Annotated in this window: 51 protein-coding genes and 2 tRNA genes (2 of these 53 running past the window's edge); 21 read left to right on the top strand and 32 right to left on the bottom strand. The window is 66.6% G+C overall.

Going from position 1 to position 56,683, the window contains the following annotated elements; genetic code table 11:
- On the top strand, positions 1–634 hold the final stretch of the coding sequence (gene purD, locus AC5P8D_RS12655; RefSeq protein ID WP_010481051.1) for a phosphoribosylamine--glycine ligase. 650 nt of this gene lie to the left of the window's left edge; the window shows 634 of its 1,284 coding nt (coding positions 651–1,284); its start codon lies off the left edge, out of view; the stop codon is at positions 632–634.
- A gap of 76 nt (positions 635–710) precedes the next feature.
- Here the strand turns inward: purD and AC5P8D_RS12650 are convergent, their stop codons facing one another.
- The 8 genes from AC5P8D_RS12650 to rhlB all read right to left on the bottom strand — a co-directional run bounded on the left by AC5P8D_RS12650 (position 711) and on the right by rhlB (position 7,829).
- Positions 711–1,043 carry a helix-turn-helix domain-containing protein gene (locus AC5P8D_RS12650; protein ID WP_019338970.1) on the bottom strand — a complete coding sequence of 111 codons (333 nt, stop codon included), beginning with the start codon at positions 1,041–1,043 and terminating at the stop codon, positions 711–713.
- Positions 1,027–1,416 carry a type II toxin-antitoxin system RelE/ParE family toxin gene (locus tag AC5P8D_RS12645; RefSeq protein WP_100064745.1) on the bottom strand — a complete coding sequence of 130 codons (390 nt, stop codon included), beginning with the start codon at positions 1,414–1,416 and terminating at the stop codon, positions 1,027–1,029. Before AC5P8D_RS12645 ends, AC5P8D_RS12650 begins: the two co-directional genes overlap by 17 nt.
- 169 nt (positions 1,417–1,585) lie before the next feature.
- A complete protein-coding gene (gene rpoH / locus AC5P8D_RS12640) occupies positions 1,586–2,461 on the bottom strand; it encodes an RNA polymerase sigma factor RpoH (protein ID WP_006473441.1) in 876 nt (291 codons plus the stop codon).
- Positions 2,462–2,740: 279 nt separating this feature from the next.
- Positions 2,741–3,454, bottom strand: a complete 714-nt coding sequence (gene ung / locus AC5P8D_RS12635; protein ID WP_010481049.1) for a uracil-DNA glycosylase — start codon at positions 3,452–3,454, stop codon at positions 2,741–2,743.
- Positions 3,451–4,293 carry a response regulator gene (locus AC5P8D_RS12630; RefSeq protein ID WP_019338974.1) on the bottom strand — a complete coding sequence of 281 codons (843 nt, stop codon included), beginning with the start codon at positions 4,291–4,293 and terminating at the stop codon, positions 3,451–3,453. Before AC5P8D_RS12630 ends, ung begins: the two co-directional genes overlap by 4 nt.
- A gap of 7 nt (positions 4,294–4,300) precedes the next feature.
- A complete protein-coding gene (ftsX, locus tag AC5P8D_RS12625) occupies positions 4,301–5,248 on the bottom strand; it encodes a permease-like cell division protein FtsX (RefSeq protein WP_010481047.1) in 948 nt (315 codons plus the stop codon).
- 3 nt (positions 5,249–5,251) lie between these two features.
- Complete coding sequence (gene ftsE, locus AC5P8D_RS12620) at positions 5,252–5,938, bottom strand: cell division ATP-binding protein FtsE (protein ID WP_005419728.1); 687 nt, start codon at positions 5,936–5,938, stop codon at positions 5,252–5,254.
- Between the two features lie 169 nt (positions 5,939–6,107).
- Positions 6,108–7,829, bottom strand: coding sequence for an ATP-dependent RNA helicase RhlB (gene rhlB, locus AC5P8D_RS12615; protein WP_010481045.1), 1,722 nt, complete (start codon positions 7,827–7,829; stop codon positions 6,108–6,110).
- A 510-nt stretch (positions 7,830–8,339) separates the two neighbouring features.
- Between rhlB and trxA the strand changes: the two genes are divergently transcribed.
- The 3 genes from trxA to AC5P8D_RS12600 all read left to right on the top strand — a co-directional run bounded on the left by trxA (position 8,340) and on the right by AC5P8D_RS12600 (position 12,423).
- Positions 8,340–8,669, top strand: a complete 330-nt coding sequence (gene trxA, locus AC5P8D_RS12610) for a thioredoxin (protein WP_005411275.1) — start codon at positions 8,340–8,342, stop codon at positions 8,667–8,669.
- Between the two features lie 229 nt (positions 8,670–8,898).
- Entirely contained in the window at positions 8,899–10,641 is a 1,743-nt protein-coding gene (gene rho, locus AC5P8D_RS12605) for a transcription termination factor Rho (protein WP_029379723.1), read from the top strand.
- 207 nt (positions 10,642–10,848) lie between these two features.
- Positions 10,849–12,423 (top strand): sensor domain-containing diguanylate cyclase, encoded by a 1,575-nt coding sequence (locus tag AC5P8D_RS12600; protein ID WP_495203374.1) that lies wholly within the window; start codon positions 10,849–10,851, stop codon positions 12,421–12,423.
- Between the two features lie 34 nt (positions 12,424–12,457).
- On the opposite strand, the gene AC5P8D_RS12595 is transcribed toward AC5P8D_RS12600, so the two are convergent.
- The 11 genes from AC5P8D_RS12595 to AC5P8D_RS12545 all read right to left on the bottom strand — a co-directional run bounded on the left by AC5P8D_RS12595 (position 12,458) and on the right by AC5P8D_RS12545 (position 24,754).
- Complete coding sequence (locus AC5P8D_RS12595; protein ID WP_049453033.1) at positions 12,458–13,348, bottom strand: energy transducer TonB; 891 nt, start codon at positions 13,346–13,348, stop codon at positions 12,458–12,460.
- A 61-nt stretch (positions 13,349–13,409) separates the two neighbouring features.
- Positions 13,410–15,140, bottom strand: coding sequence for a bifunctional isocitrate dehydrogenase kinase/phosphatase (aceK, locus tag AC5P8D_RS12590; RefSeq protein WP_049480666.1), 1,731 nt, complete (start codon positions 15,138–15,140; stop codon positions 13,410–13,412).
- Between the two features lie 165 nt (positions 15,141–15,305).
- Complete coding sequence (locus tag AC5P8D_RS12585; protein WP_495203373.1) at positions 15,306–15,665, bottom strand: hypothetical protein; 360 nt, start codon at positions 15,663–15,665, stop codon at positions 15,306–15,308.
- Between the two features lie 53 nt (positions 15,666–15,718).
- Entirely contained in the window at positions 15,719–16,135 is a 417-nt protein-coding gene (locus AC5P8D_RS12580; RefSeq protein ID WP_057502417.1) for a roadblock/LC7 domain-containing protein, read from the bottom strand.
- A complete protein-coding gene (locus AC5P8D_RS12575) occupies positions 16,128–16,676 on the bottom strand; it encodes a GTP-binding protein (RefSeq protein WP_010481027.1) in 549 nt (182 codons plus the stop codon). The genes AC5P8D_RS12580 and AC5P8D_RS12575 overlap by 8 nt, the downstream gene beginning before the upstream one ends.
- The gene (locus tag AC5P8D_RS12570; protein WP_019660846.1) at positions 16,669–17,634 is read right to left on the bottom strand and encodes a hypothetical protein; all 966 of its coding nucleotides are present in this window, start codon (positions 17,632–17,634) and stop codon (positions 16,669–16,671) included. Before AC5P8D_RS12570 ends, AC5P8D_RS12575 begins: the two co-directional genes overlap by 8 nt.
- Before the next feature lie 278 nt (positions 17,635–17,912).
- Positions 17,913–20,135, bottom strand: coding sequence for an NADP-dependent isocitrate dehydrogenase (locus tag AC5P8D_RS12565; RefSeq protein WP_071305941.1), 2,223 nt, complete (start codon positions 20,133–20,135; stop codon positions 17,913–17,915).
- Between the two features lie 895 nt (positions 20,136–21,030).
- On the bottom strand, positions 21,031–21,543 hold the full coding sequence (locus AC5P8D_RS12560; protein WP_126560168.1) for a hypothetical protein: 513 nt from the start codon (positions 21,541–21,543) through the stop codon (positions 21,031–21,033).
- 43 nt (positions 21,544–21,586) lie between these two features.
- Positions 21,587–21,880: a LysM peptidoglycan-binding domain-containing protein gene (locus AC5P8D_RS12555; RefSeq protein WP_005419771.1), complete on the bottom strand. Its 294-nt coding sequence runs from the start codon at positions 21,878–21,880 to the stop codon at positions 21,587–21,589.
- 212 nt (positions 21,881–22,092) lie between these two features.
- On the bottom strand, positions 22,093–22,911 hold the full coding sequence (gene queF / locus AC5P8D_RS12550; RefSeq protein ID WP_010481022.1) for an NADPH-dependent 7-cyano-7-deazaguanine reductase QueF: 819 nt from the start codon (positions 22,909–22,911) through the stop codon (positions 22,093–22,095).
- Positions 22,912–23,434: 523 nt separating this feature from the next.
- Positions 23,435–24,754: a M20 family metallopeptidase gene (locus AC5P8D_RS12545; RefSeq protein WP_495203372.1), complete on the bottom strand. Its 1,320-nt coding sequence runs from the start codon at positions 24,752–24,754 to the stop codon at positions 23,435–23,437.
- A gap of 189 nt (positions 24,755–24,943) precedes the next feature.
- Here AC5P8D_RS12545 and AC5P8D_RS12540 point away from each other — a divergent pair, with 189 nt between their 5' ends.
- The 10 genes from AC5P8D_RS12540 (at position 24,944) to AC5P8D_RS12495 (ending at position 41,462) form a co-directional block, all read left to right on the top strand.
- On the top strand, positions 24,944–26,188 hold the full coding sequence (locus AC5P8D_RS12540; protein WP_053443605.1) for an efflux RND transporter periplasmic adaptor subunit: 1,245 nt from the start codon (positions 24,944–24,946) through the stop codon (positions 26,186–26,188).
- Positions 26,189–26,262: 74 nt separating this feature from the next.
- Complete coding sequence (locus AC5P8D_RS12535) at positions 26,263–29,496, top strand: efflux RND transporter permease subunit (RefSeq protein WP_100446879.1); 3,234 nt, start codon at positions 26,263–26,265, stop codon at positions 29,494–29,496.
- A 31-nt stretch (positions 29,497–29,527) separates the two neighbouring features.
- Positions 29,528–32,650, top strand: a complete 3,123-nt coding sequence (locus tag AC5P8D_RS12530; protein ID WP_159360648.1) for an efflux RND transporter permease subunit — start codon at positions 29,528–29,530, stop codon at positions 32,648–32,650.
- A gap of 250 nt (positions 32,651–32,900) precedes the next feature.
- Positions 32,901–34,961 carry a TonB-dependent siderophore receptor gene (locus AC5P8D_RS12525; protein ID WP_049480659.1) on the top strand — a complete coding sequence of 687 codons (2,061 nt, stop codon included), beginning with the start codon at positions 32,901–32,903 and terminating at the stop codon, positions 34,959–34,961.
- A 95-nt stretch (positions 34,962–35,056) separates the two neighbouring features.
- The gene (yccS, locus tag AC5P8D_RS12520) at positions 35,057–37,234 is read left to right on the top strand and encodes a YccS family putative transporter (RefSeq protein WP_159360649.1); all 2,178 of its coding nucleotides are present in this window, start codon (positions 35,057–35,059) and stop codon (positions 37,232–37,234) included.
- Between the two features lie 141 nt (positions 37,235–37,375).
- A complete protein-coding gene (locus tag AC5P8D_RS12515; RefSeq protein ID WP_049453012.1) occupies positions 37,376–38,170 on the top strand; it encodes an SDR family NAD(P)-dependent oxidoreductase in 795 nt (264 codons plus the stop codon).
- A 97-nt stretch (positions 38,171–38,267) separates the two neighbouring features.
- Entirely contained in the window at positions 38,268–40,157 is a 1,890-nt protein-coding gene (locus AC5P8D_RS12510) for an MFS transporter (RefSeq protein ID WP_159360650.1), read from the top strand.
- Between the two features lie 235 nt (positions 40,158–40,392).
- Positions 40,393–40,680 carry a CD225/dispanin family protein gene (locus AC5P8D_RS12505; protein ID WP_005419784.1) on the top strand — a complete coding sequence of 96 codons (288 nt, stop codon included), beginning with the start codon at positions 40,393–40,395 and terminating at the stop codon, positions 40,678–40,680.
- A 34-nt stretch (positions 40,681–40,714) separates the two neighbouring features.
- Complete coding sequence (locus AC5P8D_RS12500) at positions 40,715–40,993, top strand: CD225/dispanin family protein (protein ID WP_006473644.1); 279 nt, start codon at positions 40,715–40,717, stop codon at positions 40,991–40,993.
- Positions 40,994–41,036: 43 nt separating this feature from the next.
- Positions 41,037–41,462, top strand: coding sequence for a DUF2752 domain-containing protein (locus tag AC5P8D_RS12495; protein WP_159360651.1), 426 nt, complete (start codon positions 41,037–41,039; stop codon positions 41,460–41,462).
- 548 nt (positions 41,463–42,010) lie between these two features.
- Here the strand turns inward: AC5P8D_RS12495 and ampE are convergent.
- From ampE to AC5P8D_RS12470, 5 genes are all read right to left on the bottom strand, one after another.
- The gene (ampE, locus tag AC5P8D_RS12490; RefSeq protein ID WP_019336615.1) at positions 42,011–42,898 is read right to left on the bottom strand and encodes a regulatory signaling modulator protein AmpE; all 888 of its coding nucleotides are present in this window, start codon (positions 42,896–42,898) and stop codon (positions 42,011–42,013) included.
- A 146-nt stretch (positions 42,899–43,044) separates the two neighbouring features.
- Positions 43,045–43,950 (bottom strand): NAD(+) diphosphatase, encoded by a 906-nt coding sequence (nudC, locus tag AC5P8D_RS12485; RefSeq protein WP_019336614.1) that lies wholly within the window; start codon positions 43,948–43,950, stop codon positions 43,045–43,047.
- Positions 43,951–44,110: 160 nt separating this feature from the next.
- Positions 44,111–44,503, bottom strand: a complete 393-nt coding sequence (gene erpA / locus AC5P8D_RS12480; protein WP_005419789.1) for an iron-sulfur cluster insertion protein ErpA — start codon at positions 44,501–44,503, stop codon at positions 44,111–44,113.
- A gap of 31 nt (positions 44,504–44,534) precedes the next feature.
- Entirely contained in the window at positions 44,535–44,999 is a 465-nt protein-coding gene (locus AC5P8D_RS12475; RefSeq protein ID WP_010482635.1) for a bactofilin family protein, read from the bottom strand.
- A gap of 4 nt (positions 45,000–45,003) precedes the next feature.
- On the bottom strand, positions 45,004–45,747 hold the full coding sequence (locus AC5P8D_RS12470; RefSeq protein ID WP_019336613.1) for a DUF6776 family protein: 744 nt from the start codon (positions 45,745–45,747) through the stop codon (positions 45,004–45,006).
- A gap of 179 nt (positions 45,748–45,926) precedes the next feature.
- Between AC5P8D_RS12470 and AC5P8D_RS12465 the strand changes: the two genes are divergently transcribed.
- The 3 genes from AC5P8D_RS12465 to AC5P8D_RS12455 are packed head-to-tail and all read left to right on the top strand — an operon-like array spanning position 45,927 to position 50,708.
- Complete coding sequence (locus tag AC5P8D_RS12465) at positions 45,927–46,544, top strand: DUF4126 domain-containing protein (RefSeq protein ID WP_043399356.1); 618 nt, start codon at positions 45,927–45,929, stop codon at positions 46,542–46,544.
- 44 nt (positions 46,545–46,588) lie between these two features.
- A complete protein-coding gene (locus AC5P8D_RS12460; protein WP_495203371.1) occupies positions 46,589–48,475 on the top strand; it encodes an EAL domain-containing protein in 1,887 nt (628 codons plus the stop codon).
- 1 nt (position 48,476) lies between these two features.
- Positions 48,477–50,708, top strand: coding sequence for an ATP-binding protein (locus tag AC5P8D_RS12455; RefSeq protein WP_049453949.1), 2,232 nt, complete (start codon positions 48,477–48,479; stop codon positions 50,706–50,708).
- Position 50,709: 1 nt separating this feature from the next.
- On the opposite strand, the gene bfr is transcribed toward AC5P8D_RS12455, so the two are convergent.
- The 4 genes from bfr to AC5P8D_RS12435 all read right to left on the bottom strand — a co-directional run bounded on the left by bfr (position 50,710) and on the right by AC5P8D_RS12435 (position 52,558).
- Positions 50,710–51,180: a bacterioferritin gene (gene bfr, locus AC5P8D_RS12450; protein WP_019336610.1), complete on the bottom strand. Its 471-nt coding sequence runs from the start codon at positions 51,178–51,180 to the stop codon at positions 50,710–50,712.
- A gap of 142 nt (positions 51,181–51,322) precedes the next feature.
- Positions 51,323–51,532, bottom strand: a complete 210-nt coding sequence (locus AC5P8D_RS12445) for a (2Fe-2S)-binding protein (RefSeq protein WP_010482642.1) — start codon at positions 51,530–51,532, stop codon at positions 51,323–51,325.
- A 100-nt stretch (positions 51,533–51,632) separates the two neighbouring features.
- Entirely contained in the window at positions 51,633–51,935 is a 303-nt protein-coding gene (locus AC5P8D_RS12440) for a hypothetical protein (protein WP_224328682.1), read from the bottom strand.
- Complete coding sequence (locus tag AC5P8D_RS12435) at positions 51,935–52,558, bottom strand: RNA pyrophosphohydrolase (protein ID WP_010482644.1); 624 nt, start codon at positions 52,556–52,558, stop codon at positions 51,935–51,937. The genes AC5P8D_RS12440 and AC5P8D_RS12435 overlap by 1 nt, the downstream gene beginning before the upstream one ends.
- Positions 52,559–52,679: 121 nt before the next feature.
- Between AC5P8D_RS12435 and AC5P8D_RS12430 the strand changes: the two genes are divergently transcribed.
- A tRNA-Met gene (locus AC5P8D_RS12430) sits at positions 52,680–52,756 on the top strand.
- A 55-nt stretch (positions 52,757–52,811) separates the two neighbouring features.
- A tRNA-Gln gene (locus AC5P8D_RS12425) sits at positions 52,812–52,886 on the top strand.
- 317 nt (positions 52,887–53,203) lie between these two features.
- On the opposite strand, the gene rpsI is transcribed toward AC5P8D_RS12425, so the two are convergent.
- Both rpsI and rplM read right to left on the bottom strand, forming a co-directional pair.
- Positions 53,204–53,596, bottom strand: coding sequence for a 30S ribosomal protein S9 (gene rpsI / locus AC5P8D_RS12420; RefSeq protein WP_005411311.1), 393 nt, complete (start codon positions 53,594–53,596; stop codon positions 53,204–53,206).
- A 2-nt stretch (positions 53,597–53,598) separates the two neighbouring features.
- Positions 53,599–54,027, bottom strand: a complete 429-nt coding sequence (rplM, locus tag AC5P8D_RS12415) for a 50S ribosomal protein L13 (protein ID WP_005414692.1) — start codon at positions 54,025–54,027, stop codon at positions 53,599–53,601.
- A gap of 197 nt (positions 54,028–54,224) precedes the next feature.
- Between rplM and coq7 the strand changes: the two genes are divergently transcribed.
- The gene (gene coq7, locus AC5P8D_RS12410; protein WP_010482647.1) at positions 54,225–54,869 is read left to right on the top strand and encodes a 2-polyprenyl-3-methyl-6-methoxy-1,4-benzoquinone monooxygenase; all 645 of its coding nucleotides are present in this window, start codon (positions 54,225–54,227) and stop codon (positions 54,867–54,869) included.
- 85 nt (positions 54,870–54,954) lie between these two features.
- On the opposite strand, the gene AC5P8D_RS12405 is transcribed toward coq7, so the two are convergent.
- Positions 54,955–55,275, bottom strand: a complete 321-nt coding sequence (locus AC5P8D_RS12405) for a DMT family transporter (RefSeq protein WP_005411314.1) — start codon at positions 55,273–55,275, stop codon at positions 54,955–54,957.
- A 167-nt stretch (positions 55,276–55,442) separates the two neighbouring features.
- Positions 55,443–56,237 (bottom strand): adenosylmethionine decarboxylase, encoded by a 795-nt coding sequence (gene speD / locus AC5P8D_RS12400; RefSeq protein WP_006473908.1) that lies wholly within the window; start codon positions 56,235–56,237, stop codon positions 55,443–55,445.
- Positions 56,238–56,386: 149 nt separating this feature from the next.
- Here speD and crp point away from each other — a divergent pair, with 149 nt between their 5' ends.
- Positions 56,387–56,683 carry the beginning of a cAMP-activated global transcriptional regulator CRP gene (gene crp / locus AC5P8D_RS12395; RefSeq protein WP_010482649.1) on the top strand. It continues 393 nt past the right edge of the window, so only the first 297 of its 690 coding nucleotides appear in the window; the start codon lies at positions 56,387–56,389; its stop codon lies beyond the right edge, outside the window.

Genomic DNA, 56,683 nt, shown 5'->3' with positions numbered 1-56,683 from the left:
CGTCGGCGACGGCGACACCGGCCCGAACACCGGTGGCATGGGCGCCTATTCGCCCGCGCCGGTAGTGACGCCGGAGGTGCATGCACGCGTGATGCGCGAGGTGGTGAACCCGACCGTGCAGGGCATGATTGCCGACGGTATCCCGTTCACCGGTTTCCTCTACGCGGGCCTGATGATCGACGCCAGCGGCGCGCCGAAGGTGATCGAATTCAACGTGCGCTTCGGCGACCCGGAAACCCAGCCGGTGATGTTGCGCCTGCAGTCGGATCTGGTCGAGCTGGTGGAAGCCGCCATCGATGGCCGCCTGGACCAGGTGCAGGCGCAGTGGGACGCACGCCCGTCGCTGGGCGTGGTGCTGGCCGCGAAGCCCTACCCGGAAGCGCCGATCACCGGTGACGTGATTTCCGGCCTGGACGACGTGCCGGCCAGTGCCAAGGTGTTCCATGCGGGGACTGCATTGGACGCGCAGGGCCAGGTGGTCAGCGCCGGCGGCCGCGTGCTGTGCGTGGCGGCGCTGGGTGACAGCGTGCGCGACGCGCAGGCCAACGCCTATGCCGGCGTGGCCAAGGTGACCTGGGCCAACGAATTCCACCGCAACGACATTGGTTGGCGCGCGATCGCACGCGAGGGGTGAGGCTCCCCCGCTCCCATGCATGGCGCGGATTGAATACCACGGTAAAGCAAAGGCCCGGCATTGCCGGGCCTTTGCTTTACAGGACTGCTTCGAGACCCTTCCGATCAATCAGGTTAAGCAACTTCAGTGACGGTCCGCTGGGTTTCTTTTCGCCCTGCTCCCAGCTGCGTACGGTGGAAACGCTGGTATTGAGAACCCCCGCAAAGACCGGCTGACTGAGCTGCAGTGACGTACGCAGGGCACGGATCTGGGCACTGCTGTACTCAGGGACCGGCTCAAGGCAAAGTGCTTCGTAGCTGCTCAACCGACGTTTATCGATGAAGCCATGCGCGTGCAGACTCACAGCAGCATCATGCACCGCTTCAAGAAGCGCACTTTTCGCGCGCCGTCGCTCAGGGGTCTTCGTCATGGCCGATCTCCTGTAGATCCCCGTACTCCACGGCGCGATTCAGCTGCGCCGTACTCATTCTCAGGAACTCCGATGCGTACAACTGCAGCGCATCCCGTTCCGCATTCGTGATCGCAGCACGTTCATTCTTCTCGTAGCCGAAAAGGAAGAACCAATGCCCGCCTCGCTGTGTGGCGACGATGATTCGAACGCTCCCACGCTTTCCTCGCCCCGGCAACGGAACGCGCTTCTTGAAGATTCCGCCGCCAAGATCAGCATCCACCAGACCCGCTTCCATTTCACGTACCGACCGGTACAGCGCAGCGTCGGACAGGGTGGTCCTACGCATACTGCGATTGAAACTTCGTGTGCGGAAGACGCGTGGCATGATCATACCGTGCCACTGCGTGGTACGGCGTGAACATCAGCATCCAGCACATGACCCGGTCGGCACAATCACCGCTCTGGCGTCAGAGTAGAGCCACGCCATGCGTGGCTAAGCCCCACAAACGAAAAAGGCCCGGCAGTGCCGGGCCTTTTCATTGCTTCAACGCCATCCCGCCTTACGCGGTGAACAGCGCCTTCATCTTCTTCAGCGCGTTCGCCTCGACCTGGCGGATGCGCTCAGCCGACACGCCGTACTCGTCGGCCAGTTCCTGCAGCGTCACCTTGCTGTCGGCATCCAGCCAGCGGCGGCGGATGATGTCGCGCGAACGCGCATCCAGCTCGGCCAGGCCTTCGCGCAGCAGCTGCATCTGGTTGTCTTCGCTGTCGGCACGTTCGTAGGCCATCGACGGATCTTCGTCGTTGGCAACCAGGAACGCGGCCGGCGACGGCGGCGCGTGTTCGTTGTCCTCGTCGGTCGGCGCATCGAAACCGATATCGCGACCGGACAGGCGCGATTCCATTTCCATGACCTCGCGCTCGGACACGTTCAGGTCCTTGGCGACGGCGCTGACTTCCGCCGCGTTCATCCAGCCCAGGCGCGTCTTCGACTTGCGCAGGTTGAAGAACAGCTTGCGCTGCGCCTTGGTGGTGGCGACCTTCACGATGCGCCAGTTCTTCAGGATGAACTCGTGCATCTCGGCACGGATCCAGTGCACGGCGAAGGAGACCAGGCGCACGCCCATGTCCGGGTCGAAGCGCTTGACCGCCTTCATCAGGCCGATGTTGCCTTCCTGGATCAGGTCGCCCAGTGCAAGGCCGTAGCCGTTGTAGCCGCGGGCCACGTGCACCACGAAGCGCAGGTGCGAATGCACCAGCTCGCGGGCGGCGTCCAGATCGTTGCCGTCGCGGAAGCGACGGGCCAGGTCCTGTTCGTCATCGACCGACAGCACCGGGATCTGGTGCACGGCACCGATGTAGGCGTCCAGCGAACCGAGCGCACTGGGAATCGGGAGATTGTTTGCCACAAGGGCAGTAGAGGTGTTCTGGCTCATAGGCACCCATCTTAGCAGTCCGGGATTTGGACTGCTAAAGGAGGAAAAAGTTCCAGCATCCTATTGATGCAACACTGGTCCCAAACAGAGCCCTACCGTAGCGCGATTTGATGACAGTGGCGAGCGCGCTTTTCGGGATTCACAATCCCTTGGAATTCAAGCAATTACCTGCCGGAAACCGGCCGATTCCGGTCAAGGTTAGCTGAACAGGCCGTCCCCGGACGCCCATTCAGGGCCGGAAACGTTGCCCGGCGTTCAGCCCCGGACCGGCACCGCCGCTCAGAGCGCCGAACGGGGCGGCAGCGACCAGTCGACCGGGGCCTGGCCGCGACGCTGCAGGTACTCGTTGGCCATCGAGAAATGCCGGCAACCCAGGAAGCCACGGTGGGCCGACAACGGCGACGGGTGCGGCGACTTCAGCACGCGATGGCGACGGGTATCGATGACCTTGCCCTTCTGCTGCGCATAGGCGCCCCAGAGCATGAACACCAGGCCTTCGCGCTCGCGGTTGAGCACGTCCACCACGTGGTCGGTGAAGCCCTCCCAGCCACGGCCCTGGTGCGCACCGGCCTTGCCCTCTTCCACGGTCAGCACGGCATTGAGCAGCAGCACGCCGCGCTGCGCCCACGGGATCAGGCAGCCGTGGTCCGGGCGCGGGATACCGAGATCGCTCTCGATTTCCTTGTAGATGTTCAGCAGCGACGGCGGCACCGGCACGCCCGGCGGCACCGAGAAACTCAGGCCATGCGCCTGGCCACGGCCGTGGTACGGGTCCTGGCCGAGGATCACCACCTTCACCTGCTCGAATGGCGTGGCATCGAACGCGGCGAAGATCTGCGGACCGGGCGGGAACACCGCCGCACCGTTGGCCTTGCGCTGGCGCAGGAAGCTGGACAGCTCACGCATCTGCGGCTGCATCAGGTAATCGCCGACATGCTGTTTCCAGCTCGGTTCCAGCTGGATCGTCGGGGTGGCGGCTACTTCATCCATCATCGAATCAGGGGTCCATCGTTCAATCGGGCCAGGCGCAGCTGGAACAGCACCTTGGTGACCAGCAGCCGTTCTTCAATCGGCTTGAGCACCAGGTCGTTGGCGCCGGACTGCAGCAGCCCGGTCTGGTTGTGCGGGTTGCCATCGCCGGTCATCACCAGCACCGGCAGGCGGCGCTTGCCGTAGCCGAAGTCCACGCGCACGCGCTGCACCACGTCGCGGCCGCTCAGCTCGCCCTTCAGGGTGACGTCGGTCAGCACCAGGTCGATGCGATGGCGGCTGCGGCCCAGCGACTCGGCGGTGAGCAGGGTGAACGCCTCTTCGGCGCTGACCACGTGCAGCACGTTCAACTGCTGTCGCTCAAGCATGCGCTTGGTGGCCTCGGCGACCACGCGGCTGTCCTCGATATAGAGGATGGTGGCGCCGGGAATGGTCTGCGGCTGCACATAGCCACGGACGAAGGTCGCCAGTGCCTCGTGGCCCAGCGCCTTGTCGAAATAGTCGGTGACGTACTCGGTGAAGCGGCGCTGCTCCAGGTGCTGCTGGGCATCGCCGGAGACCACGATCACCGGCACATAGGCCTGGCCCGCCGCTTCGCGCACCATCCGCGCCAGCGCCAGGCCGTCGCCATCGCGCAGGGTCAGCGAGGTCGTCACCAGGTCGACCGGGCCCTGCGCCAGCGCCTGCTGCGCGTCTTCGATGCTGTCGCAGCCGATCACCTCCACGCCCGGCAGGTCACGCTGCAGGACGTCGGCGATCAGCTTGCGGACCAGCTTCGACCCGTCGACCACCATCACCCGCGTCGCGGGCCCTTCAAGGTGCTTCAGCGCTTGCGGTTGCATGCCGGTCTCAGGTGTCGGTCGGGCGGGTCTGGCGCAGGAAATGGCCGGTCACCAGCCACGCGCCCAGCCAACCCAGCAGCAGCGTGCCGAGCAGGACCAGGCTGCCATGCAGCAGGTCCAGGCCATGCAGCACGAACGGGCTGCCGTAGCTGCGCGAGAGTTCGGCCAGCGGCACGCGCAGGGCGGCGCCGGCCGCAGCAATCAGGGCCAGCGCCACCGCGCCGGCACCCAGTCCATACCACGCGCCCAGGTACAGGAACGGGCGGCGAATGAAGCCATCACTGGCGCCGAGCAGCTGCAGCACGCCGATCTCTTCGCGACGCGCCTGGATATCCAGGCGCACGGTGTTGCCGACCACCAGCGCGGCGCCCACGCCGAGCAGTACCGACAGCACCTGCACCAGCCGTGCGCCGAACGCCAGCCAGGCATCCAGACGCTGGCGCCACAGTGCGTCGTGCTGCACCAGGTCGGCCTCGGGCAGGCTCTCCAGCGCGCGCGCCAGGCGTGCGTCGTCCTTGCCCTGGCCCGGGGTGATCACCAGCAGCGAGGGCAATGGATTGTCGTTGAGTGCGTCGATCGCCTCACCGAGGCCGGCATCGCGCAGTTCCTGCAGGCCCTGCTCGGGCGTGCGCACGTTCACTTCGGCCACGTCGTCGCGGTCGCGCAGCTGGCCGGCCAGGCGCAGTGCGCCGGGACCATCGACGTTGCCCTTCAGGAACACGTTGATGTCGCGCGACTGCTGCACGCTGCCGGCGAACTGCTTGAGGTTGTCCAGCGCGATCGACAGGCCAAGCGGCAGGGCCAGTGCCAGCGCCATGACCATCACCGTCAGCAGGGTCGCCCACGGCTTGCGGCAGGCGCGGCCAAGGCTGAACACCACGCTGTGCACGTGGTGCTGGAACCAGACGCCCACACGCGAGGGCGCGGCGGCTTCGCTGTTTTCGTTCTTCGCCATGCGTTACTCCGCCAGGTCCTGCGGCGAGATGTCATCCACCAGCCGGCCGTGGTCGAGGATCAGCACGCGCTTGCGCATGCGACGCAGCAGCGGCAGATCGTGGCTGACCACCAGCACGCTGGTGCCGCGCGAGGGCAGCTCGGCGAACAGGGCCATGATCTCCGCGGCCAGGGTCGGGTCGAGGTTGCCGGTCGGCTCATCGGCCACCAGCAGCTTGGGTTCGCCGACGATGGCGCGGGCGATGCCGACGCGCTGCTGCTCGCCGGCCGACAGCTGCGAGGGCAGCGCCTTCTCGCGATGGCCCAGGCCCATCCGCTCCAGCACCGAGCGCACGCGCTTGTTGATGTCGCCACGGCGGGTGCCGCGCAGGATCAGCGGCAACGCCACGTTCTCGGCGATCGAGCGGTCCATCAGCAGGCGATGGTCCTGGTAGACCGCACCCACCGCGCGACGGTGGCGGGGCACGTCGCCGCCACGCACCTTCAGCAGGTTGCGCTCGTCGAACACCACCGCACCGCGGCTGGGCCGCTCGTCCAGGTGGATCAACTTGAGCAGGGTGCTTTTGCCCGCACCGGAATGGCCGGTGACGAACAGCATCTCGCCCGGCGCGACCTCGAAGCTGACATCGGTCAGTGCCTCGTGGCCACCGGCGTACTGTTTGCTGACATTGTCGAAGCGCAGGACACTCATGCCCCGATTATGCAGGACCGGCGCGACGTCGTGGAGATGGTGGCGCGATTGGTGATAGCCGCGGGAGCAGCCGAGCGTAGGCTCGGCTCTACAGGGCGGCATGGGGGCTGTAGAGCCGAGCCCATGCTCGGCTCAGTGCGGACCAAGGTCCGCACCCACCATCGGCGGCTTAGTTGCCCGACAGCATCCGGCGGATCTTGCGGCCGATGCGGGTCAGGAACGAATCACCGGTATCAGCGGCGGTACGCACCGGCTTGGCCACCACCTGCACCGGGGTGACCGGGCTGGCGCCATTGCCGGCAGCGCTCTGCACGCCCTCGGCACCTTCGACCGGACGGCCGTGGCGACGACGACGGCGCTTGCGCGGCTTGTGCTCGCCGTCCACCGCACCTTCCGGTGCGCCTTCGGCGCGCGGCGGGCGCGGCGGACGCGGGGCCTGGGCAACGGCGCCTTCGGCACCGGCGGCCGGGGCGGCAGCGCCCTGTTCGCCCTCCACGCGCGGCTTGCGCGGGCCACGCGAACGGCGCTCGCCGCTGCGCTCACCGTCGCGACCACCACGGCCACCACCGCCTGAACGGCCGCCACTACGGCCACCGCCCCGACGCTCTTCCTCGGCGGCGCGGGCTTCGCGCGCTTCGCGGAAGATCTGGCCGACGCTTTCGTTGTCCTCGCCTTCCTCGCCTGCTGCGGGGGCCGGGCGTTCCGGGCGCGGCAGCGGGGTCAACAGTTCCTTGGTCACCGGCTCGGACGGAATCTTCTGCTCGATATAGGCCTCGATGTCCGGCAGGCCCATTGCATAGCGCTCACAGGCGAAGCTGATCGCGTCTCCCTCTTCACCCAGGCGCGCGGTACGACCGATGCGGTGCACGTAGTCTTCGGCATCGAACGGCAGGTCGTAGTTGTAGACGTACTTGATGCCGTCGATATGCAGGCCGCGCGCAGCCACGTCGGTGGCCACCAGGATTTCCAGCTGGCCCTTCTGGAAGCGGTTGAGCAGGCTCTCACGCTTCTTCTGCGGCACGTCGCCGGACAGCACGCCCACGCGGTAGCCGGCCTTTTCCAGCGAACGCGCGACACGCTCGACGAACACCTTGGTGTTGACGAAGACCATGGTGCGCGCGCCTTCGCTGCGCGACAGCAGGCCCAGCAGCAGTGGGATCTTCTCGTCGTCGGCCGGGAAGTAGATGCGCTGGCGCACGCGCGCGGCGGTGATGGTCTCGGCTTCGACCACCAGCTTCTGCGGCTCGTTCATGTGCTCGTAGGCCAGCTCCAGCACGCGATGGCTGAGGGTGGCACTGAACAGCAGGGTCTGGCGGGTGGTGCGCTCGGGCATGCGGCGCAGCAGGAAGCGGATGTCCTTGATGAAGCCCAGGTCGAACATGCGGTCGGCTTCGTCCAGCACGCAGATCTCGCAGGCGTGCAGCGACACCACCTTGTGCTGCTTGACGTAGTCGATCAGGCGGCCCGGGGTGGCGATGATCACGTCCACGCCCTGCTGCAGCAGTTCGCGCTGCTTGTCGTAATCCACGCCGCCGTAGACCAGCGCGAAACGCAGGCCCAGGTCGGAACCGAACTTCACTGCATCCTTGTGGATCTGGATGGCCAGTTCGCGGGTCGGGGCGAGGATCAGCGCGCGCGGATCTTCCGGCTTGCGGTCGGCCAGGGCCGGACGCGTCAGCAGGCGGTTCACGACGGCGACCAGGAAGGCCAGGGTCTTGCCGGTGCCGGTCTGGGCCTGGCCGGCAACGTCACCACCGGGCAGCGCGACGGGCAGGGTCAGCGCCTGGATCGGGGTGCAACGGGTGAATCCGGCTCCTTCAAGGCCGGCCTGCAGGGCCGGGTGCAACTCAAAGGAGGAAAAGGTCAAATCGGTCAGCGGTTTGTCGCTCATGAGTCCGTCTTGGTATGGCCGCCGGCCCGTGGGGCGGCTGGCACTTCAGCGTCTAGGGGCACCGTCGCAAACTGCGGCCCCTGCGGCGGGTTGGCAGGCTGGGACCACCCGGTCCGCGCGCCGCACAATGCCCCAGTTTAACGCACTCGGGCCAGCAAACCGGAATGACCTGTCTCATAAAGTCAAGAGACGGCGCCCTTCACCCAGCCACACCGGACTTGAACGGCCCTGCCAGGCCCGCTGGTGTCGCCCACTGCCAGCCCCATGTACAGGAAGACAGTGAAATCCGACACATACCAGGCATCGAAGCGATCACGATACGCTGGGTTCCAGCCGGCGCCTGTCCCTGCCCTGCGATAGGGGTACACTGCCGGCCGTGAGCGTCCAGGCATCCCGCCGAACGCACCGCGGCAGTGCGCCGCGAGGCAACGACGAGGGTCGCGCCACCGGGCATGGCCCAGTTCACCCACCTCCGGCATGGCCGGGTGCAATCCAAGACGAGAAACCAAGATGAGCGACAAGGTTGTACATGTCGGCGACGCCGACTTTGATAGTGCAGTGCTGAATTCCAAGGAACCGGTGCTGGTCGATTTCTGGGCCGAGTGGTGTGGCCCGTGCAAGATGATCGCCCCGGCGCTGGACGAGCTGGCCGATGCCTACCAGGGCCGCGCCAAGATCGCCAAGGTCAACGTCGACCACAACCGTGCGCTGGCCGCCAAGTACCACGTGCGTTCGATTCCGTACCTGGTCGTGTTCAAGGACGGCGAGAAGGTTGGCGAGCAGATCGGTGCGGTGGGCAAGGCCCAGCTGGCCGGCCTGCTGGACAAGGCCCTGGCCTGATTGCTGCTGTTCTCCGGCAGCCGCCGACCGCGGCTGCCGGCGGGCGCCCCGCGCCCATGATGAATGCTGTTCCCGGCAGCCCTTGCACGGCGCCGCAGGCCGATGATAGTGTCGGCATATCCGGCCGCGTTCGCGTGCCGCACCCTCTGGACGCAGTTTCCTCCAGACCCATTCCCAACGTTCGCCGCCCCAGCCGGGCGCTCGCACCTTCAAGCGAGGAATAACGCTCTTGTCCGATAACACTTCCGAAACCGGCAGCGCCGATGCGCCCGCCGAAAAGCGCGTGCGCAAGCCCCGCGTGAGCAAGGCCGCCGCCCCGGCAGCCGCCGAAACCAGCGCCGCTCCGGCGCAGCCGACCCTGCCGCTGGCCGCCGCGCCCGAGGCACCGGCTGCTGCCCCCGCACCGAGCGCGCCCGCCGCCGAGGCCCCTGCCAGCAGTGGCGGCGGCGAAGGCGGTGAGGGTCGCGAATCCGGCCAGCCGCGCCAGCAGAACCACCAGGGGGGCGGCCAGAACCAGGGCCAGAACCCGTACAACCAGAACGGCCAGCAGGGCCAGGGGCAAGGCCAGGGCAACCGCCGCGACCGCTTCCGCAACCGCCGCGACCGTGACCGCAACAACCGCTTCCGCGACGATGGCCTGCCCAACGACGGCGGCGAGCAGCAGCCGTTCGTGCCGCGCCCGCACGCCAACGTGCCCGAGGGCTTCCCGGTCTACTCGCTGAGCGACCTCAAGCGCATGCCGGCACAGAAGCTGCTGGAAATCGCCGAGCAGCTGCAGATCTCCGAAGGCGTGGCCCGCGCCCGCAAGCAGGATGTGATCTTCGCCCTGCTGAAGGTGCTGACCCGCCACGGTGACGGCGTCGCCGCCGACGGCGTGCTGGAAATCCTGCCGGACGGCTTCGGCTTCCTGCGCGCGGCCGAAGCCAGCTACCTGGCCGGCCCGGACGACACCTACATCTCGCCCAGCCAGATCCGCCGCTTCAACCTGCGCACCGGCGACCACATCTCCGGCCGCATCCGCTTCCCGAAGGACGGCGAGCGCTACTTCGCGCTGAACATCGTCGACACCATCAACGGTGAGCCGATCGAAGCGTCGAAGAACAAGGTGCTGTTCGAGAACCTGACCGCCCTGTTCCCGCGCCGCCGCTTCACCCTGGAGCGTGGCAACGGTTCGTCGGAAGACATCACCGGCCGCATCCTCGACCTGATGGCCCCGCAGGGCAAGGGCCAGCGCTCGCTCATCGTGTCGCAGCCGAAGGCCGGCAAGACCATGATGATGCAGCAGGTCGCTACTGCCATCACCACCAACCACCCGGACGTGCACCTGATCGTGCTGCTGATCGACGAGCGCCCGGAAGAAGTGACCGAAATGCAGCGCACCGTGCGCGGCGAGGTCATCAGCTCGACCTTCGACGAGCCGGCCGCGCGCCACGTGCAGGTGGCCGAAATGGTCATCGAGCGCGCCAAGCGCCTGGTCGAGCACAAGAAGGACGTGGTGATCCTGCTCGACTCGATCACCCGCCTGGCCCGTGCCTACAACAACGTGGTGCCGAGCTCAGGCAAGGTGCTGACCGGTGGCGTGGACGCCAACGCCCTGCACCGCCCGAAGCGCTTCTTCGGTGCCGCGCGTAACGTGGAAGAAGGCGGCAGCCTGACCATCATCGCCACCGCGCTGGTCGACACAGGCTCGAAGATGGACGAGGTGATCTACGAAGAGTTCAAGGGCACCGGCAACAGCGAAGTGCACCTGAGCCGCCGTATCGCTGAAAAGCGCGTGTTCCCGGCCATCGACATCAACCGTTCGGGCACCCGCCGCGAAGACCTGCTGATCGAGCCGGAACTGCTGCAGAAGATCTGGATCCTGCGCAAGCTGCTGCATCCGATGGATGAAATGGCTGCGATGGAGTTCCTGCTCGACAAGATGAAGAACACCAAGTCCAACGACGAGTTCTTCGGTTCGATGAAGCGCTGATCCACGGCGCTGCATCGGAAGAAACCTGCCGCTCGCTGCGGCAGGTTTTTTTTTGCCTGCAGGGCGACGCACTTCACTTCGCCGCCGCCCACTTTTGGCGATAATCCGCCGGCCCCTGCCCGGCCCTGACGGCCTGGCCACCGATTCCCGCTGTCGCCCCTTCCGGAGAACCGGTCGGGTCCAGCCTCCTGCCGGATCCGTCGACGCATGCGAACGCTGTCTCCCCGCCTCAACCTGGGCAAGCTGATCCTCGCCCTGGCCCTGCTCAGTGCCATCATCGCCCTGGCCAACACCCTGCTGGCCAGCTACCGGGTGCAGCGCGACCAGCTGGTCGGCAACACCCTGGAAGCCAACCGCGTCTATGCCACCAAGCTGGCCGAGACCACCCAGAACTTCCTGCTGGCCGCGCAGCAGCAGCTGGCCTATGCCGCGACCCGCCTGGGCGAGCACGACCTCGATCCGAAGCAGGCCCAGGATGAAGCCAGCCGCCTGCAACTGCAGTCCAGCAGCTTCAACTCCTCGCTGGTGGTGGACGCCGACGGCCTGGTGATCGCCACCTCGCCGCAGACCCTGCAGCTGCAGGGTGAGGTGCTGCACAGTGCCGGCAACAACGCGGCACTGGCGGCGCGCCAGCCGATGATCAGCGATCCCTACCAGTCGGCCACGGGCAAGCTGCTGGTGTCGCTGTCGCACCCGATCTTCGACCGCCAGGGTCGCTATCGCGGCTACGTAAGCGGCACCCTGTACCTGCGCCAGCGCAGCGCACTGCACACGCTGCTGGGCAAGCACTACTACCGCGACGGCTCCTACCTGTACGTGGTGGACCGCAATGGCCGCCTGCTGTACCACGCCGATGGCAAGCGGGTGGGTGACTACGTGGTCGGCAACCCGGCGGTGAAGGCCGTGGTGCGCGGGGAGCGTGGCGCACAGCAGGTACGCAACAACCGTGGTGTGTCGATGCTGGCCGGCTATGCGCCGGTGGCGGCCACTGGCTGGGGCATCATTGCCCAGCGCCCGACCGAGGCCACCCTGCAGCCGCTGTCACGGTTGATGACCGCGGTGATCTGGAATGCGATTCCGCTCGGCCTGCTGTCGCTGCTGGTTACCTGGTGGTTCGCGCGCCGCATTTCGATGCCGCTGTGGCAGCTGGCGCGCAATGTGCAGGGCGGCGAGGACACCGGCAATGCGATCAACCATGTCAGCGGCATCCGCGCCTGGTACTTCGAGGTCGCCCAGCTCAAGCAGGCCGTGCTGCACAGCTTCAATGCCCTGCAGGATCGTATCGGCACGCTCAACCGTGCCAGCCGCACCGACCCGCTGACCGGCCTGCTCAACCGCCGCGGGCTGCAGCAGGCGCTGGACGCGCTGCAGGTGCAGGGCATTCCGTTTGCGATCCTGGCGCTGGACATCGATCGCTTCAAGTCGATCAACGACAGTTACGGGCATGACGTCGGCGACAACGCCATCGTCCACATCGCCGACCAGATGCGCCGCTACTCGCGCGACAGCGACATCCTCTGCCGCGCTGGTGGCGAGGAATTCCTGCTGCTGCTGCCGGGCATCAGTACTGAATCGGCCCGTCAGGCCGGTGAACGCCTGCGCCAGCACATCGCCGACCATCCGTTCGAACCGGTCGGCAACATCACCGTATCGCTGGGCGTGGCCCACTTCCCCAGCTTCCATGTCGACGCCGAGCAGGCATTGCGGCTGGCCGACAAGGCGCTGTACATGGCCAAGGAACAGGGCCGCAACCGGGTGGTGGTCTACCCGTACGCCGACTGACGCGGAGCCGGGCTGCCCGGCTCCGCAGCGGGTCTCAGCTCTGTTGCAGCGGGGTCAGCAGGCGCAGGCCGCGCTTGGCGCCGTCCACCATGTAGACGCCGCCTTCCGGCAGCAGATCGCTGCCGGCCTGCTCGACCGGGTCGGCCTCGTGCCACGGCACGCTCTGCCGCGGCCCCGGAATGAAAGCGCGCCAGCGGCCATAGCGTTCCGCCTCTGCATTGGGATCATGGTTCAGGGCGAAGTTCACCGGGATGCGAACCGTCCAGCTGTCCCGGGTGCTGTCCTCGCCGGTGGTCGGTGGCTTGAAGGTCCAGGTGCGGGCGGTGCTGACGCTGGCTCTGGCCAGGATGTCGCGCATCTTGGCCAGGGTCCGCTCGGACGCGACCACAGCCATGTTCACCTGCTCGGCGGCCACGTCGGCCACTGTTCCGTCGCGCGCCACCTTGACCAGCAGCAGCACCTCACCCTGGCCACCGTTTCGGTAGGCCGCCTCCGGGTAGCGCGGCGGTGTCATGTGCAGCGGGGTCACCGAACCAGTGGCCTTCGGATCGTACTCGCTGAAGTCGACACTGGTCATGCTGATTTCATAACCGCCGTCGGCCGCAGCCTTGCCGCGCAGGCGAACGCGCAAAGGGGCCCTCGTGGCCACCGCCTGGCCATCACGCAGCGTGGGCTCGAAGCGCCAGCCACCGATGGTGCCTTCGACGAAGGAGGCGATGCTCGGGGCGACCATGGCTTTCTGGTCCAGCACCAGCGAACTGACCGCGCCCTCCGGCGTGACCTCGATATGACCGGACAGCACCATGCTCATTTCCGCAGTCGCACGTACAGCGCGTGCGGTCTGCGCAGTGGCGTCACCTGCAAGCAGGGGGGCGCCGGCACCGACGGCCAGCGCGAGGGCGAGAAACAGTGGAGAACGCATCATTGCCGGATCCTTGGTGATGAACAGCGAGCGTACCTCAGTCCCAATACCCATGACAGCCGGCTCAGGCCAGCCGGTGTGCACCCGCATAGGGCGGCGTATCCGGATAGTCCCCTCGTGCGAAGCGTTCCTGCAGGCCCTGCCACCAGCCCGGGTCGAACAGGTGCCGGTAGTGCTCGCGCACGGCTGCCAGCTCCGTAGCCGGCAGGCCCATGAATGGACCGAAGCGCTCGGGAAACACATCGCGCGGGCCAACATGGAACCAGGGCTCGTCGGCCATGGCCTCCTCCGGCGTACGCGGCTGCGGCCACGCACGGAACACGCAGTCGCTGACCAGGCACAGCTCGTCATAGTCGTAGAACACGGCCCGGCCGTGCCGTGATACACCGAAGTTCTTCGGCAGCATGTCACCGGGGAAGATGTTGTTGCGCGCCATGTCGGTGATCGCCTGCGCGTAGTCGAGCACCGCTGCACGTACCGCCTCCCCGCCCTGCTCGCGCAGGTACAGGTTCAATGGACGGAAACGGCGCTGCACGTAGCACAGTGCGATCTCCACCTCATCGCCATCAGCGCGTACGCTCTGCGCGCACTGCTGCAGCAGTTCGTCCAGCAGGGCCGGCGCGAAACGCGCGCGCGGAAAGCGCAGATGACGATAGGGCTGCGCATCGAGCAGGCGGCCGACACGATCGAGATTGAACACCAGCGCGTACTTCTCTTCCACCTGCTGCCGCGACATCGCCTTGGGCCACGCGAAACGGTCGCGGATCAGCTTGAACACCAGCGGATAGCTGGGCAGGGTGAACACCGCCATGACCATGCCCGGCGTGCCTTCGGCATGCACCAGCCGCTCCTGCGGGTGCTCGTTGAAGTGGCGGAAGAACGTGCGGTAGCGCTCGGTCTTGCCCTGCTTGGCACGTCCCAGCACCGTGTAGATCTCATCGATGGGCTTGCCCGGCAGCAGGCTGCGCAGGAACACCACGGCATCGCCCACCGTACCCAGATCGGCCTGGAAGTAGCTGCGCGACACGCCAAACAGATGGGCAACATCACGGCGCCGGGTCAGCACCGCATCGGCACGCAGGCCGCGCGCGTCGTTGACCAGGGCAATCACGCAGGGTGAGAAGCGGTGCTCGCCGAATACACGTCCAACCAGGTAGGCGCGGCGCTCGCGGTAGAACACGGTGTCGAGCAGTTCGATGCTGCGTACCGGCGTGTCCCCCCAATGGGCGAGGTCGTCCTGCAGGCGCACGGCGATGGCCGCCGCGCAGCGCAGCTGGTGCGCGTACGGAATGTCGAAACGATAATCGGCCAACACGCGTTGCAGGGCCTCCACCGGCCGCGTCGGCGAGACGGCATAGGTATGGCGCGCGACGGGATGGGTGATTGCATCGGAAGGCTCGACGTCGAAAGCAATGAATTCCAGCGCCGGGTCCACGCCGCGGGTAGCGAACAGGCGCCGCGACAGCGTGTTGTAGAAGGTCTTGTACAGCTCGGCGTCGATCAGGCCCTGCAACAGCGCGCTGTAGCCAGCGTGCACCTGCAGCCACAGCGCGCGCTCGCCGATCGCGTCACCGGCGAGGCGGCGCAACGCATCCATCTGCTCGGCGATGCACAGGTCGTAGAGGGCGATGCGCTCAACCGCATCCTGTCGCGCACCGGCCCAGTCGCGCTGCTCGAAGCGCTGCCGCGCCCGCGCGGTGATCGCCGCGAAGCGGGCATGGTACTGCTCGAAACCATCGCGGATGGCACCGGCGATACGCGGCGCCAGCTCGGTAGCGATGTCAGGCTTGGACATGCATGGCTCACCCGGGAAGACCGGCTTTACCATACGCTGGCGTGGGGTTGCTTGTGTAGAGCCGAGCCCATGCTCGGCTGATCCAGGCAGAAGCAGCCGAGCATGGCTCGGCTCTACAGTTGCAAAGAGCAGTCGGGCGGGCTCGACTCTACCGAAGCCAATGGCTCAGATCGCCAGTTCGGACTCCACGTCCTGCACCTTGCGCCGGGCCAGCGCCAGGTTGGACTTGGTACGGTCCAGCACGATGTAGAAGAACAAGCCCTTCTTCTTCGCCACCGGGCGCATGATGTGGTACGCCTTGCCCAGCGAGATCAGGATGTCCTCGATGCTGTCATTGAGGTTCAGCGACGTGGCGGTCTTCATCTTGGCGCGGATCACTTCGGTGTTGCCGGCGGCGGCCACTTCCATGTCCATGCCGGCACCGGCTTCGCCCAGCAGCATGCCGCTTTCGTAGTCGACCAGCGCCACTGCCTGCGCGCCGTCGATGCCCATCAGTGCGTTCAACGATTCATTCAATCCAGCCACGTCGCACCCCTTGTCGATGTTGGTTCGAGCCCCTCGTTCCCCTGCGGCCGGGCTCACGATCCGCCGAGTTCGGCCAGGATCGCCTGGCCACATTCCCTGCTCTGCCACAGCACCTGGCCGATCACGCTGCGCTGGTCGCAGGCCGCCATCAGCAGCAGTGGTGCACGTCCCTCGGCCTGGATCGCCAGCATCAGCACCTTGCCGCCGGCCGCCTCCAGCATCAGCGTCTGCAGATCCCCCAGCAGCAGTTCGCGCCCGACCGCCGCGGCCAGCGCCAGCATCGCGCTGGTCATTGCCGCCAGCCGTTCGCCGCGCCCTTCGGCACCAGCGCTGACCAGGGCAAAGCCATCGACACTGGCCAGCACTACCGTGCGCACGCCTTCCACCCGCTGCTGCAGGTCCTGCAGCAGCGGCTGCAGGCGCGCACGCTGGCCGGCATCGGGCAGCACCGCCATCTGCCCGTCAGCCATGCGCGGCCACCAGTGCGTGCGCTTCCATTTCGCTCATCAGTACATCCATCAGCAGCAATCCCTGTTCGCGGTCGCGGGCATCCACCGCCAGCAAAGGCAGCGGTTGATCATCCAGGCTGGCGCGTGCAGCCCAGTCGTCCAGCGCAGCGTGCGGCGCCTGGTCGAGATGGGTGACCGCCACCACCAGCGCCAATGACGCTGCGAACGGCTGCAGCACCTGCAGGTAGTCCTCCAGCTCGCCGGCCAACCCGGCACGGCGCGCGTCCAGCAGCAGCACCGCACCACGTGCCCCCTGCAGCAGGATCGGCCACAGGAAATCAAAGCGCTGCTGGCCGGGTGTCCCGTAGAGCCGCAGGCGTTCGCCGTTGGGCAGGTCGATGTCTGCGTAGTCCAGCGCGACGGTGGTGGAGGCCTTGTCGGCACCGAGGCGATCACTGTTGGCCACATCGGTGTCGATCACCGCACCGGCCGCGATGCTGCGCACGAGTGTCGACTTGCCGCTGCCCATGCCACCGAGCACGACCACCTTGTGCTCACGCATTGCGCTCGCTCCCACGCAGGTGGCGCCACAGGCGGGCAAGCAGGCCGTTGTCAGTGCCATTGCCGCGTAGTGCCGTCATCGGTGCCGCCGGGGCGCTCTGCAACTGTGCGTAACCGCAGAGATAGGCGGCATGGATGAAATCACGCACCGCCGCAGCCGGCAACTCGAGCAGCATCGCGCATTCTTCAACCGTGCACGCGCGCTTGAGCAGCAGCGAACACAGGCGGAAGCCATCGTGGTCGTGACCCAGCACGCGGAAATCCGGCCAGCGCAGCACCTTCACCGAGGCGCCACGCAGGCGTTCGTCCAGTGCCTGCCAATGTCGGCTGCGCTGTGCCCACTGCCACAGCAGGGGCCGCAGTGGCTGGCGCGGCCGCTCACCGGCCAGGGCCTGCAGGCGAGCCGGCGTGAGCGCATCCAGCTGCAGGCGCTCGAAGGCATCGGCCAAACGCTCCACCAGCGCGCTCGCGGGCTCCTGCAGCAGCACGGCCTGGTCATGCTCGAGGTCCATCAGCAGGACGGGGTCACCCGCGTCACTCAGCAGTGCCTGCCCCTGTCGCAGCGGCAGCCGCTCGCGCAGCAGACGGGTGATGGCATGCGCACCATCGGCCAGGCGGATCGGTGCGGGTGCGTGCATGGTCAGGGGCTCCACTGCCAACTGCATCCCGCGCAGGGCGCGGCCGATGGCACCGTCATCAAGTATGTCCTGAGGGCCATCGCCGTCGCGCAGCTGGCCCCCCAGATCCTCGATCCAGCACTGCAGTCGCGGGCGTTGCTGGCGCATGCGCAGGGCCGCGTTGCGCAGCGCCGGCGTATCGCGGATGACCAGCAGGTCGCAATCGTCCAGATCCTGGCTGCGGCGGATCTGGCCGTCCGGCAGCGCCGATGCTACGCGTAGCCGCTGCAGCAGGGCCTGCTCGCCCTGGATGTCGGTTCCCACTACCAGCACGCGTGCCATCCGTGTTCCCCGTGCGGCCACCTCCCCGGTGGCCTCGCGTCGCCAAGGCTAGGACATCGCCAGCGGCAGCCGTCGTGATCGACTGCTCAGATCGGAAGCGGTTGCAGACGGTGTCCGATCGGTTCTGCGACAGCCATCGCGGGCAAGTTTCATGCCGCTTTGACGGCATTCCGACAGCCAACGGATGTCACGGTTCTGGACGCGGGTCGAATGGGGCCGCCCAAAAAGAAACCCGCGCCGAAGCGCGGGTTCCGGGGTCACGACCGAACGGCGACGGATCAGCCGCGCAGCTGCTCCAGCGCGGCGTTGAAGGTCGCGCTCGGGCGCATCGCCTTGCTGGCCTTGGCCACGTCCGGGCGGTAGTAGCCGCCGATGTCCACGGCCTTGCCCTGCACCGCGATCAGCTCTTCAACGATTTTCTGCTCGTTGTCGGTCAGTGCCTTGGCCAGCGGAGCGAAGCGCGCCTTCAGTGCAGCATCTTCGTCCTGCGCGGCCAGGGCCTGGGCCCAGTACAGCGCGATGTAGAAGTGGCTGCCACGGTTGTCGATGCCACCCAGCTTGCGCGACGGCGACTTGTCGTTGTCCAGGAACTGGCCGTTGGCTTCGTCCAGGGCCTTGGCCAGCACACGGGCGGCAGCGTTGTCGTAGCGGTTGCCCAGGTGTTCCAGCGAGGCGGCCAGGGCCAGGAACTCACCCAGCGAATCCCAGCGCAGGTAGTCCTCTTCGACGAACTGCTGCACGTGCTTCGGCGCCGAACCACCGGCACCGGTCTCGAACAGGCCACCACCGGCCATCAGCGGCACGATCGACAGCATCTTGGCGCTGGTGCCCAGCTCCATGATCGGGAACAGGTCGGTGAGGTAGTCGCGCAGCACGTTGCCCGTCACCGAGATGGTGTCCTCGCCCTTGCGGATGCGGGCCAGCGAGAACGAGGTCGCTTCCACCGGTGGCAGAATGCGGATGTCCAGGCCGTTGGTGTCGTGGTTCTTCAGGTACTGCTCGACCTTGGCGATGACCTGCGCGTCGTGGGCGCGGGCGGCATCCAGCCAGAACACGGCCGGGGTGCTGCTCAGGCGGGCGCGCTCGACGGCCAGCTTGACCCAGTCCTGGATCGGCGCGTCCTTGGTCTGGCACATGCGCCAGATGTCACCGGCTTCCACAGCGTGCTCGAACACCACGGTGCCAGCGTCGTCGGTGACCTTGACCACGCCATCGGCGGCGATCTGGAAGGTCTTGTCGTGCGAGCCGTACTCTTCGGCCTTCTGCGCCATCAGGCCGACGTTCGGCACCGAGCCCATGGTGGCCGGGTCGAAGGCCCCGTGCGCCTTGCAGTCGTCGATGACGGCCTGGTACACGCCGGCATAGCAGCGGTCCGGAATGACGGCCTTGGTGTCCTGCAACTTGCCTTCGGCGTTCCACATCTTGCCGGAGTCGCGGATCATCGCCGGCATCGAGGCGTCGACGATCACGTCGCTCGGCACGTGCAGGTTGGTGATGCCCTTGTCCGAATTGACCATCGCCACGCCCGGACGCTGTGCGTACTCGGCAGCCAGGTCGGCTTCGATGGCGGCGCGGGTGGCTTCCGGCAGCGACGGCAGGCGCGCAGCCAGGTCACCGATGCCGTTGTTGGCATCGAAACCGGCCTGCTTCAGCACGTCGGCATGCTTGGCCAGCACGTCCTTGTAGAACTCGTTGACCGCCACGCCGAACATGATCGGGTCGGAGACCTTCATCATGGTCGCCTTCAGGTGCAGCGAGAACAGCACGCCCTGGGCCTTGGCATCGGCGATCTGCTCAGCGATGAACGCGGCCAGCGCCTTGCGGCTCATCACCGCGGCATCAACGATCTCGCCGGCCTTGACCGCGGTCTTTTCCTTCAGCACGACGGTGCTGCCGTCCTTGCCGTGGAAGGTGATCTTCAGCGCACCGGCGTTGGCCAGGGTGGCCGACTTCTCGCTGCCGTAGAAATCACCGGCGGCCATGTGCGCGACGTGCGACTTCGAATCCGACGCCCAGGCGCCCATGCGGTGCGGGTGCTTGCGCGCGTAGTTCTTCACCGACAGCGGTGCGCGGCGGTCGGAGTTGCCTTCGCGCAGCACCGGGTTCACCGCACTGCCCTTGACCTTGTCGTAGCGCGCCTTGTAGTCGCGCTGCTGGTCGTCGGCCGGGGTTTCCGGGTAATCCGGCAGCGGATAGCCCTGGTCCTGCAATTCCTTGATGGCCGCCTTCAGCTGCGGCACCGAGGCGGAGATGTTCGGCAGCTTGATGATGTTGGCGTCCGGGGTGGTCGCCAGCTGGCCCAGCTCGGCCAGGTCGTCGCTGACCTTCTGCGCGTCACTGAGCAGTTCCGGGAACAGCGACAGGATGCGGCCGGACAGCGAGATGTCACGGGTTTCCACCACGATGCCTGCGGTGGCGGTGTAGGCGCCGACGATCGGCAGCAGCGACTGGGTGGCCAGGAACGGGGCTTCGTCGGTCAGCGTGTAGAGGATCTTGGACATGGGGGACTTGGACTCTGTAGCAATGCTCAGGGGAAGGCCGGCGCCAGCGCCGGGCCACGTGCAACCGTGTCGCTTTCCCCCGTCGCCGTCAGGGTGGGCGCGCGGCGGGGAAACCCCTGCATTGTCGCGTTTTCAGCCGCGCGGGGCAAAGCCACGCCATACGCGCCGGTACTGGACCGCTGTGTTTCGTCGTTGGCTCGCTTCCGGTCTGGAAGCTGAGGCTTGATGGCTAATTCGACTTCCCGCTCGTGGAGGCACGCATGACCCACTCCGACAATCGCTGCCCCCACTCGGCACGCCTCGGACAGGTCAACGTCTGTGCGCGCCTGCTTTGCTGGAAGTTGCAGACACGGAATCCCCCAACGACGGCGGCCAGGCTGGCGAGTTCATCAGCCGTCGCTGCAGAACCTCGGATGTGCAGCGAACCGGCGCCAGATGATCCGGGTCGAACGTAGACGTCGTACCGGGTGGAAGGTCCTTCCGCCCTTGCATACCCCGACACGACATATCCGCCATCCGTGAAGCGCAGATCCGGCGTGCTTCCTGGCACAGGCTTTTCGGGGGCATCGCCCTCGTAGATCAAGGCGACTTCCCTACCATTACGCCTGATGCGGTGCAGACCAAAGTCAACAGGTGCCTCGTAGGTCACGGACATGTCTGTCGGCACCCGCACACAGGCGCCGTATAGGAAGTGGTCGCAACTGTAGCTCCAGAGATTCGCGGGTCCCATTGCGAGCGTGAGCGCAATCCAGCTGAGCATCCTATCCCCTACCTGGCCGTGTTCCGTTCAGCGTATACCGGCAGCCCCCTCCCCAAGCGGGCATCGCCAATAAAAAAGGACGCAGCCTCGCGGCTGCGTCCATCGTGAGCCCTGCCGGGAGAGAGTCGGCTGGACTTACTTGACCTCGAACTCCTGCGGCGTTCCGGCCGCCTTGCCATCGACGGTGACTTCGGCGCGGTACTTGCCGGCCGGCCAGCCCTTTGCATTCTTGAAGGTGACGTTGGTGGTTTCCGCACCGCTGGTGTTCAGCGTGGCATTCTGTTCGCCGGCCACCTGGCCGTCCTGGTAGGTCAGCTTCGCGCCAACGGTGACGTTGTTGGCGGCACCGTCGGTCTTGACCGAGACGATGATGTCGTCCTTCGGCGCGAACAGAGCCGTCGTCGCAACCGACTTGTCGGCGGCTGCGGTCTTGCCGACCGTGACCGCCGAGACGCTGACAGCAGCGGCTTCGGCCATCGGCGGCGGCGCGCCGGTCATCGGGGCCGGTGCTGCCGGTTCGGCCGGAGCAGTCGCTGCCGGAGCGGCATTGTTGTCGGTCGACTCTTCTTTCTTCTTGCAACCGACCAAGGCGACGCTGCCCAGCAGGGCGGCGATCAGGGCGGTCTGGAGCGGGGCGGTCTTGATCATTCGGGGTTCCTCCCAGGGATTGTCGGACGGCGTTCTGGCCGGCTTACTTCGGCGGCAATTTCAGGGTCTGGCCCGGGAAGATCTTGTCCGGGTCATCAAGCACATCGCGGTTGGCTTCGAAGATCTTCTTCCAGGCATTGGCGTCGCCCAGATGCTGCTTGGCGATCTTCGACAGCGAGTCACCCTTCTGCACGGTATAGGTGCCGCCGCTGACAACGTCTGCGGTGCTGTCCACCGAGGCGCTGACGCCGGAGAAGTCCGCCTTCGGCACCTGCTCGGCGGTACTGTCGACGCTGCCACTGACGCCGGAGAAATCGGCTTTCTTCTCGGTACTCATCCACAACTCCCGTCTGCATGACTACGTGGTTCGCACGGTGCCATGGAGGTTGTTAAATGGGGATGGTGCAGATGTGAAGCCGCCCCCGGGGGCGGCTGAACAATCGGGAGAGAAGGTGTCCGGTCGTGCCGGCCGCTGGCCGGCTTGCCCTGGACACCGGTTCCACGTGGTTGCCGGCCAGCGGCCGGCACGACCGGTAACCGCCTGCTGGGTTACTGCCGCAGTTCGCGGTAGGTCGCAGCCGGGGCGGCGATGCCGGGACTGGCGCGCCAGGGATTGATATCCAGGCCACCACGGCGGGTATAGCGGGCCTCCACTTCCAGCCACTGCGGCTGGCAGCGCGAAGTCACCTCGCTGAAGATCCGCTCAACGCACTGCTCGTGGAACTCGGCGTGCTCGCGGTAGCTGACCAGATAGCGCAGCAGGCCGGCACGGTCGATCTTCGGCCCGCGGTAACGCAGGCTGACCGTGGCCCAGTCCGGCTGGCCGGTGACCGGGCAGTTGGACTTCAGCAGCGACGAGACCAGGGTCTCTTCCACCACCTCACCCGCATCGGCGGCGAGGAAGTCCGCCTGCGGCGGACCGTAGCAGTCGATCTCCACGTCCAGCCCGTCGATGGATTCACCGAGCGGCGTCTCACGCAGGCCCGGCAGGCCGAACTCGACCTGGACCGGCGCACCGGCGCAGGCCGACAGGTCGGCCACCAGGCGCTCGCGCAGTGCCTCGGCGCTGTCGATGCGGGTGCTGTTGAGGGAGTTGAGGTACAGCTTGAACGACTTCGATTCGATCAACCGCGGCGAAGTGCATGGCACCTGCACGGTGGCGACGGCGACCTGCGGCTTGCCACGCGGGTCGAGCCAGCTCAGCTCGAAGGCGTGCCAGCGGTCGTGGCCGACAAACGGCAGCGCGGCGTCATCGAGGCCGATCTCGGCGCGGGCGCCGCTGCGGGGGATGGGGAACAGCAGGCCGGGATCGTACTGCGACGGGTAACTGACCTCGCGACCGAGGCTGGAATCCTGTGGGGTGTTCATGGGCGTCATTGTATCGCGCGGAGGGCGGGCCTTCGGCCGGGCCGGCCAACGGCGGAGCCCCTCCGTGGTGGTTCAGGGCAGGATCTCGGGGTCGGCCGGGAGGGTGGGTTGGCTGGGGGCCGCTGCAAGTACGTCCATGTAAGCTCGGTCGCCGCATCCATGCGGCTCACGCCCCCAGCCAACCCACCCTCCCGGCCACGGACAGTTTCCTGCGCCACCACGGGAAAGATCAGAAAATCAAGATCAAAAGCCGATCCTTCAGACGTTCATGACGTCCGCCGTGTCGACCAAGGTCGACACCTACCAAAGCAGAATGTCGTTCTGACAGCAGCAGGAAACTGTCGAAGGCGGGGTGGGTCCGGTTGAGGGGGTGTCCGCGGCATGGATGCCGCGGCCAAGCCCCCAGGGACGGGTTTACGGCGTCCCCCTCAACCGGACCCACCCCGCCATCCCGCGGAATGCACGCTTTTGACGTTGACGTTGATTTGAGCGGGTGCAGGGCTGCAAGCCCTGCCGGAAACCCTCACCCCGCCGGAGTGCCGGTACCGTGCAGGTAATCCAGGCTCACCTGCAGCAACGCGCGCAATCCCACATCCAGCGCCTTCTCATCCAGCAGGAACTTCGGCGAATGATTGGCCGGCGCCGTCGCCGGGTCGATGCCCACGCTGGTGGAGCCGACGAAGAAGAACATGCCCGGCACTTCCTTCGCGTACAGCGAGAAATCCTCCGCACCCATCTGCAGCGGCGGCTCGTACACGTTGTCCTTGCCCACCACCGCCTGCAGGCTCGGCAGCATCTTCGCGGTCAGCGCCGGGTCGTTCACCGTGGCCGGGTTGCCCTCCGATTCGTAGATGTCGGTCACCGCCTTGGCACCGTGCGCAGCCGCCGTGTGCTCGGCCACGTTGCGCAGGTCGGCGAAGATCTGCTGGCGCATGCCTTCGTCGAAGGTGCGGATGGTGCCGACCATTTCCACTTCATCGGGAATGATGTTGTAGCGGATGCCGCCGTTGATCGCGCCGAAGGTCAGCACCGCCGGTTGCTTGGACAGATTGGCGCGGCGGCTGACGATGGTCTGCGCGGTACCGACCAGATCGGCGGTGGCGACGATCGGGTCAATGCCGTTCCAGGGGGCCGAGCCATGCGTCTGGCGACCGATCACCTTGATCCCGAAGCGGTCCGACGCTGCCATCAGCGGGCCACCGCGCACGGCGATCTGCCCGGCCTGCACACTGGAGAACACGTGCAGGCCGAATACCGCCTCCGGCTTGAAGTCGGCGAACAGGCCTTCCTTCAGCATCAGTGCGGCACCGCCCTCTTCCGGCGGCGGTGCACCTTCCTCGGCCGGCTGGAAGATCAGCATCACCTGGCCCGGCAGGTCCTTCTTCATCGCCACCAATGCTTCGGCCACGCCCAGCAGGGTGGCGGTGTGCGCGTCATGGCCGCAGGCATGCATCACGCCCACGGTCTGCCCGCGGTACTGGTCGGTGGCCTTGGAGGCGAACGGCAGGCCGGTCTGTTCGGTCACCGGCAGCGCGTCCATGTCCGCGCGCAGGGCGATCTTCGGGCCCGGCTTGCCGCCTTCGATGATCGCCACCACGCCGTGGTGGGCGATGCCGGTCTTCGGCTTCAGGCCCATCGCACGCAGGCGCTTGGCGACCTCGGCCGAGGTTCGCACCTCGCGGTTGGACAGCTCCGGGTGCTGATGGAAGTCACGGCGCCATTCGACCACCTTGGCCTGCAGGCGCTGGGCGGCGGCGGTCACTTCGGGGCGTTGCCCGTCCTGGGCATGGGCAAGGACCGGCAGGGCCAGCAGCAGGGCGGACAGCAGCAGCGAACGGCGCATCGCAATCTCCACGGCAAAGGGGGTTCCAGCTGAATGTAGGGCAACGCCGCCGCCACGGGAACCTCCGCGGCCAGATCCGGTCATAGCGCCCGTCCCATCCGTCATGCAGGAAACGTGATGTGGCGCAGGTATGCTTTGCGCATTGCCAACCGGGGCCGCGCCCCGTCCAGCCCTCTTGGAGTCCTTGTAATGTCACGTGTTTGGAAGATCGTGCTGCTGGTCGTGGCGGTACTGGTGCTGGCCGTGGTCGGCCTGCGCGTACTTGGCGGGGGCAAGGACAAGGCCGGTGGCGCGGCAGCAGCTGCGCGCCAGGGCGGTGAAGACCCGGATGCCGGCCCGGTGCCGGTCACCGTGGTGGATGCGGCACGCCAGGACGTGCCGGTCTATGCCAGCGCGCTGGGCACGGTGACGGCAATGAACACCGTCACCGTCAGCCCGCAGGTGGGCGGACAGCTGATGAGCCTGAACTTCCGCGAAGGCCAGGAAGTGAAGAAGGGCGATGTGCTGGCGGTGATCGACCCGCGCACCGCCCAGGCCAGCTATGACCAGGCGGTGGCATCCAAGCGCCAGAACGAGGCGCTGCTGGCCACCGCGCGCTCCAACTACCAGCGCTCGAACGCGCCGGAGTATCGCCAGTTCGTCGCCAAGACCGATCTGGATACACAGCGAAACCAAGTGGCACAGTACGAAAGCGCAGTCGCGGCGAACGAGGCCAGCATGCGCTCGGCGCAGGTACAGCTGCAGTACACCAAGGTCACCGCGCCGATCACCGGCATCGCCGGCATCCGCGCGGTCGACGCCGGCAACGTGGTCAACGCCGGCACCGCGCTGGTCACGCTGACCCAGATCCATCCGATCCACGTGCTGTTCAACCTGCCCGAGCGCCAGCTCGGCGATGTGCGCCAGGCGCAGGCCGCCGGTGCGGTGCCGGTGGCAGCGCTGGACCGCGCCGATTCGCACGTGCTGTCCGGTGACGGCAAGCTGGACGTGGTCGACAACCTGATCAGTGCCGACAGCGGCACGTTCAAGGCACGCGCGATCTTCGACAACACCGACAACGGCCTGTGGCCGGGCCAGTTCGTCAACGTGCGCATGCAGCTGCGCACGATTGCCGGCGGCGTGGTCATTCCGACCCAGGCGGTGCTGCGCGGGCCGGATGGCGAGTACGTCTATGTCGTGCAGGGCGACAACACGGTGAAGATGCAGACCGTGCGCAGCGGCGTGGAAGTAGGCGACAGCCAGGTGCAGATCGCCGAAGGCCTGAAGGGCGGCGAGCGCGTGGTCAGCGAAGGCCAGTTCCGCCTGAAGCCGGGCAGCAAGGTCACCGCGCTGAAGCCGGGCGAGACCCCGGTCGCACCGACCGAGGCCGAACTGAAGGCGGCCGAGCAGAAGAACGGTGGCGGCAGTGGCCGTCGCGGTGGTGGCCCGCGCTGAGCGCAGGCCACAGTTCTCCCTCGCGCCGGCACACCTGCCGGCGCCGACATTGAAGTGCCAGCAAGGATCAGTCCGTGGGCTTTTCGACGATCTTCATCCGCCGCCCGATCGCCACCTCGCTGTTGATGGCGGGCCTGTTGCTGCTCGGCATCCTGGGCTACCGCAAGCTGCCGGTGTCGGCGCTGCCGGAAATCGATGCACCCAGCCTGGTGGTCACCACCCAGTACCCCGGTGCCAATGCCACCACCATGGCTTCGCTGGTCACCACCCCGCTGGAGCGCCAGTTCGGGCAGATTTCCGGGCTGGAGTTGATGACCTCGGATTCGTCGGCGGGCCTGTCGACGATCATCCTGCAGTTCTCGATGGACCGCGACATCGACATCGCCGCGCAGGACGTGCAGGCGGCGATCCGCCAGGCCACCCTGCCCTCGTCGCTGCCCTACCAGCCGGTCTACAACCGGGTGAATCCAGCCGACGCAGCCATCGTCACCCTGAAACTGACGTCTGACACGCGCCCGCTGCGCGACGTCAACAACTACGCTGACTCGATCCTCGCCCAGCGCCTGTCGCAGGTGCAGGGCGTCGGCCTGGTCTCGATCGCCGGCAACGTGCGCCCAGCCGTGCGCATCCAGGTCAATCCGGCGCAGCTGTCGAACATGGGCCTGACCCTGGAAGAGCTGCGCAGCGCGCTGACCCAGGCCAACGTCAATGCACCCAAGGGTTCACTGAACGGCAAGACCCAGTCCTACAGCATCGGTACCAACGACCAGCTCACCAGTGCCGCCGAGTACCGCGACACCATCATCAGCTACAAGAACGGCCGTCCGGTGCGTTTGTCCGACGTGGCCGAAGTGGTTGATGGCGTGGAGAACGACCAGCTGGCCGCATGGGCCGATGGCAAGCCGGCGGTGCTGCTGGAAGTGCGGCGCCAGCCCGGCGCCAACATCGTGCAGACCGTCGAGCGCATCCGCGCGATCCTGCCGCAGTTGCAGGGCGTGCTGCCAGCCGACGTGCACCTGGAGATCTTCAACGACCGTACCGAGACCATCCGCGCCTCGGTGCATGAAGTGCAGTTCACCCTGATCCTCACCATCGGCCTGGTGGTCGCAGTGATCTTCGTGTTCCTGCGCCGGCTGTGGGCCACGATCATTCCCTCGGTGGCCGTGCCACTGTCATTGGCGGGCACTTTCGCGGTGATGGCCTTCACCGGCATGTCGCTGGACAACCTCTCGCTGATGGCGCTGGTGGTGGCCACCGGCTTCGTGGTCGACGATGCGATCGTGATGATCGAGAACATCGTGCGTTACATCGAGCAGGGCAAGAGTGGCAAGGAAGCGGCCGAGATCGGTGCGCGCCAGATCGGCTTCACTGTGCTGTCGCTGACCGTGTCGCTGGTGGCAGTGTTCCTGCCGCTGCTGCTGATGCCCGGCGTCACCGGCCGCCTGTTCCATGAGTTCGCGTGGGTGCTGAGCATCGCCGTCGTGCTGTCGATGCTGATCTCGCTGACGCTGACCCCGATGATGTGCGCCTACCTGCTCAAGCCCGACGCCCTGCCCGAGGGCGAGGACGCGCATGAGCGTGCGGCGGCGGCCGGCACGCAGAACCTGTGGACGCGCACCGTCGGCCTTTACGAGCGCAGCCTGGACTGGGTGCTGGGCCACCAGCGCCTGACCCTGGCCGTGGCCGGCGGCGCACTGGTGCTGACCGTGCTGCTGTACGTGCTGATTCCCAAGGGCCTGCTGCCCGAACAGGACACCGGCCTGATCACCGGCGTGGTGCAGGCCGACCAGAACATCGCCTTCCCGCAGATGGAGCAGCGCACCAGGCAGGTCGCCGAAGCGCTGCGCCAGGATCCGGATGTGACCGGCGTGTCGGCCTTCATTGGCGCGGGCAGCATGAATCCCACGCTCAACCAGGGCCAGCTGTCGATCGTGCTGAAGGAACGCGGCGAGCGCGATGGCCTGGATGAGATCCTGCCGCGCCTGCAGAAGGCGGTGGCCGGTATTCCGGGCGTGGCGCTGTACCTGAAGCCGGTACAGGACGTAACCCTGGACACCCGCGTGGCCGCCACCGAGTACCAGTACTCGTTGTCGGACGTCGATCCGGCGACGGTGGCCACCCAGGCCACGCGCCTGACCGAAGCGCTGCGCAAGCGCCCGGAACTGGCTGACGTCGACAACAACCTGTCCAACCAGGGCCGCGCCCTCGAGCTGAACATCGACCGCGACAAGGCCAGCGTGCTGGGCGTGCCGATGCAGACCATCGACGACACGCTCTACGATGCGTTCGGCCAGCGCCAGATCTCGACCATCTTCACCGAACTCAACCAGTATCGGGTTGTACTGGAAGTGGCGCCGGAGTTCCGCACCAGCACCGCGCTGATGGAACAGCTGGCCGTTGCCTCCAATGGTGCCGGTGCGCTGACCGGCACCAATGCCACCAGCTTCGGCCAGGTCACCTCGTCGAATTCATCGACGGCTACCGGCATCGGCGCGCAGAACACCGGCATCACCGTCGGCGCCGGCAGCATCATTCCGCTCTCGGCACTGGCCGAAGGCAAGGTCAGCAGTGCGCCGCTGGTGGTCAGCCACCAGCAGCAGCTGCCAGCGGTGACGGTCTCGTTCAACGTGGCGCCGGGCTATTCGCTGTCCGACGCCGTGCGTGCGATCCAGGAGACCAAGGACAGCCTGGACATGCCGGCACACCTGCATGCCGAATTCATCGGCAAGGCCGCCGAATTCACCGGCAGCCAGACCGATGTGGTGTGGCTGCTGCTGGCCTCGCTGGTGGTGATCTACATCGTGCTGGGCGTGCTCTACGAGAGCTACATCCACCCGATCACGATCATCTCCACGCTGCCGCCGGCCGGTGTCGGCGCGCTGCTGGCGCTGATGCTGTGCGGGTTGAGCCTGTCGGTGGATGGCATCGTCGGCATCGTGCTGCTGATCGGCATCGTCAAGAAGAACGGCATCATGATGGTGGACTTCGCGATCGAGGCGCGCCGCGCCGGTGCCAATGCGCATGAAGCGATCCGCCGGGCCTGCCTGCTGCGCTTCCGTCCGATCATGATGACCACCGCCGCGGCAATGCTCGGCGCGCTGCCGCTGGCGCTGGGCACCGGCATCGGCTCGGAGCTGCGCCGCCCGCTGGGCATCGCCATCGTCGGCGGCCTGCTGCTGTCGCAGCTGGTGACCCTGTACACCACGCCGGTGATCTACCTGTACATGGAGCGCTTCTCCGAATGGCTTGCCCGCCGCCGCGAGCAGCGCGCACTGCGCGACGGATCGCTGCAGGAGCCGCAGGCATGATCCACGCCCCGCTGCCGCGGGGGGCCGCACGATGAACCTGTCCGGCCCCTTCATCCGCCGCCCGATCGGCACCGCGCTGCTGGCCATCGGCCTGTTCATGGTCGGCCTGATCTGCTACCTGCGCCTGGGCGTGTCGGCACTGCCGAACATCGAGATTCCGGTGATCTTCGTGCACGCCAGCCAATCTGGTGCCGATGCGGCAACCATGGCGTCCACGGTCACCGCGCCGCTGGAACGCCATCTCGGCCAGCTGCCGGGCATCGACCGCATGCGCTCGTCGAGCTCGGAAGGCAGCTCGTTGGTGTTCATGATCTTCCAGAGCGGCCACGACATCGATTCGGCCGCGCTGGACGTACAGACCGCGATCAACTCGGCACAGGCCGACCTGCCCTCGGGCATGGGATCGCCGATGTACCAGAAGGCGAACCCGAACGACGACCCGGTCATCGCCATCGCACTGACCTCGCAGACGCAGTCGGCCGATGAGCTGTACAACGTCGCCGACTCGCTGCTGGCGCAGCGCATCCGCCAGATCAGCGGCGTTGCCTCGGTCGACATTGCCGGTGCTTCGACGCCGGCGGTACGCGTGGACGTCAACCTGCGCCTGATGAACGCGCTGGGCCTGACTGCCGATGATCTGCGCAACGCCGTACGCGCGGCCAACGTGACCTCGCCCACCGGCTTCCTCAGCGATGGAAATACCACCACCGCGATCATCGCCAACGATTCGGTCGCGCGTGCGGCCGACTTCGCCGACCTGGTGGTGAAGACCCAGGGCGATGGCCGGGTGATCCGCCTGAAGGACATCGCCAACGTCTACGACGGCCAGCAGGATGCCTACCAGGCCGCGTGGTTCGACCACAAACCCGCCGTGGTGATGTACGTGTTCACCCGCGCCGGCGCCAACATCGTGGAAACCGTGGACCGGGTGAAGGCGCAGATTCCCGCGCTGCGCGACTACCTGCAGCCCGGCACCACGATGACGCCGTACTTCGACCGTACACCGACCATCCGCTCGTCGCTGCATGAAGTGCAGATCACCCTGCTGATCAGCCTGGCAATGGTGGTGCTGACCATGGCGCTGTTCCTGCGCCGGCTGGCGCCGACGCTGATCGCCGCCGTAACCGTGCCGCTGTCGCTGGCCGGTGCCGCGCTGGTGATGTACGTGATGGGCTTCACCCTGAACAACCTGAGCCTGCTGGCGCTGGTGATCGCGATCGGCTTCGTGGTCGACGATGCGATCGTGGTGATCGAGAACATCATGCGTCACCTCGACGAAGGCATGCCGCGGATGCAGGCGGCACTGACCGGCGCGCGCGAGATCGGCTTCACCATCGTCTCGATCACTGCCTCGCTGGTGGCGGTGTTCATTCCGCTGCTGTTCGCCAGCGGCATGATGGGCGCGTTCTTCCGCGAGTTCACCGTCACCCTGGTAGCAGCGATCGTGGTCTCGATGATCGTCTCGCTGACGCTCACCCCGGCGCTGTGCAGCCGCTTCCTCAGCGCCCACGACCGCACGGCGCCGCCGTCACGCTTCGGCCGCTGGCTGGACGCCGGCCACGAGCGCATGCTGCGCATCTACACCATGTTCCTGGACTTCTCGCTGCGCCATGCGCTGCTGCTGTCGCTGACACCGCTGCTGCTGATCGGTGCAACCATCTTCCTGTTCGGTGCAGTGAAGAAGGGCGCGTTCCCGCCGCAGGACACCGGCCTGATCTGGGGCCGCGCCAACTCCAGCGCTACGGTCTCCTTCGAGGACATGGTCAGCCGCCAGCGCCGCATCACTGACATGCTGATGGCCGACCCGGCGGTGAAGACCGTGGGCGTGCGCCTGGGCAGCGGCCGCCAGGGCTCCAGCGCACAGTTCAACGTCGAGCTGAAGTCGCGAAAGGAAGGCCGCCGCGAAACCACCGCGCATGTCCTGGCGCGTCTGAGTGCGAAGGCCGACCGCTACCCCGACCTGCAACTGCGCCTGCGCGCGATCCAGGATCTGCCCAGCAACGATGGCGGTGGCTCCAGCCAGGGCGCGCAGTACCGCATCTCGCTGCAGGGCAATGACCTGGCGTCACTGCAGGAATGGCTGCCCAAACTGCAGGCGGAGCTGAAGAAGAACCCGAAGCTGCGCGACGTCGGCACCGACGTGGACAATGCCGGCCTGCGCCAGAACATCGAGATCGACCGTGCCAAGGCAGCCCGCCTGGGTGTTTCGGTCGGCGCCATCGACGGCGCCCTGTACGGCGCGTTCGGCCAGCGCCAGATCTCGACCATCTATTCGGACATCAACCAGTACAGCGTGGTGGTCAACGCCCTGCCCTCGCAGACCGCTACGCCGGCGGCACTGGACGAGGTGCATGTGCGTGCGCGCAACGGCGACATGGTGCCGCTCACTGCGGTGGCCAAGCAGGTGCCGGGGCTGGCGCCTTCGCAGATCACCCATGAGAACCAGTACACGACGATGGACCTCAGCTACAACCTGGCGCCGAACGTGAGCATGGGCGAAGCCAAGGCGATCATCGACGCCACCGTGGCCGGCATGCGCATGCCCGGCGACATCCGCCTGGCCGATGATGCGGGGTTCGGGTTCAACTCCGATCCCAGCGACATGCTGATCCTGGTGTTTGCCGCGATCCTGACCGTGTACCTGGTGCTGGGCATGCTCTACGAGAGCCTGATCCATCCGGTCACCATCCTGTCCACGCTGCCGGCGGCGGGCGTGGGTGCGCTGCTGGCGTTGTTCGGCACCAACACCGAGCTGTCGGTGATCTCGATGATCGCGCTGGTGCTGTTGATCGGCATCGTCAAGAAGAACGCGATCATGATGATCGACTTCGCGCTGGTGGCGCAGCGCGAGCATGGACTGGCACCGCGCGAGGCGGCACGCGAGGCCAGCATCGTGCGCTTCCGCCCGATCATGATGACCACGATGGTGGCGATCCTGGCGGCGGTTCCGCTGGCGATCGGCCTGGGCGAAGGGTCCGAGCTGCGTCGTCCGCTGGGTATCGCGATGATCGGCGGCCTGCTGTTCTCGCAGAGCCTGACCCTGCTCAGTACGCCGGCGCTGTACGTGATCTTCTCCTGCCTGGCCGAGCGCTGGCGGGCACGTCGCGCACGCAGGCGCGAAGCGAAGCTGCTCAAGCGCGCGCAGCGGGCGTAGAAGGGCCCATCCACGCACGGCGTGGATCTAGTGCAACACCTGCCTCTGGTGGGTGCGGACCGTTGGTCCGCACGCCGCTTTGGATTTGACGTGCCGTAACGAAAAGAGAACAATTCTCATCCAGCCATGGTCCTGCGCCCCTTCGCGGCGCCCCGCTGCCATCTCCGGCCAGCCTGCGTGATCCCAGCCACTGCCCCTTCCCCCACCCGTGGGCGGATGGCCTGTGGCCGTCCGTCGAGGACCACCATCGATGCTGCCTTCCCGTCTCCCCCGCCTGGCCCTGCTGGCCTCCGCCCTGTCCGCCGCCTGCGCTGCCCATGCCGAAGCGCCGGCCGTCAGCCGTAACGCCATCGATCTGGATGCGGTGAAGGTCACCGCCGAACGCACCCATACCGACGCCGGCGCACTGGGCGACCGCGCCCTGCGCGACACTCCGTTTGCGATCACCGCTGTTGGCCGCGAGCAGATCGAGCAGCGCCAGGTGGTCTCGCTGGGCGAAGCCTTCCTGCTCGACCCCTCGGTCACCACCCAGGTCAGCGCCTACGCCAGCGGCTGGAGCTCGCCCATCCGCAATCGCGGTATCGAACTGAATTTCGACAGCTATCGCGTCAATGGCCTGCAGGTCTCTTCCTGGGGTACCGAATGGCCGCTGGAAGTGATGGAACAGGTCGATCTGCTGAAAGGCCCGGGCGGTTTCCTGTACGGGTTCGGTGCACCCGGCGGCATCGTCAACTACATCACCAGGAAGCCGACGGACACGCCCACCTTCTCCGCCCAGCTGGGCTGGCGTGAACAGGGCATCGTCAGCGGCGGCATCGACGTTGGCGGACGTTTCGGCAACGAGCAGATGTTCGGCTACCGTTTCAACGCCTTCCAGGAAAAGGGCGAGACCTTCAATGGTGGGCACGTCGATCGCAAGGTTGGCGCACTGTCGCTGGATGCGCGCCTGAGCGATGTACTGACCTGGACCTTCGACGGCGTGTTCCAGTCACGCGATCTGCGCGAAGAGTCGCCGCAGTACTACTTCCGTGGCCTGACATCGCTGCCGCGACCGATTGCCGGGGATACCGACAACAGCGTACCCGGCACCTACTACGACACCCGATCCAGCCTGCTGTCGACCGGCTTGAACTGGCAGATCAACAGCAACTGGAAAGCCAGCCTGAGTTACGGCGTCACCACCTCGTGGAATGACGTCAACAAGATCTTCGCCTACATCGACAATCCCAACGGCGACTACGACGTCAACGTCTACGAACTGGGTGGCAAGAGCGAGTGGAAGCTGGCCCAGGCGATGCTGCAGGGCAGCTTCCGCACCGGCCCCCTGCAGCATCAGGTGGTGGCGGGCATCAGCCACCAGACCGGGCTGGGCTGGGACCGCCCCTACGAATGGAGCCTGATCGGCCGCGCCAACCTGTACCAGCGCCACGCGATCCGCCATGACGCCGTGGGTTTACGGGTGATGACCCGCGGCGACGAGACCGTGCAGCAGGCGGTGTTCGCGAGCGATACCGTCGATCTCGGCAGCGGCTGGTCGGTCCTGGCGGGCTGGCGCTACAACGACTACGAGACCAAGGGCCGCTACCACACCTACCCGGTCACACCGACCTACGCCGTGATGTTCAAGCCCAGCGAGGCGGTCACACTCTACGCCAGCTACATCGAATCGCTGGAAGCGGGCAGCCGCGTGGGCAACAGCTACGCCAACGCCGGCGACGTGCTCGACCCGACCATCAGCAAGCAGTACGAGATCGGCGCGAAGGTCGAGGCGGCACGCTGGAATGCGAATCTGGCGGCGTTCCGGCTGGAACGTGGCGCCAACATCGACCAGCTGATCGCCGGCAGCCTGCCTCGCCTGGTGCAGGACGGCATCACGCTGTACGAAGGCATCGAAGCCAATGGCGACCTGCACGTGACAGACGCGCTGACGGTGGGGGGCGGCGTGACCTGGCTGGACCCGACCTACGACAAGTTGTCTCCGGGCAGCGCCTCGCAGGAAGGCAAGCGCACCGCAGGTGCTGCGCGCTGGAGCGGAGTACTGCATGCCACCTACCAGCTGCCATGGGTGGATGGGCTGGAGACCTACGCCGCCGTGCGCTATTACGGCGATGTCTGGTACGACGCCGACAACACCCTGAAGCTGCCCGACTACACGCTGGTCAATGCAGGCATCGGCTATCGCCTGCTCGCCTCCGGCCACCCGGTGACCGTGCGCGCCAGCGTCGAGAACCTGGCCAACCGGAAATACTGGTCCAACGCCGGCGTCGGCCTGCCGCGTACGTTCGCGGTGAGCGTGCGGTTCGACATGTAAGGCCCGGCACCGCCGGGGGTGCGGACCGTTGGTCCGCACTCCATATTTCACGCGCAGCCCGCAATAATGGTGGGAGACCCTTCCACCGAGCCTGCATGTCCGCCCGCGAATCCCGCCTCAGCCGCCTGTGGGCCCACGAAAAGGCCAGCTACGGCCTGCGCGTGTTCATCGCCCTGACCGCAGCGCTTGCCGTGTGCTGGCAACTGGATGCGCTCACCGCCCTGCCCGGCGTGTTCCTCGGCATCATCGCCAGCGCCATCGCCGAGACCGATGACAACTGGTGGGGACGTACCAAGGCGGTACTGCTGTCGCTGCTGTGCTTCTGCCTTGCCGCGGCGTCGGTGATCTGGCTGTTCCCCTGGCCATGGATCTTCATCGGGGCGCTGGCGCTGTCCACGTTCGGGCTGACCCTGCTGGGTGCGCTCGGCGAACGCTACGCGTCGATCGCCCAGGCCACGGTAACGCTGGCGATCTACACCATGATCGGCCTGGAACAACACGGTGCCAGCGACCTGCACAGCGCGCTGGACGCGGTCAGCCACCTGCTGGCCGGTGCGGTCTGGTACGGCCTGCTGTCGATCCTGTGGACCGCGCTGTTCGCCAACCGTCCGGTCCGCGAACGCGTGGCGCGCCTGTACGTTGAACTGGGCCGCTACCTGCAGTTGAAGGCAACACTGTTCGAGCCGGTGCGCGAGGCCGACCTGCAACGTCGCCAGCTCGACCTGGCCGAGCAGAACCGGCGCGTGGTCGGTGCGTTGAACGAGGCCAAGACCGCGATCCTCGCCCGCTTCGGCCGTTCCGGGCGGCCAGGCGTGAACTCCGGCCTGTACCTGCGCCTCTATTACATGGCACAGGATTTCCACGAGCGCGCCAGTTCCTCGCACTACCCGTACGGTGCGCTGGTCGATGCTTTCTTCCATAGCGATGTGCTGTACCGCTGCCAGCGCCTGCTCGACCTGCAGGGGCAGGCCTGCGCGCGGCTGGGCGAGGCGATCCGCCTGCGCCGTCCATTCGTGTATGGCGAAAGCAACCAGCAGGCCGGACGCGATCTGGCCGATGCGCTGGCCTACCTGCGCGACCAGCAGCGGCCGCAGTGGCAGCGACTGCTCGGCTCGCTCGACCTGCTCGTGCACAACCTGCGCAGCATCGAGCGCCGCCTGCTGGATGCGGAGCGTTCCGAGGCCAGCCTGGACAACGTCGATACCCGCCTGCGCGACAGCAACCCGCACACCCTTCGCGAGATGGGCGTGCGCGTGCGCCAGCAGCTCACGCCCGGTTCGGTCCTGTTCCGCCACGGCCTGCGCATGGCATTGGCACTGATCGCCGGTTTCGCAGCGATCCGCCTGTTCAATGCCCAGAACGGCTCATGGGTGCTGCTGACCATCGTGTTCGTATGCCGCCCCAACTTCGGTGCCACCCGCCAGCGCCTGGCGCAACGCATCGTCGGCACCGTGGCCGGCCTGGTGCTGACCTGGGCGCTGCTGCAGCTGTTCCCGCAGCTGCACGTGCAGCTGCTGATCGCGCTGCTGTCGGCGCTGTTGTTCTTCTTCACCCGCACCGACCGCTACCTGGTGGCATCGGCGGCGATCACGGTGATGGCCCTGACCTGCTTCAACCTGATCGGCGATGGCTTCGTGCTGATCGTGCCGCGCATGGTCGATACGCTGCTGGGCTGCGCGATTGCCGCCGCCGCCGCGTTCCTGATCCTGCCCGACTGGCAGGGCCGCCAGCTGCACCTCGTGCTGGCGCGCGTGCTGGACACCGCCGCACGCTACCTGGATTCGGTACTGGGCCAGTACCGCAGCGGCATGCGCGATGACCTGGCCTACCGCATCGCCCGCCGCGACATGCACAACGCCGATGCCGCGCTGTCCACCGCGCTGTCGAACATGCTGCGCGAACCGGGCCACGTGCGCCGCAACCTCGATGCCGGTTTCCATTTCCTGGCGTTGTCCAACATGCTGCTCGGCCATCTCTCGGCGCTGGGTGCGCACCGCGACCAGGTGGACAGTTACGCCGGTGATCCGCTGGCGCTGGCCGCCGGTGAGCGCGTGCGAAAGGCGCTGCAGCAGCTGTCCTCGGCCCTGGCCGCACGGCAGCCGGTCAGCGAGGACGACAATGACGCCGACCGCGCGGTGGCCGCCGAGCTGGAGCAGATCGGTGAGGCGATGCCGCCGAAGCTGCAGCTGATCCGCACGCAGATGGCGCTGGTGCTGCGGATGCTGCCGAAGGTGCGGGCGGCGGCGAATGAGGCGGTAACCAGCCTGACCTGATCCCTCATCGCTGGTCGGACATCCCATCCACGCGTGGCGTGGATCTACTGCACCGTGTGCAACCGTGTGTTGCGCCCGGCGATGCATCCCGATCACGTTTCCGCGCGGATACTGGGTGATCCCCTGGTCCTGGACTCCCCCATGAAGATCGAACTCGCCGGCCGCACGGCGCTGGTCACCGCCTCCACCGCCGGCATCGGCCTGGCGATCGCCCAGGGTCTTGCCACAGCGGGTGCGCGGGTCATTCTCAATGGCCGCAGCACCGACAGCGTCGAACGCGCCCGCCAGCGCCTGCTCGCCGCCGTTCCGGGTGCCGAGGTGATCGGCCTCGCCGCCGACCTCTCCGACGCCGCCGGCGTCGACACGCTGCTGGCGGGACTGCCCAAGGTCGACATCCTGGTCAACAACGCCGGCATTTTCGGCCCCGAGGACTTCTTCGAGACCGAAGACGCCACCTGGGAGCGCTACTGGCAGACCAACGTGATGTCCGGCGTGCGCCTGTCGCGTGCGTTGCTGCCGGCGATGGTGGCAGCCGGTTGGGGCCGCGTGTTGTTCATCTCCTCCGAATCGGCACGCAACATTCCGGTCGACATGATCCATTACGGGGTCAGCAAGACCGCGCAGCTGTCGCTGTCGCGCGGCCTGGCCAAGCGCGTGGCCGGCAGTGGCGTCACCGTCAACGCGGTGCTGCCCGGCCCGACCCTGTCCGACGGCTTCGCGGCGATGTTCGAAGATGAACGCCAGCGCAGTGGCAAGCCACTGGAGCAGATCGGCCGCGAGTTCGTGATGGCACACCGGCCGTCTTCGGTGATCCAGCGCACCGCCACGGTCGAGGAAGTGGCCAACATGGTGGTGTACCTGGCCTCGCCGCAGGCCTCCGCCACCTCCGGTGCGGCACTGCGCGTGGATGGCGGCGTGGTCGACGATATCGTCTGAGATCTTTCAAAGTGTGCGGACCAACGGTCCGCACCCACAGGTCCGCACCCACAGCGGATAGGCAGGAATGCTAGGCTGCGCCGGTCAAGGAGGCTCCATGTCCGGTCACAACCAGTTCGCCCTGCTGCGCCAGCGCCGTTTCCTGCCGTTCTTCGTCGTCCAGGCGCTCGGAGCGTTCAACGACAACGTGTACCGGCAGGCGATCATCAGCATGTTGCTGTTCATGGCCGTACCGGAGGAAGAACTGGGGCTGTATGCCACGCTGGCACCTGCCATCTTCATCCTGCCGTACTTCCTGTTCTCGGCACTGGCCGGGCAGATCGCCGACAAACTGGAAAAATCGCGACTGATCGTGATCACCACCACCATGGAGATCGTGATCATGTCGCTGGCGGCCACGGGCTTCCTCACCCAGAGCCTGCCGGTACTGCTGGTCGCGCTGTTCTGTACCGGCATGCAGTCAACCCTGTTCGGACCGGTGAAGTACTCGGTACTGCCCTCGGTACTCAAGCCCGAAGAGTTGACCGGTGGCAACGGTCTGGTTGAAATGGGCACCTCGATGTCGATCCTGTCCGGCATGATCGTCGGCGGCCTGGTGTTCACCGTGGCCGGCAGCCACGGCACCGTAGTGGCAGCGTGCGCGATCATCGCGCTGGCCATCTGCGGCAACATCGCCGCGCGCCTGATTCCCAAGGTCGATGCCGGCGACCCGAACCTGAAGATCAACTGGAACCCGCTGCCGGAGTCGCTTGCGGTGCTGCGCATGGCGCGCCAGCAGAAGGCGGTGCGCAATTCGATCCTGGGTGTGTCCTGGTTCTGGTTCGTCGGCACCGTGCTGACCTCGCAGCTGCCAGCCTATGCCGTGACCAACCTCGGCGGTGAGCCGACCCTGTACATCTTCGCGCTGGCCCTGTTCTCGGTCGGCACCGGCATCGGCTCGCTGCTGTGCGAGAAGCTGTCGGCACGCACGGTGGAAATCGGCCTGGTGCCGCTGGGTGCGTTCGGCATGACCGCGTTCCTGCTCGACCTGTACTTCGCCCGCAGTGGCGAAGCAACGGTGCACGGGCTGACCATCGGCACGTTCCTGCAGCAGCCGGGCAGCATCCGCATCGTCATCGACCTGATCGGCATCGGCCTGTTCACCGGCATCTTCGTGGTGCCACTGTTCGCGCTGATCCAGAGCCGCACACCGAAGGCCCAGATGTCGCGCGTGTTCGCCGCGCTGAACATCCAGAATTCCGGTTTCATCGTCGGCGCAGCCCTGCTGTCGCTGGCCGCGCACAAGCTGCTGCACTGGACCATTCCGCAGCAGTTCCTGGCGCTGGCCATCGCCAACGCGCTGGTGGCGATCTACATCTTCACCATCGTCCCCGAATTCCTGATGCGCTTCCTCAGCTGGCTGATGGTGCGCACCCTGTACCAGCTGCGCCCGCACGGCATCGAAGCGAACGTGCCCGACGAAGGCGCCGCGCTGCTGGTCTGCAACCATGTCAGCTACATGGACGCGCTGATCCTGTCGGCGACGATTCCGCGCCCGGTGCGCTTCGTCATGTACTACCGGATCTTCAACATCCCGGTGATGCGCTGGATCTTCCGCACCGCCAAGGCGATCCCGATTGCCGGCGCGCGCGAAGACCCGGCGCTGATGCAGCGCGCGTTCGATGACATAGACGCCGCGCTGGCCGAAGGCGAGCTGGTCTGCATCTTCCCCGAAGGTGCGTTGACCAAGGATGGTGCGATGGCGCCGTTCAAGTCCGGCGTCGAGAAGATCCTCGAACGGCGGCCGGTGCCGGTGGTGCCGATGGCGCTGCGCGGCATGTGGTCGAGCATGTGGAGCCGTCGCGACAGCCGCCTTGGCCGGATGCGCGTGCCACGCCGTTTCCGTGCCACCGTCGAGGTGGTGGCCGCACCGGCCGTGGATGGCCACAGCACCAGCGCACCGGTGCTGGAGGCCCAGGTGCAGGCCCTGCGTGGTGATCACGCCTGATCGGCCCCGCGACCGCCGGTAACCGTTCCCAGCGACAGTACTCTCCGATACCCCCGATAAGGACAGCCTCCGCTTCATTCCTGGGCTCGTCTGATAGCGCCTAGTCAAGGGGCGTATGCGCCAACATTTGACTGTAAACGCATACATGCAACGTCGGTTGCGGTAGATTACGCACCCACAGGGGGGAGGTCCGGCCGATACATCACGGCCGGCCACCAAGGAATGGAGTCTCGCTTTGAATCAACCGCCACCGCTCAGCCGTCCGGTCTACATCCCCAACCATCTGGTCTGGGCGATCCTGACGACGCTGTTCTGCTGCCTGCCGTTGGGCGTGGTGTCGATCGTCTATGCCTCCCAGGTCGATGGCCGCCGCGCGGCCGGCGACCTGCCGGGGGCCTACAGCGCGTCGCGCAAGGCGGGCTGGTGGGCGGTGGCTTCGGCCGTGGCCCTGCCGGTCCTGTTGCTGTTGTGGTTCGGGCTGTTCGGCGGCTTGGCCGTACTGGGCGCTCTTTCCGACCAATGATTCACCACCACCACCCATCAAGGAGCTTGAACCCATGAACACCGCTACTCCGCAGGTCCCGAACAACCTGGTCTGGGCGATCCTGACCACCCTGTTCTGCTGCCTGCCGGCCGGCATCGTGTCGATCGTCTACGCCGCCCAGGTCAACGGCAAGCTGGCCGCTGGCGACATCGCCGGCGCCCAGGATTCGGCTGCCAAGGCCAAGAAGTGGGCCATCTGGTCGGCCATCGCCTGGGTCGTCGTGGTCGTGCTGTACGTGCTGTTCTTCGTTGTGCTCGGCGGCATGGGCGCGATGAGCAACAGCGGCTACTGATACGCCTGGACGGATCCGGCGCCTGCGCCGGATCCGTTGTTGCATGTCCGCGCTTCCCATCCGTTCCCGACTCGCCCGCTGGGCACCGCTGCTGGTTTCCGCCGGCCTGGCCGTGGGTGCCACGGTGGTCCTGCGCAACGTCAATCCGTATGTCGCCGGCAATCCGTTGCCGAGCTGCCCGCTCTACGCCCTGACCGGCCTGTACTGCCCGGGCTGTGGCAGCACGCGCTGCCTGTATTCCCTGGTCCACTTCGACCTGCCCGGCGCGATGGCGATGAACCCGCTGCTGGTCATCAGCCTGCCGTTCCTGCTGCTGATGCTGCTGAACATCGCCGGCATCCGCCCGCGCGTGCTCGACCCGCTGATGCGGGTACTGGCCAATCCCGTGTTCTGGCTCTGGGTGCTGCCCGGGTATGCGCTGCTGCGCAACCTGCCGTGGGCACCGTTCACTGCACTGGCACCGGTCTAGGTTTCCAGCCAACGGCGCAGCCCCCCCGTGGTGGGCCGGTATCTGAAGGCAAAAGCGCCGGGGTTGGCCGGGCGGGTGGGCTGCGCAGGGGCCGCTGCAAGTACGTCCATGTAAGCTCGGTCGCCGCATCCATGCGGCTCACGCCCCTGCGCAGCCCACCCGCCCGGCCACGGACAGTTTCCGTGTGCGTCCACCACGGAAAAGAAAGAGAAGATCAAAAGCGGAAGCGGATCGCTTCGCTCTGCATCCACGCATGGCGTGGATCTACCGTGTCGACCAAGGTCGACACCTACCCGCAATCGCAGGTCACCCACCGCCACCGGGAAACCATCGGGGGTGGGGCGGTGTGGGGCTGCAGGACCGTTGGCGCCATGGATGGCGCCATCGAGCCCCCAGGGACGGGTTTACGGCGTGTCCTGCAGCCCCACACCGCCCCGCCCAACCCTCAGCAACCCAGAGCCGCTGTTGCTGTTGCTGTTGCTGTTGCTGTTGCTGTTGCCGTTGCTGTTGCCTCTGCAGGTGCAGGGCTGCAAGCCCTGCAAAAGCCACTACGTCACCCAGCCTGCAATCACCAGCAGGGCGAGGATCGCCAGCCACAGCAGCAGCATCCGCCACACCAGGCTCATCGCATCGCGCAGGTCCGGCAACCGCTGCCACACCGGCAACAGCCCCGCCTCGGTGTAATCGTGCGCGTCCTCGCGCAGCTCGGCGTTGACGCTGGCCCGCGCCACCGCGCCCAGGAACCCGATGTTGCCGGCCAGGCGCTCACCATGGGCCTGGCGCCAGGCCTTCCACGCCGTATCGAAGTTGCCCACCAGGGCCATCGAGAACGCCATCAACTGCGCCACCGGCCATTCGATCCAGCCCAGCAGGCGCTGCGCCAGCGCCAGCGGCTCCACCGGCACGCGGGCACGCATCGGGCTTTCCGCCATCAATGCCAGCAGGCGATAGCCCAGCGCACCGGCCGGGCCCAGCAGCAGGAACCAGAACAGCACCGCGAACCAGCGCCGCAGTGCATTGAGCACGGTCGCCTCGACCAGCGAGGGCACGTCCTCGCGCAGGCTGCCCCCGGCCGACTGCAGGTTGCGCACGGCCGCCTGTCGTGTCGCCGCGTCATCGGCATCGATGATGGCCTCGATATCGCGGTCCAGATCGCGTGGCCCCCAGCACCAGGCCAGCACGCCCACGCCCAGCAACAGCGACGGCAGACCGAACAGCACCCCGCGCAGCAACCACGCCAGCAGCACCATCAGCAGCAGCGGCGGCAGCAATGCCAGGGCCACGCCTGCCTGACCCTGCCAGGCCTTGCCGCCGCGCGCGTCCAGCCAGCCCAGCCAGCGCCGGAAGCCGTCGAAACGGCGCAGCGAGGCGGCAGCGGCCGGGGCAACATGGCCCAGGGCCAGTGCCACCAGCACGGCGGCCAGAGTGGTGAACATGGCAGGTCTCCCTACGAAACAGAACGCTCGGCGCCGCTACCTTACCTGTCGCAGCGGCGCCCTCAGCGGTGAACCGGACTGTAACCCGGGCCGTGTTCAGGTGGCGGCAATACAGCTGCCACGACCGGACCGGCAGAGGATCGGGTTCAGCCCTTCTGCTGGCGGTACCAGTGTTCGATCAGGCCGCGCGAAATCGAGATCGGCGGCGACAGGCGGATGCCCTGGCCATCGTCCTCCACATCGCGTGCCAGTGCCGCGCCCACCTCGTCGGCACTGAACCAGCGCGCGTCTTCCAGCTCGCCATCCACCGTCGGCAGGTCATCCTGCGCCTGTGCACGGAAGCCGATCATCAGCGCGCCCGGGAACGGCCACGGCTGCGAGCCGAGGTACTGGCACGCGGTCACCCGCACCTTGCTCTCCTCATGCACTTCACGCACCACGGTCTGCTCGAAGGTCTCGCCGGGTTCGACGAAGCCGGCCAGCACCGAGTAACGCCGCGGTGCCCAGTTGGACTGCCGGCCCAGCAGCAGCCGGCCCTGGTTTTCCACGGCGACGATCACGGCGGGGTCGACGCGCGGGTAGTGCTCGGTGGAACACTGCGCGCAACGACCGACGAAGCCGCCGCGGGCAAACGCCACGGCGCCGCCGCACACACCGCAGAAGCGGGTGCGCGAGTGCCAGTAGGACATGCCGCGGGCATAGCTGAAGGCGGTCGCATCGGCCATCGACCACAGCAGAGCGGCCTGGCGCAGGTCGAGGCGACGTGGTGCGGTGACGGTGACGCTGGCGGCTTCAACCGAGAACCACGCTTGTTCCCCGCGCAGGCCGAGGAAGATCGCGGAGCCGGGACCACCCCCGATGTCGGCACCGGTCAGCGCCAGCGGCTGGTCGTCATCGCCGGTGAAGGCGCTTCCGTCCTGATCGAGCACGAGAATGCGCGCGCCCGGCCACAGGCGCGCCAGTGCATCGGCATCGTCGCGCAGGGCATCGGCGCGCTCCAGCGGTTCGCCAACGAAGGCAAAACCGGAAAGCGGCGAAGAAGTATTGGGCATCCGGCAAGCGTGCCGCCAATCGATGCGGGTGGCAAGGTCGGCGCTGTGCGCAATCTGCTGTTGTGGGCTGGAGGGCACAGAGCATCCACGCATGGCGTGGATCTACGGATCCGCTCTGGCAGGTGCCCACCTTGGTTGGCACATCCTGGCCACAGGGCTCTTACATGCTGAAGCTGCTGCCGCAGCCGCAGGTGGTCTTCGCGTTCGGGTTGCGGATCACGAACTGCGCACCGGTCAGGCTCTCGGTGTAATCCACCTCGGCGCCCATCAGGTACTGCAGGCTCAGCGGGTCGACCAGCAGGGTCACCCCGCTGGTCTGTACCGCCAGGTCGTCCTCGGCACGGTTCTCGTCGAACTCGAACCCGTACTGGAAGCCCGAACAGCCACCGCCTTCGATGTACACGCGCAGGGCCAGGTCGGGGTTGCCCTCTTCCTGGATCAGGGATTTGACCTTGGCGGCCGCCGACTCGGTGAAGTTCAGCGGGCGCTCCAGCGACTGGTAATCGGGCGCGGCAACCGGGGTGGCGCCGGGCAGGGAGACTAGCGTGCTCATGCCGTCAGCATGGGGGTGCCGACGATGGCTTTCAAGCCATCGCCTCGGCCAGCTTGCGGCGTGCGGCGGTGTCACCCTTGCCACCATTGGCCTCTTCGCCTTCCGGAGCCGGCAGGGCGGCCATCGGGGCGCTGGCATGGATCAGGCGACCGTTCAGCTGGGCGCCCGCATTCATCTCCACCACCTGGTAATGGACGTTGCCATTGACCCGTGCGCTCGGGGTCAGTTCGACCTTCTCGGTGGCATGCACGTCGCCGTCCAGGCGGCCACTGATGACCACCACCTGGGCACGGATCTCGCCCTCGATCACGCCATGCTCGGCGACCGTCAGGGTCGCGCCACTGGCGCCTTCGGCGGCGATCACCTTGCCATGGATGCGGCCTTCCACATACAGGCCCCCACTGAATTCCACATCACCGCGGATCACCACCTGGTTGCCGATCAGGGCATCCACCACCAGCTGGCCTTCACGGTTGGATTTGCTGCTTCCGAACATCTGCCTACTCCCCTTTGGCGGCCGGCGCACCGGCCTGTTTCCAGTCGAATACCTGGGTGGTACCCCCCGTACCACTCCCCAATGTCACCCGCACGCGTTGCGGGGTGAAGTCAGCCGGCAGCATCACGCTGCCGGTGAGCTGCTGGAAGTACCGGAACGAGTAATCCTGTCCCGGCACCTTGCTGCGCTGGTGCAGATCATCCCAGCTGATCGTGGCCAGCTTGCCGTTCTTGACGCCTTCCACGGTGAAGCGCATCTGCCCCTGGCTGATGGCGCCACGGTTGAGGTTCTGGGTCAGCACCGCGGTGTACTGCCAGGTGCCGGCCGCTTCCGGGCTGAACTCGATCGAATGGGTGTTCAGGCCCTTGCGCTGGCTGGTGGAGCCCACCAGGCGCTCATAGAAGGCGACGTCGGCACGCAGGCCGGCGATTTCCTCATCGCGCTCGGCCAGCGAGGACTGCACCTCGGTGTTGGCGGCGCGGCTGATGCGGTCGGAGGCTTCCAGCGTGGCCTGCTTCTGGCGCAATTCGGTCAGCTGCGCCTGCAACGTCTCGGCACGCTTCTCGGCAGCCTGCAGGCGCTGGCCCTGGGCGTCGCGCGGCGTGGCCATCCAGCAGCCACCCAGCACGGCCAGTACCAGGCTGAGCAGCCAGATGCCGCCGATCACCAGCAGGCGGCGACGGTCGGCCGGTGGTTGTGGTGCGCCGGGCAGGCGGACCTGCACGCGCATGGGAGGACGGTTGGTCATGGGTGGATTCCGGGGCATCGCGAGGGCGACACCGGTACGGCCCCTGTGGCAAACGACGCGCTAGTGTATGACAGGACGGGTGGGTTTCCTGCGCAGTGGCGAGCCACGGTCTGTGGCGTTCAGGCATGCCATCGTCGATAGTGTGGTCCCCTGCACAGTTCCGTCGCCGGAGCATCGCCATGACCGAAGCCCACCTGTTCGTGATCGGCATCCTGCTGGCCTGGCTGGCCGGCATCCGCGTCTACCTCACCGTGTTCGGTGTCGGCCTGGCCGGCCTGCTCGGCTGGGTCGACCTGCCGCCGGCCCTGCAGGCCACTGAATCGTGGTGGGTGCTGGGCACCTCGGCGGCGCTGGCGGTGGCCGAATTCTTCGCCGACAAGATTCCCGGCGTCGACTCGGCGTGGGATCTGGTGCAGACCCTGGCACGTGTGCCAGCGGGGGCTTTCCTCGCCGCCGCCACGCTGTCGCCGGATGGGCAGCTGGGCACCGGTGCGCTTGCCGCCGGCGCCGGTGTGGCGCTGGCCAGTCATGGCCTGAAGGCCGGCACCCGCGCTCTGCTCAATACCTCGCCCGAGCCTGCCAGCAACTGGGTGGCCTCCGCCGCCGAGGACACCGTGGTGGTCGGTGGCCTGGCCCTGGCCCTGGCACACCCGTGGATCGCGCTGATCGTGGTGCTGGCCTGCAGCCTGGCCGGTGCGCTGCTGGTGTGGCTGGTCTGGCGCGCACTGTGGAAGGGCGTGCGCTGGCTGGCACGCGGTGCGTCGCCCGACAGTCCACGCCAGCCCGGTACCGGTTGATCGCCGGGCTTGTCGCATAATGGACGCGAACACCAGGAGCACCGATGGCCGCAAACGAATCCCCCGCGGGCGCCCGCCCGGGACGCGCTGAATCCCCTCCGGCCGATCATTGGCAACGCTGGACGGCTGAATCGGCGAGCGCCGTCGCCGCAGCGCCGGCAGCAGTTCCGCCGCTGGCAGCCTCCGACGCACCCGCATCGATCGGCAGCGCACCACCGCCGCTGCCGGGTCCGGGCATGCTGGCCGAGGCTGGCAACAACGACCAGGCACCGCCGACATCCGATTCGCCCTACCGCGTGCTGATCGTCGAGGACGACCGCGCGCAGGCCCTGTTCGCACAGAGCGTGCTGCGTGGCGCCGGCATGCAGGCCATCGTGCACAGCGATGCCGACGGTGCGCTGCAGGCGATCAAGGAGCATCGCCCCGACCTGATCCTGATGGACCTGCACCTGCCCGGCCTGGACGGCATGCGCCTGACCGCGCTGATCCGCCAGCAGCCTGGCCTGCAGTTGCTGCCGATCGTGTTCCTGAGCGGCGATCCGGACCCGGAGCGCCAGTTCGAAGTGCTCGACAGCGGCGCCGACGATTACCTGAGCAAGCCGATCCGGCCGCGCCACCTGATCGCCGCCGTGGCCAACCGCATCCGTCGCGCACGTGCGCAGGCAGCAACCCTGCCCGGTGCAACCGGCGCACCGGCCACCAGCAATCCGGAAACCGGCCTGCCGACGCGTCACCACGTGCTGCAGCAGCTCAATGCCGCCCTCGCCCATCGCGACCGGGGTGGCGTGTTCTTCGTTGAAGTGGCCAGCGCGCTGGGCCTGCGCGAACGCTATGGCTACGCCGCCTTCGAGCGCCTGATGGTGCAGGCCGGGCAGCGCCTGGCCGAGGCCGGCCATCCGCACCTGCTGGCACGCCTGAACGACAACAGCTTCCTGCTGCTGGCCCGCAATACCGATGAAGACAGCCTGGAAAGCATCGCCGCGACCCTGCGTGAGCAGCTCTCGGCGCGCGCCTTCGTGATCCGCGACGATGAATCGGTGCACCTGCGCGGCGTGGTGGGTTACGCGCCGCTGTCGCCGGGCTTCGACGATGCCAACGCTGCACTGGAAGCGGTCGAGCGCACCACCCTGCAGGCACGCCTGCTCAGCGCCGGCGTGGCGGGCCACGTGCACCGCCAGGCCGTCACCGAACAGGAACACCTGGCACTGCTGGAAGGCCAGCTGGAGCTGGCCTATCAGCCGATCGTCGCCGTCGCCGGTGGCAACACCGCGCAGTACCAGCTGCTGCTGCGCCTGCGCCAGGCCGATGGCACGGTGCTGGCGGCCGGCCAGGTGATTCCCGCCGCCGAGGCGGCAGGCCGCATCGCCGACCTCGACCAGCAGGTGATGGACCATGCGCTGGGCCTGCTGGACCTGTACCGGCACGCAACGCAGCCGCTGAACCTGTTCGTCTCGCAGTCGCTGCGCACGCTGCAGCGCGATGCCTTTGGCGACTGGCTGCTGGAATCACTGCAGCAGCGTGACCTGCCCGGCAGTGCGCTGGTGATCGACGTGCGCCTGCCCGACGCGCTGATCCACACCGTGCCGCTGCAGCAGTTCTGCCAGCGCATGGCCGGCGCCGGCGTGCGCTTCTGCCTGAGCCAGTTCGAGCCCAGCGGCGAAGCCGATGCACTGCTGACCCAGCTGCCGCTGTCGTTCGTGCGCATGGCCGCGCGCTTCTCCAGCAGCCATTCCAACCCAGCCACGCGCGAGGAACTGCGCAAGGCGATCGAACAGGCGCATGCGGCCGGGCTGCAGATCATCGGCCAGCAGATCGAAGACCCGCAGGCCGCGGCCGCGATGTGGGTCGGCGGCGTCGATTACATCCAGGGCAACATGGTGCAGTCGGCCGGCAGCGACCTGAACTTCGACTTCCACAACGCGGTGCTCTGACGTGCCGCTGTGGGGCGTGCTGCTGGTTGCCCTTGCCGCGGCCGCCATGGCGCTGCTGTTGGGCCTGCGCCTGCGCACGCGCAGCCGGGCACTGGCCCGGCTGCAGCGCGAGCACAGCGCGCTGGCCGCCGACCGCGACCAGCTGCGCCATACCACCGAACGCCAGGGCCAGCTGGAACAGCAGCTGCTGCAGGCCAAGCAGGCCGCCGAAGCGGCCGTGCTGGCCAAGGGCGAGTTCCTGGCCACGATGAGCCACGAGATCCGCACCCCGCTCAACGGCATCCTGCCGATGCTGGAGCTGATCGCGCGCGGGCCGCTGGGGGAGGACCAGCGGCAGATGCTGGCCACCGCTTCGGCCAGTTCACAGCAGCTGCTGCGCATCGTCGACGACATCCTCGACTACTCCCGGCTGGAAGCACAGGCGCTGGAACTGGAGATCACCAGCTTCAACCTGCGCGACCTGCTCGATGGCGTGGTGCAGCTGATGCAGCGCGCCGCCGACGCCAAGGGCCTGGCCCTGGGCCTGCAACTGGATCCTTCGGTGCGCCTGCCGGTGCGCGGCGACCCGGTGCGCCTGCGCCAGGTGCTGAGCAACCTGCTGGCCAACGCAATCAAGTTCACCGCCCGCGGCCAGGTGCAGCTGCGCGTGCTGCGGCTGGGCGAAGGTGCCGCGCAGCACCAGCTGCGCTTCGAGATCATCGATACCGGCATCGGCATCGACGACACACTGCAGGCACGCCTGTTCCAGTCCTTCAGCCAAGCCGACGCATCCACCACCCGCATCTACGGCGGCACCGGCCTGGGCCTGGCCATCTGCAAGCGCATCATCGACCTGATGCACGGGCAGATCGGCGTGCAGTCCACGCCTGGCCAGGGCGCTACGTTCTGGTTCGAGATCCCGCTGCTGAAGGTTCCTGGCGACCTGCCGGCGATGGCGCGCGCGCCAGCACCGCTGCTGCTGTTCAGTGCCGATGCAACGCTGCGGGCACGCATCGAGCGCATCGCGGCCCATCATGGCCTGCTGGTGCACGCCATGGCGCAGCTCGATGCCGTGGTCGAGCGCCTGCGCGCGGTGCCGAGGCCGGGGCAACCGGCGCCGGCCTGGCTGCTGGTCGATGCACGTGCGCGCCACATCGGTGAAGCGACGCTGCAACAGGCGTTGGCCGAACGTGGCGAGGACGATGCCCTGCAGGTGCTGTGGCTGCAGGACGATACCCTTCCGGCACGCCCGCGCCAGCGGCAGCTACCCTCGCATTTCGACGACGCTGCGCTGCATGCACTGCTGGCTGCACCGGTCGCGCATGCGCGCCCTGCCGCGCTGCTGGCCAACGCCGAACAGGGGCAGCCCACGCCCACGCTGCCGCCGTTGCACCTGCGCGTGCTGCTGGTGGAAGACAACACGGTCAACCGGATGGTGGCCGAGCATCTGCTGCGCGTATTCCAGTGCGAGGTGCGCAATGCCGCCGATGGCGAGCAGGCGCTGGCCGCCCTTCGCGAAGGCGGCGTGGACGTGGTGCTGATGGATTGCCAGATGCCGGTGCTGGACGGCTACGCCGCCACGCGCCACTGGCGTGCGGAAGAAGCGGAAACCGGGCGCACGCGGTTGCCGATCATCGCGATGACGGCCAACGCCATGGCCGGTGATCGCGAGCGCTGCCTGCAGGCCGGCATGGACGACTACCTGTCCAAGCCGATCGCACGTGCCACGCTGCATGCGCTGTTGCAGCGCTGGGGTGGCGGGAAGGCTGCATCACCTGGACAGCCTTCCGTAGAGCCGAGCCATGCTCGGCTGACGGCCAATTGCAGTCGCACGCCATCAGCCGAGCATGGCTCGGCTCTACAGAATCCGGAAAAGCAGGTGGCGCCAGCACCGCAACCGGTACTGGACCGCGACGTGCTGGACGAACTGCACGCGGTAATCGGCGATACCGCCCTCCAGATCGTCTCGGTGTTCCTGGAGGATGCGCCGGCGATGGTGCAGCAGCTGCAGCAGGCCGCGCAGAACGGCGACGAGCCCCGCCTGCAGGCGGTCGCGCACAGCCTGAAATCATCAAGCGCGAACGTGGGGGCCTTGTCGCTGTCGGCGGTGGCGCAGCGGATCGAACATGAGGCCCGCAGCGGCAGCCTGCAGCGCCCCGCCGTAGCGGTAGCGCTGCTGGTTGCCGAATTCGCCCGTGCGCGCGTGGCACTGACGGGCTACCTGGCACAGCATCGCGCCGGCCAGGCCGGCTGAGTCAGTCTTCCAGCTTGCTCAGCAGGTACTTCGGCTCGCCGATGCGCTCGATCAGGTCGAGCTGGGTTTCCAGCCAGTCGATGTGCTCTTCTTCCGAGTCGAGGATCTTCACGAACAGCTGGCGGCTGACGTAGTCACCCACCGAATCGGAATAGGCCACGGCCTCGCGCAGGGTGACCACGCCATCGCGTTCCAGCGACAGGTCGCACTGCAGGATCTCGGTCGGGTTCTCGCCGATGCGCAGCTTGCCCAGCGCCTGGAAGTTCGGCAGGCCTTCAAGGAACAGGATGCGGTCGGCGAGCATGTCGGCATGCTTCATCTCGTCGATCGATTCCTTGTACTCATGTTCGGCCAGTTCCTTGATGCCCCAGTTCTTCAGCATCTTGGCGTGCAGGAAGTACTGGTTGATCGCGGTCAGCTCGTTGTAGAGGACCTTGTTGAGGAATTCGATGACCTTGGTGTCGCCCTTCATGGGGATGCTCCTGCACGCTGAAAACGCAGGCACTCTAACGCCTTGCGTGCGGTCGTGAAGGAACGCGAATCGTGCGCATTGGCCTATGCGGCCACGCGTGAAGGATGCGGAAGCGCGGCGTCAACGCGCCGCGAAAGAGAAGTCAGGCGACCTGGGCCAGACCGAGGACCGGCAGCGGCAGATCGTGGGTGGCACGTGCCTTGGACAGCAGGTCGCCTGCCATGTCCAGGCAGGAACCGCAGGTCGCGCCACAACCGGTACGCATGGTCAGCTCGGCCACCGTGCTGACGCCATTGCTGGCGGCTTCGCGGATCTGGTGGTCGGTGACTCCGTTGCAGATGCAGACGTACACAGGCGTGAACCGGGCTGACAGGCCAAGAGTGGCCTGTTGGCTATTTCAATGGAAACGAGAATGGTTGTCAATCAGAGACCTGAACCATTCTCGATACGGTTCAGAGTGCGATCGAATACAACAGGGCCAGCACCGGCGTACTGAAGAACATGGTCAGCCAGTGCAGGCCACCGCCTGCCGCCCTCAGGCGCAGCAGGTAGTCCGCCAGATACAGGGCACCGGCACAGTTCACCAGGATGAGGACCATGCCCAGCCCAAGCGGGATCGTTGCGCTGCCGCCAAGCACCACCACGCCCAACGCCATCCAGGGCAGGCTGGCCAGCCGGACAACCAGGCCCTGCTGGAAATACCCGGCGGGGACGCGTTGTGACGGATCGACCCGCGGCCTGCGCGGCCTCCCCATCAAACCGCCCCCGGCTCACCCTTGGCCTTGCGCGGCCAGTAGCCACCGCGCTTGGGCGTGCGCTTGCGGGGCCTGTCGTGGCCGGCAGCGTGACCCGGCATCCAGGCCTCCGCAGCGCTCTTGGGCATGGCGGTGACGCCCTGCCCGGCCACCCCGCGCGCCAACGGCGCCAGATGTCGCAGAGCGCGCGCATAGACGCCACGCTTGAACATCACCACGTGCTCCACCGGGTACCAGAAGTCCACCCAGCGCCAGTGGTCGAACTCGGGCGAATCGGTATGGTCCAGCTGCACATGCGATTCGTCGCCGGTCAGGCGCAGCAGGAACCAGACCTGCTTCTGGCCGATGCAGACCTGCCGCTCATTGCGGCGGATGGCCCGCGCCGGCAGCTTGTAGCGCAGCCAGCCGGGCGTCGCCCCGAGCACTTCCACGTGCTCAGGCAGCAGGCCGGTCTCTTCCTGCAGTTCACGATACATGGCCTCGACAGGCGTCTCGTCGGTGTTCATGCCACCCTGCGGGAACTGCCAGCCGTCCCGGCGCACACGTCGTGCCCAGAACACCTGGCCGTCCTGCCGCATCAGCACAATGCCGACGTTCGGTCGATAGCCGTCCGGATCGATCACGATGCGGACTCCTAAGAAAATCTACTGGTCGGGACTATCCCATGCCCTCTGTCGACCCACAAGCACGACACAAAAGTGTTGACAGGGTCGATACACATCCGCAGAATAGCGGGCTCACCAAGGCTATGTAGCTCAGCCGGTTAGAGCACAGCACTCATAATGCTGGGGTCGGTGGTTCGAGTCCACCCATAGCCACCACACTGAAAATCAAGTTGTTTTTCAGTGTGAAAAGTGAGAAAATAGTTGCACGTTTTGCCCCGTCGCCAAGCGGTAAGGCACCTGACTCTGACTCAGGCATTCGGTGGTTCGAATCCATCCGGGGCAGCCAAACAAAAAAGAAAAAAGCCTGATCGAAAGATCAGGCTTTTTTCTTTTTTGTTGGGTCACGCATCCCACCTTATCCCCGCGCCTGTCGGCGCACCCCCTTGAACAACAAGGGGTTGCTCTCCAGAGAAATCCGGGATCGGATCCTTTTTCAGAGAAAAGGGCTCCACCCCCTTCTGACATGTGAAGCCACGGGTAGTACCGACCGCTGGCCGGCAACCCGGGAATGCATGACCCCGAAACGACAAAAGCCCGGCCGAAGCCGGGCTTTTGCTTTTCCATCCAGCGGGCTCCCGAAGGAGCCCAACCAGGCGCGGTAGATCAGCGCTTGGAGAACTGGGTGGCGCGGCGGGCCTTGTGCAGACCGACCTTCTTACGCTCGACTTCACGGGCGTCACGGGTCATGAAGCCGGCCTTGCGCAGCTCGGACTTCAGGGTTTCGTCGTACTCGACCAGAGCACGGGCGATGCCCAGACGGATCGCACCGGCCTGGCCGGTGGTGCCGCCGCCAGCGGCGGTGACCAGGATGTCGAAGCTTTCGGTGTTCTTGGTCAGCTCGAGCGGCTGGCGCACGATCATGCGCGCAGTCTCACGACCGAAGAACTCGTCCAGCGGACGGCCGTTGACGGTGATGTTGCCCGAACCCTTGCGCAGGAACACGCGAGCGGTGGAGGACTTGCGGCGGCCAGTGCCGTAGTTTTGAGTGATAGCCATGATTAGATATCCAGAACCTGCGGCTGCTGTGCGGCGTGCGGATGCTCAGTGCCGGCGTAGACCTTGAGCTTGCGGTACATCTGGCGACCCAGCGGGCCCTTCGGCAGCATGCCCTTCACGGCGATCTCGATCACGCGCTCCGGGTGGCGCTCCAGCGCCTGTGCCAGGGATTCGGTCTTCAGGTTGCCGATGTAACCGGTGAAACGGTGATACATCTTGTCCTGCAGCTTCTTGCCGGTGACGGCAATCTTTTCTGCATTGATGACGACCAGGTAGTCGCCGGTATCAACGTGGGGGGTGTAGACCGGCTTGTGCTTGCCGCGCAGACGGCGGGCCAGCTCGGTGGCGAGACGGCCCAGGGTCTTGCCCTCGGCGTCGACGAGGTACCAGTCGCGCTGGACGGTCTCGTTCTTGGCAGTGAAAGTGCTCATGAAGAACTCTAGGTTAGGTCGGGCTCATTGCGGCGAAAGGCTCACCGGAACTCTGCCACGCGTTGTGAAAAGGTGAAGCGTAAGAGGCGGGATTGTACGCAGGTCAGACCCCCGTTGCAAGCCGGCCCCTGACCGGGTTGGCAGGGGGACGGGGCCGGGCGAGAATCGCGGGGTCTTCCGCCCCACCGTGTACCGCCATGACCGTGCTCCGCCAGATCACCCCGCTGGACCACCTGCTGACCGAGGCGCAGCGCGCCCTGGACACGGTGTTCGGCAACCCGCCGGCGGCCCGTCCCTACCCGGCTGCGGACACCGACGAGCCGGGCATGGACAGCACTGAACGCCGCCATGCGGCCGGGCTGATGCGGATCAACCATGTCGGCGAGGTCTGCGCGCAGGGCCTGTACTTCGGCCAGGCCGCCGTGGCCCGCGACCCGGCCACGCGTGAACACCTGCTGGAAGCGGCCCAGGAAGAGACCGACCACCTGGCCTGGTGCGCCACCCGCCTGGGCGAACTGGACAGCCGTCCGAGCCTGTTCAACCCGCTCTGGTATGCCGGCAGCTACACCATCGGCACCCTGGCCGGGCTGCGTGGCGACGGCTGGAACCTGGGCTTCGTGGTCGAAACCGAGCGCCAGGTGGAAGCCCATCTGGACGAGCACCTGGTCGACCTGCCGGCCAGCGACCTGCGCAGCCGCGCGGTCATCCAGGTGATGAAGGAAGACGAGGCCCGCCATGCGGAGCACGCCGAGCAGGCCGGCGCACGCCGCCTGCCGTTCCCGATCCCGGGCGCGATGGCGCTGGCCTCCAGGGTGATGAAGACCATCGCCTACCGCATCTGAAGGGTTGTCCGCACCAACGGCGTGGGCCTACCAAGAGGTGCGGCGGGGCCTGACGGTGGGGCCCGACCGTTGGTCGGGCCATCAATCAGTTCGGCGACACCAGCTTCAGGCCGATCACACCGGCCACGATCAGGCCCACGCAGGCCAGGCGGGCCGGCGATGCGCTGTCGTTGAACAGGTAGATGCCCAGCACCGCCACGCCCATGGCGCCGATACCGGTCCAGATCGCGTAGGCCGTGCCGACCGGGATGCTCTTCATCGCCTGGCTCATCAGGTACAGGCTGATCAGCGCGGACACGACCGTGGCAGCAGTGGGAAGGGGTTTGCTGAAGCCTTCGGAGTACTTCATTCCGAGGGCGAAACCAATCTCGAACAGGCCGGCCAGCAGCAGGTAGATCCAGGGCATGGGTGGGGGCTCCTTACCTTTTTGAGAAAAACGAAACGGCCCGGTGTTTTCACACCGGGCCGTGGGTCGGTACATCACCGTGGAACCACGTCGCTTGCGCGACACCAGTTCCACGGGGCGGGTCGTCCCGCCTGGGCGGCGATGCCTGCCGGCATCGCGCATGGGGCTTACTCGGACAGGTTCCGGCCGTGGAACAGCTCTTCGATCTCGCGCTTGAGCAGCGCTTCGATCTTCATGCGTTCCTTGAACGACAGGTTCTTGGCCTTTTCCTCGAACAGGTACTGGTCCAGGTCGAAGTCCTTCAGGTGCATCTTCGTGTGGAAGATGTTTTCCTGGTAGACGTTGACGTCGAACATCTCGTAACGCGACTTGATGTTCTTGGCCAGGAAGTTCTGGATCGAGTTGATCTTGTGATCGATGTAGTGCTTCTTGCCCTTCACATCGCGGGTGAAGCCACGGACGCGGTAGTCCATGATCACGATGTCCGACTCGAGGCTTTCGATCAGGTAGTTCAACGCCTTCAACGGCGAAATGACGCCGCAGGTGGCCACGTCGATGTCGGCGCGGAAGGTGGCGATACCTTCCTGCGGGTGCGTTTCCGGATAGGTGTGCACGGTGATGTGCGACTTGTCCATGTGCGCGACCACAGCGTCGGAGATCAGCTCCTTGCCGGCCTGCTTCTTGTCGATCACCGGTTCTTCGGAGATCAGGATGGTCACCGAGGCACCCTGCGGGTCGTAGTCCTGGCGGGCCACGTTCAGGATGTTGGCGCCGATGATCTCGGCGACATCGGTCAAGATTTGAGTCAGCCTGTCGGCGTTGTACTCTTCATCGATGTATTCAATGTAACGCTGACGCTCCTCTTCGGTGCGCGCGTAACACACGTCATAGATGTTGAAGCTCAGCGCCTTGGTGAGGTTGTTGAAACCCTGCAGCCTCAGGCGAGGCAACGGCTTGACCACGGCGGTCGATTCCTGTGTAAGAAGGGAAAGGGGGAATTATGGGGCAAACTGTCCCCGGGGGGAACGTGAAGATCGCTCACATCTGGCACACTGTTTGCCCTTAACAATTGCGCTGGTTAAGCTCCGCTATCGACCCCGTGAATCCGTTCATGCGCAGAGGGAGCGCTCCTATCGTGTCAACCGTGCGCCTAGCTAGCAGTCCACTGGCCCTGGATATCGCCACAATCGATCGTTTCCTGGCGCACAGCCACAGGCGGCGATACCCCACCCGTACCGACGTCTTCCGACCCGGTGACCCGGCGGGAACCCTGTATTACGTCATCAGCGGCTCGGTTTCGATCATGGCCGAGGAAGATGACGATCGCGAGCTCGTGCTGGGCTACTTCGGTGCTGGCGAGTTCGTCGGCGAGATGGGCCTGTTCGTTGAATCGGACCGCCGCGAGGTG

This window comes from Stenotrophomonas sp. YJH_SMC_101-4 (genome assembly GCF_059370395.1).
The sequence above is the reverse complement of the archived record's forward strand: the minus strand, read 5'-3'. Positions and strand labels throughout refer to the sequence as shown.

What these genes read in the sequence shown, in the direction of transcription:
- AC5P8D_RS12650 (WP_019338970.1), bottom strand. Translation starts at nt 1,043, where the DNA reads ATGACGAAGACCCCTGAGCGACGGCGCGCGAAAAGTGCGCTTCTTGAA.
- AC5P8D_RS12645 (WP_100064745.1), bottom strand. Translation starts at nt 1,416, where the DNA reads ATGATCATGCCACGCGTCTTCCGCACACGAAGTTTCAATCGCAGTATG.
- rpoH (WP_006473441.1), bottom strand. Translation starts at nt 2,461, where the DNA reads ATGAGCCAGAACACCTCTACTGCCCTTGTGGCAAACAATCTCCCGATT.
- ung (WP_010481049.1), bottom strand. Translation starts at nt 3,454, where the DNA reads ATGATGGATGAAGTAGCCGCCACCCCGACGATCCAGCTGGAACCGAGC.
- AC5P8D_RS12630 (WP_019338974.1), bottom strand. Translation starts at nt 4,293, where the DNA reads ATGCAACCGCAAGCGCTGAAGCACCTTGAAGGGCCCGCGACGCGGGTG.
- ftsX (WP_010481047.1), bottom strand. Translation starts at nt 5,248, where the DNA reads ATGGCGAAGAACGAAAACAGCGAAGCCGCCGCGCCCTCGCGTGTGGGC.
- ftsE (WP_005419728.1), bottom strand. Translation starts at nt 5,938, where the DNA reads ATGAGTGTCCTGCGCTTCGACAATGTCAGCAAACAGTACGCCGGTGGC.
- rhlB (WP_010481045.1), bottom strand. Translation starts at nt 7,829, where the DNA reads ATGAGCGACAAACCGCTGACCGATTTGACCTTTTCCTCCTTTGAGTTG.
- trxA (WP_005411275.1), top strand. Translation starts at nt 8,340, where the DNA reads ATGAGCGACAAGGTTGTACATGTCGGCGACGCCGACTTTGATAGTGCA.
- AC5P8D_RS12600 (WP_495203374.1), top strand. Translation starts at nt 10,849, where the DNA reads ATGCGAACGCTGTCTCCCCGCCTCAACCTGGGCAAGCTGATCCTCGCC.
- AC5P8D_RS12595 (WP_049453033.1), bottom strand. Translation starts at nt 13,348, where the DNA reads ATGATGCGTTCTCCACTGTTTCTCGCCCTCGCGCTGGCCGTCGGTGCC.
- aceK (WP_049480666.1), bottom strand. Translation starts at nt 15,140, where the DNA reads ATGTCCAAGCCTGACATCGCTACCGAGCTGGCGCCGCGTATCGCCGGT.
- AC5P8D_RS12580 (WP_057502417.1), bottom strand. Translation starts at nt 16,135, where the DNA reads ATGGCTGACGGGCAGATGGCGGTGCTGCCCGATGCCGGCCAGCGTGCG.
- AC5P8D_RS12575 (WP_010481027.1), bottom strand. Translation starts at nt 16,676, where the DNA reads ATGCGTGAGCACAAGGTGGTCGTGCTCGGTGGCATGGGCAGCGGCAAG.
- AC5P8D_RS12570 (WP_019660846.1), bottom strand. Translation starts at nt 17,634, where the DNA reads ATGGCACGCGTGCTGGTAGTGGGAACCGACATCCAGGGCGAGCAGGCC.
- AC5P8D_RS12565 (WP_071305941.1), bottom strand. Translation starts at nt 20,135, where the DNA reads ATGTCCAAGATCCTCTACACGCTGACCGACGAAGCCCCGTTCCTGGCC.
- AC5P8D_RS12560 (WP_126560168.1), bottom strand. Translation starts at nt 21,543, where the DNA reads ATGATCAAGACCGCCCCGCTCCAGACCGCCCTGATCGCCGCCCTGCTG.
- AC5P8D_RS12555 (WP_005419771.1), bottom strand. Translation starts at nt 21,880, where the DNA reads ATGAGTACCGAGAAGAAAGCCGATTTCTCCGGCGTCAGTGGCAGCGTC.
- queF (WP_010481022.1), bottom strand. Translation starts at nt 22,911, where the DNA reads ATGAACACCCCACAGGATTCCAGCCTCGGTCGCGAGGTCAGTTACCCG.
- AC5P8D_RS12545 (WP_495203372.1), bottom strand. Translation starts at nt 24,754, where the DNA reads ATGCGCCGTTCGCTGCTGCTGTCCGCCCTGCTGCTGGCCCTGCCGGTC.
- AC5P8D_RS12540 (WP_053443605.1), top strand. Translation starts at nt 24,944, where the DNA reads ATGTCACGTGTTTGGAAGATCGTGCTGCTGGTCGTGGCGGTACTGGTG.
- AC5P8D_RS12530 (WP_159360648.1), top strand. Translation starts at nt 29,528, where the DNA reads ATGAACCTGTCCGGCCCCTTCATCCGCCGCCCGATCGGCACCGCGCTG.
- AC5P8D_RS12525 (WP_049480659.1), top strand. Translation starts at nt 32,901, where the DNA reads ATGCTGCCTTCCCGTCTCCCCCGCCTGGCCCTGCTGGCCTCCGCCCTG.
- yccS (WP_159360649.1), top strand. Translation starts at nt 35,057, where the DNA reads ATGTCCGCCCGCGAATCCCGCCTCAGCCGCCTGTGGGCCCACGAAAAG.
- AC5P8D_RS12515 (WP_049453012.1), top strand. Translation starts at nt 37,376, where the DNA reads ATGAAGATCGAACTCGCCGGCCGCACGGCGCTGGTCACCGCCTCCACC.
- AC5P8D_RS12510 (WP_159360650.1), top strand. Translation starts at nt 38,268, where the DNA reads ATGTCCGGTCACAACCAGTTCGCCCTGCTGCGCCAGCGCCGTTTCCTG.
- AC5P8D_RS12500 (WP_006473644.1), top strand. Translation starts at nt 40,715, where the DNA reads ATGAACACCGCTACTCCGCAGGTCCCGAACAACCTGGTCTGGGCGATC.
- AC5P8D_RS12495 (WP_159360651.1), top strand. Translation starts at nt 41,037, where the DNA reads ATGTCCGCGCTTCCCATCCGTTCCCGACTCGCCCGCTGGGCACCGCTG.
- ampE (WP_019336615.1), bottom strand. Translation starts at nt 42,898, where the DNA reads ATGTTCACCACTCTGGCCGCCGTGCTGGTGGCACTGGCCCTGGGCCAT.
- nudC (WP_019336614.1), bottom strand. Translation starts at nt 43,950, where the DNA reads ATGCCCAATACTTCTTCGCCGCTTTCCGGTTTTGCCTTCGTTGGCGAA.
- erpA (WP_005419789.1), bottom strand. Translation starts at nt 44,503, where the DNA reads ATGAGCACGCTAGTCTCCCTGCCCGGCGCCACCCCGGTTGCCGCGCCC.
- AC5P8D_RS12475 (WP_010482635.1), bottom strand. Translation starts at nt 44,999, where the DNA reads ATGTTCGGAAGCAGCAAATCCAACCGTGAAGGCCAGCTGGTGGTGGAT.
- AC5P8D_RS12470 (WP_019336613.1), bottom strand. Translation starts at nt 45,747, where the DNA reads ATGACCAACCGTCCTCCCATGCGCGTGCAGGTCCGCCTGCCCGGCGCA.
- AC5P8D_RS12465 (WP_043399356.1), top strand. Translation starts at nt 45,927, where the DNA reads ATGACCGAAGCCCACCTGTTCGTGATCGGCATCCTGCTGGCCTGGCTG.
- AC5P8D_RS12460 (WP_495203371.1), top strand. Translation starts at nt 46,589, where the DNA reads ATGGCCGCAAACGAATCCCCCGCGGGCGCCCGCCCGGGACGCGCTGAA.
- bfr (WP_019336610.1), bottom strand. Translation starts at nt 51,180, where the DNA reads ATGAAGGGCGACACCAAGGTCATCGAATTCCTCAACAAGGTCCTCTAC.
- AC5P8D_RS12440 (WP_224328682.1), bottom strand. Translation starts at nt 51,935, where the DNA reads ATGGGGAGGCCGCGCAGGCCGCGGGTCGATCCGTCACAACGCGTCCCC.
- rpsI (WP_005411311.1), bottom strand. Translation starts at nt 53,596, where the DNA reads ATGGCTATCACTCAAAACTACGGCACTGGCCGCCGCAAGTCCTCCACC.
- rplM (WP_005414692.1), bottom strand. Translation starts at nt 54,027, where the DNA reads ATGAGCACTTTCACTGCCAAGAACGAGACCGTCCAGCGCGACTGGTAC.
- coq7 (WP_010482647.1), top strand. Translation starts at nt 54,225, where the DNA reads ATGACCGTGCTCCGCCAGATCACCCCGCTGGACCACCTGCTGACCGAG.
- AC5P8D_RS12405 (WP_005411314.1), bottom strand. Translation starts at nt 55,275, where the DNA reads ATGCCCTGGATCTACCTGCTGCTGGCCGGCCTGTTCGAGATTGGTTTC.